The 48,188-nt window shown below is 63.8% G+C and carries 36 protein-coding genes and 3 pseudogenes; 8 read left to right on the forward strand and 31 right to left on the reverse strand.

What is annotated here, in order from left to right:
• The 6 genes from ACLL97_RS06480 to argF all read right to left on the reverse strand — a co-directional run.
• A partial coding sequence (locus ACLL97_RS06480; RefSeq protein ID WP_411279668.1) for an HD-GYP domain-containing protein occupies positions 1 to 1,278 on the reverse strand: 1,278 nt, incomplete at its 3' end.
• Between the two features lie 352 nt (positions 1,279 to 1,630).
• Entirely contained in the window at positions 1,631 to 2,512 is an 882-nt protein-coding gene (locus ACLL97_RS06485; protein ID WP_411279669.1) for a hypothetical protein, read from the reverse strand.
• Positions 2,513 to 2,672: 160 nt separating this feature from the next.
• Positions 2,673 to 4,349, reverse strand: coding sequence for a sigma 54-interacting transcriptional regulator (locus ACLL97_RS06490; protein WP_411279670.1), 1,677 nt, complete (start codon positions 4,347 to 4,349; stop codon positions 2,673 to 2,675).
• Positions 4,346 to 5,458 carry a glycine cleavage system aminomethyltransferase GcvT gene (gene gcvT, locus ACLL97_RS06495; RefSeq protein ID WP_411279671.1) on the reverse strand — a complete coding sequence of 371 codons (1,113 nt, stop codon included), beginning with the start codon at positions 5,456 to 5,458 and terminating at the stop codon, positions 4,346 to 4,348. Before gcvT ends, ACLL97_RS06490 begins: the two co-directional genes overlap by 4 nt.
• A 118-nt stretch (positions 5,459 to 5,576) precedes the next feature.
• Positions 5,577 to 6,035 carry a peroxiredoxin gene (locus ACLL97_RS06500; protein ID WP_411279672.1) on the reverse strand — a complete coding sequence of 153 codons (459 nt, stop codon included), beginning with the start codon at positions 6,033 to 6,035 and terminating at the stop codon, positions 5,577 to 5,579.
• Positions 6,036 to 6,052: 17 nt separating this feature from the next.
• A complete protein-coding gene (argF, locus tag ACLL97_RS06505) occupies positions 6,053 to 6,979 on the reverse strand; it encodes an ornithine carbamoyltransferase (RefSeq protein WP_411279673.1) in 927 nt (308 codons plus the stop codon).
• Between the two features lie 382 nt (positions 6,980 to 7,361).
• On the opposite strand from argF, the gene ACLL97_RS06510 reads away from it, so the two are divergent.
• From ACLL97_RS06510 to ACLL97_RS06530, 5 genes and pseudogenes are all read left to right on the forward strand, one after another.
• Entirely contained in the window at positions 7,362 to 7,811 is a 450-nt protein-coding gene (locus ACLL97_RS06510) for a hypothetical protein (protein WP_411279674.1), read from the forward strand.
• Positions 7,808 to 9,601, forward strand: coding sequence for a hypothetical protein (locus ACLL97_RS06515; RefSeq protein ID WP_411279675.1), 1,794 nt, complete (start codon positions 7,808 to 7,810; stop codon positions 9,599 to 9,601). Before ACLL97_RS06510 ends, ACLL97_RS06515 begins: the two co-directional genes overlap by 4 nt.
• Positions 9,602 to 9,644: 43 nt before the next feature.
• The gene (locus ACLL97_RS06520) at positions 9,645 to 10,877 is read left to right on the forward strand and encodes an ROK family transcriptional regulator (RefSeq protein ID WP_411279676.1); all 1,233 of its coding nucleotides are present in this window, start codon (positions 9,645 to 9,647) and stop codon (positions 10,875 to 10,877) included.
• A gap of 24 nt (positions 10,878 to 10,901) precedes the next feature.
• A pseudogene (locus ACLL97_RS06525) lies at positions 10,902 to 11,693 on the forward strand (family 16 glycosylhydrolase).
• A 185-nt stretch (positions 11,694 to 11,878) separates the two neighbouring features.
• Positions 11,879 to 13,063: pseudogene (locus ACLL97_RS06530) on the forward strand (MFS transporter); the annotation flags it as partial.
• Positions 13,064 to 13,141: 78 nt separating this feature from the next.
• Here ACLL97_RS06530 and ACLL97_RS06535 read toward each other — a convergent pair.
• From ACLL97_RS06535 to hslU, 11 genes and pseudogenes are all read right to left on the reverse strand, one after another.
• A pseudogene (locus ACLL97_RS06535) lies at positions 13,142 to 13,825 on the reverse strand (glycoside hydrolase family 3 protein); the annotation flags it as partial.
• A complete protein-coding gene (locus ACLL97_RS06540) occupies positions 13,761 to 14,186 on the reverse strand; it encodes a glycoside hydrolase family 3 N-terminal domain-containing protein (protein ID WP_411279677.1) in 426 nt (141 codons plus the stop codon). The gene ACLL97_RS06540 and the pseudogene ACLL97_RS06535, both read right to left, overlap by 65 nt.
• 8 nt (positions 14,187 to 14,194) lie before the next feature.
• On the reverse strand, positions 14,195 to 16,729 hold the full coding sequence (locus ACLL97_RS06545) for a hypothetical protein (RefSeq protein WP_411279678.1): 2,535 nt from the start codon (positions 16,727 to 16,729) through the stop codon (positions 14,195 to 14,197).
• A 131-nt stretch (positions 16,730 to 16,860) separates the two neighbouring features.
• Positions 16,861 to 17,361 (reverse strand): hypothetical protein, encoded by a 501-nt coding sequence (locus ACLL97_RS06550; protein ID WP_411279679.1) that lies wholly within the window; start codon positions 17,359 to 17,361, stop codon positions 16,861 to 16,863.
• A 606-nt stretch (positions 17,362 to 17,967) separates the two neighbouring features.
• Complete coding sequence (locus ACLL97_RS06555) at positions 17,968 to 18,420, reverse strand: DinB family protein (RefSeq protein WP_411279680.1); 453 nt, start codon at positions 18,418 to 18,420, stop codon at positions 17,968 to 17,970.
• Positions 18,421 to 18,425: 5 nt separating this feature from the next.
• On the reverse strand, positions 18,426 to 19,790 hold the full coding sequence (locus ACLL97_RS06560; protein ID WP_411279681.1) for an amidohydrolase family protein: 1,365 nt from the start codon (positions 19,788 to 19,790) through the stop codon (positions 18,426 to 18,428).
• A gap of 38 nt (positions 19,791 to 19,828) precedes the next feature.
• The gene (locus ACLL97_RS06565; RefSeq protein ID WP_411279682.1) at positions 19,829 to 22,828 is read right to left on the reverse strand and encodes an amidohydrolase family protein; all 3,000 of its coding nucleotides are present in this window, start codon (positions 22,826 to 22,828) and stop codon (positions 19,829 to 19,831) included.
• Positions 22,829 to 23,019: 191 nt separating this feature from the next.
• Positions 23,020 to 23,589: a DUF4440 domain-containing protein gene (locus ACLL97_RS06570; protein WP_411279683.1), complete on the reverse strand. Its 570-nt coding sequence runs from the start codon at positions 23,587 to 23,589 to the stop codon at positions 23,020 to 23,022.
• A gap of 699 nt (positions 23,590 to 24,288) precedes the next feature.
• Positions 24,289 to 24,759 (reverse strand): hypothetical protein, encoded by a 471-nt coding sequence (locus tag ACLL97_RS06575; RefSeq protein ID WP_411279684.1) that lies wholly within the window; start codon positions 24,757 to 24,759, stop codon positions 24,289 to 24,291.
• Positions 24,756 to 25,100 carry a ribbon-helix-helix protein, CopG family gene (locus ACLL97_RS06580; protein WP_411279685.1) on the reverse strand — a complete coding sequence of 115 codons (345 nt, stop codon included), beginning with the start codon at positions 25,098 to 25,100 and terminating at the stop codon, positions 24,756 to 24,758. Before ACLL97_RS06580 ends, ACLL97_RS06575 begins: the two co-directional genes overlap by 4 nt.
• A gap of 48 nt (positions 25,101 to 25,148) precedes the next feature.
• Complete coding sequence (hslU, locus tag ACLL97_RS06585; RefSeq protein WP_411279686.1) at positions 25,149 to 26,543, reverse strand: ATP-dependent protease ATPase subunit HslU; 1,395 nt, start codon at positions 26,541 to 26,543, stop codon at positions 25,149 to 25,151.
• Positions 26,544 to 26,576: 33 nt separating this feature from the next.
• On the opposite strand from hslU, the gene ACLL97_RS06590 reads away from it, so the two are divergent.
• Positions 26,577 to 28,955 (forward strand): DUF5916 domain-containing protein, encoded by a 2,379-nt coding sequence (locus ACLL97_RS06590; protein ID WP_411279687.1) that lies wholly within the window; start codon positions 26,577 to 26,579, stop codon positions 28,953 to 28,955.
• Positions 28,956 to 29,045: 90 nt separating this feature from the next.
• A complete protein-coding gene (locus ACLL97_RS06595; protein WP_411279688.1) occupies positions 29,046 to 29,522 on the forward strand; it encodes a hypothetical protein in 477 nt (158 codons plus the stop codon).
• A gap of 15 nt (positions 29,523 to 29,537) precedes the next feature.
• Here ACLL97_RS06595 and hslV read toward each other — a convergent pair whose 3' ends face one another.
• Positions 29,538 to 30,083, reverse strand: coding sequence for an ATP-dependent protease subunit HslV (gene hslV / locus ACLL97_RS06600; protein ID WP_411279689.1), 546 nt, complete (start codon positions 30,081 to 30,083; stop codon positions 29,538 to 29,540).
• Positions 30,084 to 30,092: 9 nt separating this feature from the next.
• Here hslV and ACLL97_RS06605 point away from each other — a divergent pair, with 9 nt between their 5' ends.
• Entirely contained in the window at positions 30,093 to 31,070 is a 978-nt protein-coding gene (locus tag ACLL97_RS06605) for a threonine/serine dehydratase (RefSeq protein ID WP_411279690.1), read from the forward strand.
• Positions 31,071 to 31,413: 343 nt separating this feature from the next.
• On the opposite strand, the gene ACLL97_RS06610 is transcribed toward ACLL97_RS06605, so the two are convergent.
• From ACLL97_RS06610 to ACLL97_RS06670, 13 genes are all read right to left on the reverse strand, one after another.
• Positions 31,414 to 32,403, reverse strand: a complete 990-nt coding sequence (locus tag ACLL97_RS06610; RefSeq protein ID WP_411279691.1) for a tyrosine recombinase XerC — start codon at positions 32,401 to 32,403, stop codon at positions 31,414 to 31,416.
• Between the two features lie 7 nt (positions 32,404 to 32,410).
• Positions 32,411 to 33,775 carry a methylenetetrahydrofolate--tRNA-(uracil(54)-C(5))-methyltransferase (FADH(2)-oxidizing) TrmFO gene (gene trmFO, locus ACLL97_RS06615; RefSeq protein ID WP_411279692.1) on the reverse strand — a complete coding sequence of 455 codons (1,365 nt, stop codon included), beginning with the start codon at positions 33,773 to 33,775 and terminating at the stop codon, positions 32,411 to 32,413.
• A gap of 389 nt (positions 33,776 to 34,164) precedes the next feature.
• Positions 34,165 to 36,771, reverse strand: a complete 2,607-nt coding sequence (gene topA, locus ACLL97_RS06620) for a type I DNA topoisomerase (RefSeq protein ID WP_411279693.1) — start codon at positions 36,769 to 36,771, stop codon at positions 34,165 to 34,167.
• Positions 36,772 to 36,775: 4 nt separating this feature from the next.
• Positions 36,776 to 37,204: a DUF494 family protein gene (locus tag ACLL97_RS06625; protein ID WP_411279694.1), complete on the reverse strand. Its 429-nt coding sequence runs from the start codon at positions 37,202 to 37,204 to the stop codon at positions 36,776 to 36,778.
• 3 nt (positions 37,205 to 37,207) lie between these two features.
• Positions 37,208 to 37,759, reverse strand: a complete 552-nt coding sequence (locus tag ACLL97_RS06630; RefSeq protein WP_411279695.1) for a shikimate kinase — start codon at positions 37,757 to 37,759, stop codon at positions 37,208 to 37,210.
• Positions 37,756 to 38,946, reverse strand: a complete 1,191-nt coding sequence (aroC, locus tag ACLL97_RS06635) for a chorismate synthase (protein ID WP_411279696.1) — start codon at positions 38,944 to 38,946, stop codon at positions 37,756 to 37,758. Before aroC ends, ACLL97_RS06630 begins: the two co-directional genes overlap by 4 nt.
• A 201-nt stretch (positions 38,947 to 39,147) precedes the next feature.
• Positions 39,148 to 41,559: a YncE family protein gene (locus ACLL97_RS06640; protein WP_411279697.1), complete on the reverse strand. Its 2,412-nt coding sequence runs from the start codon at positions 41,557 to 41,559 to the stop codon at positions 39,148 to 39,150.
• A 22-nt stretch (positions 41,560 to 41,581) separates the two neighbouring features.
• Entirely contained in the window at positions 41,582 to 43,801 is a 2,220-nt protein-coding gene (locus tag ACLL97_RS06645; RefSeq protein WP_411279698.1) for an AMIN domain-containing protein, read from the reverse strand.
• Positions 43,798 to 44,307 carry a hypothetical protein gene (locus tag ACLL97_RS06650; protein WP_411279699.1) on the reverse strand — a complete coding sequence of 170 codons (510 nt, stop codon included), beginning with the start codon at positions 44,305 to 44,307 and terminating at the stop codon, positions 43,798 to 43,800. Before ACLL97_RS06650 ends, ACLL97_RS06645 begins: the two co-directional genes overlap by 4 nt.
• Positions 44,304 to 44,927 carry a type 4a pilus biogenesis protein PilO gene (locus ACLL97_RS06655; protein WP_171223779.1) on the reverse strand — a complete coding sequence of 208 codons (624 nt, stop codon included), beginning with the start codon at positions 44,925 to 44,927 and terminating at the stop codon, positions 44,304 to 44,306. The genes ACLL97_RS06650 and ACLL97_RS06655 overlap by 4 nt, the downstream gene beginning before the upstream one ends.
• Positions 44,928 to 44,939: 12 nt before the next feature.
• Positions 44,940 to 45,695, reverse strand: coding sequence for a PilN domain-containing protein (locus ACLL97_RS06660; RefSeq protein ID WP_411279700.1), 756 nt, complete (start codon positions 45,693 to 45,695; stop codon positions 44,940 to 44,942).
• Between the two features lie 11 nt (positions 45,696 to 45,706).
• A complete protein-coding gene (gene pilM, locus ACLL97_RS06665; protein ID WP_411279701.1) occupies positions 45,707 to 46,750 on the reverse strand; it encodes a type IV pilus assembly protein PilM in 1,044 nt (347 codons plus the stop codon).
• Positions 46,751 to 46,973: 223 nt separating this feature from the next.
• Positions 46,974 to 47,969 carry a hypothetical protein gene (locus ACLL97_RS06670; protein ID WP_411279702.1) on the reverse strand — a complete coding sequence of 332 codons (996 nt, stop codon included), beginning with the start codon at positions 47,967 to 47,969 and terminating at the stop codon, positions 46,974 to 46,976.
• Positions 47,970 to 48,188 lie beyond the last annotated feature (219 nt).

A 48,188-nucleotide genomic window follows, 5' to 3' on the forward strand; every position in this document is an offset into this window, starting at 1 on the left:
GGTCGGAGTCTTCGGCCTTCTCGCACGCTCAAATATCTGAGTGAATGAGAGTGAGCTTCGCGACTCATCCGCCGGCACAAAAATCTGGTGATACTCAGGACTCGAGAGTAACGCATCACAAATATGCGGATCAAACTGTGATCCCCTGTACTTTTGCAACTCCGCGCGTACCTCAACTTCGGTAAGCGCCTTCCGATAAGGGCGGTCTGTAGTCATCGCGTCGATCGTGTCAGCGAACATGATGATCCGCGAACCGAGCGGAATGTCATGACCGGCTAGTCGATCGGGATAACCAGTTCCATCCCAATTCTCGTGGTGGTGCCTAACCGAAGGAATGATATCCGTGAACTCTGACAACTTCGCAACCAGCTCGGCGCTCTTGATCGGATGAAGCTCCATGATCGCCCGCTCTTCCGGAGTTAGTCGTCCTGGCTTCGAGAGAATGGGAGCGAAAATCTCATGGATCTTTCCCACATCGTGGAGCATCCCGGCGATCTCAATTCGCGCAATTTCCTTGCTTGAGCGCCCGACTGCTTTCGCAATAATTCGGGAATAGCGACTCACGCGCTGCGAATGTCCGGACGTATAAGGATCTCGAAACTCGACCGTGTGAACAAACAGCTCAAGAAGCTCCCTATTCGTGGTTTCGAGTTGATGTTTTGACTGATATGTGAAACGTAAACCGACGACGAGTGCGAGCAGAGGGGCGGCTCCCCAAATGCCCCAATCGTGATACGCGCGGGCAAAGCCAAAGACGAAGGGAATTAGCACGATGTCGTAGACGAAACCGGCAGCGTTTCCCTCATACCATGTCTTGATAATGCTCTTTCCGTCCGCCAGTCCGATGGCGGCAGCGACGGCGAACGTATTTACGAGAAGGAACGCGATGACGGCCGTGCTATGAGGAAGCGGATTAAACGACGCATCCTCGCCTGCGAGCGGCTTCCCACCAAGCATTACATAAATCAGACTTGCGCAAGCGGCCGCAAGCACAAACTGCGCAACATTGAAGACCAGCTTAATTCCGAGTTTGCGACGTCGTATTTCGGCCGCAGCCGAACCGACTCCCACAAGCACTACAACGGTCCACGACGGATAAAGCACCAGCGCGGACAGGTACGGGATAAACGAGGTCTCGCCTAAAGAGCTTCGCTGAACGCGATACGCGAGACTTGCCGCGATAAAGCCGATAACCGTGAGTAACGCCGAGCCCTTCAGATAGTCAAATTCGACGTCCGGGGTTTGTACATACAATACAACAGTCATGGCAATTGCCATTGCCACGACTAGCCGTACGTATGCGATGACTCGTGTATTCATCGGAAAATAAGCGCCCCCGTCAGCGCGACTACCTTAGTTCCAAACCTTGGCGTCTGCCAAAACGAACGACCACATCGCATTCACGAGCTGGGCCACGAATTCCATCTTTGCGTCACCTCCCATCGGGGTAGTCACGTGTGTCCCGCTCGGGACTCCACATGCTTATCGAGGTTAGCTCCGCTCCTACTGCTTGGCCTGCCCGCTCAGCTCCGCTCTAGACGGCTGCCGGGGACGTTTTTTTGTGTCGTCTCGTGCAGACGATGTGGGGTGACATAAAAAAGGCGCCGTCCTCCGCGCCTCGGAAATCCTGCTATCGATCGATGTGCATCCAGCGGTTGGTCGCATCCAGCACCGCGAGCACCGCGCTGGTTTCGGCGCTTTCACGTACTTCACAGCTTCCCGTCAGTACCACCGGCTCGCGACCGATGCGCGCCGCCACGCTGACGAAAATGAACTCTCGGTCAAAGGCATCGATCAGCTTCGATCCTTCAAGCGCCAACGAACGCTCTCCGCCCGGTGTCGCTTTCGTCGCTGCAACGATGGCCAACAGCGTCGAGCGAGCGGCCAAGTCGATACGCGATCGCTCGCTCTCCTGACCTTCCGACTCGCCCACAAATTCTTGTCCATCACGACTCAGGGTGACTCGGCACAGCACACCGCGCGAACGCGATCGCCGCACTTCGACATCCTCAAATACCAGCACCCGCCGTCCGGATGGGGCCGCATCGGCCATCGGCGCTACGGCCGAATTCACTCGCGCAGTCCCTCCTATGTGACCACCGGGGGACGCCGACGCAACGAAGGCGTTCAGCGGCACCGTTGAGGCGGGGGGTACCGAGGGCGCCGGCTGGGTCGACGCTCCGCCGGCCATCGCACTCAGCCCGGCAGGCGACGGAGCCACGGGCGGCAAGTCGGCTGCCCGTGGGGCGTCCAAGCTCGTCGCAATCGAGATCTTTCGGTGGTTCACCCGAAGACCGAGCTGCGCCATCAGCGCGCTCTCGATATTGCGTACGGTGTTCTTGGCCGGGACGAGGTCGGTGGTGAGCACGTGGATCTCCTCCACGACTCCGCTCTCGTTCGGCACGATGCGCACCGACAGCACCCCAGGAAGGGTGGCAATCAGCTCTTCGGCCCGACGAATGGGCATCACACTCCCTGCAATCATACCGGAGGGGGTCTGAGGCGACGTCATGCCAAAATTGACTGGTATGGACAGAATTGTCTCCGCGGCTGATGCGTACCAAACACCTGTGTTCGGTTCTCTGCGGAGCTAATATGTGACCCGAGTCGCTTTCCAGCAAGACTCAGAATTCCACAACGCGTTGTCCGGCATGGACGTATCGGTCCAGACCTCAAGTTTCGTCGAGGGAAGTGTCTCCCTCGTCCTCGTCGGCGATGTCCTCGCCTTCGTATTCCCGAAGCTTCCGGTACAGGGTGCGTTCCCCGATACCGAGCAGATCGGCAGCCTTTCGACGGTTGCCGCCATTATCCCGAAGCGCCGCCACAATCGCCACCCGTTCGATCTCAGCCATCGTCATACCAGGACCGAGCGTGATGACCGTGGCCGGCGGAGCCTGCTCCCGAGGTTCGATACCACGTATCAGCCCGTATCCCGGCATCGCAACCACTTCATTGGAACCCGTGACAGCTACGGCGGACGGCGATCGCACCTCGCCCCGCCAACTCGGTACGGACGCATTGGCTTCCACGTCCATCCGACGACGCAACTCCTCCACTTGTAACTTGAGTTCGACGAGCGATCGCACGATGAATTCAAGCTCCCGTCCCTGGACCCGCTCCCCCTCGCGCACCATCGGCCCCACGTGCACCGGCAGCAATCGCCGGCCACCGCCGTCGCGAATCGGACGTGGAATATCATCCGCCCCGATTTCACGACCGTGGGCGAGCACAACCATGCTCTCCACGAGATTCCGCAACTCTCGCACGTTGCCGGGCCATCCGTACTCGACCAAGAGCGACAACGCTTCCGCCGAGATACCGTGGAATGCGCGATCGTGCAACGACGCGAACTCGGTGACGAAGCGGCGCACGAGCAACGGGATATCGTCACGGCGTTCACGCAGCGGCGGCAAGTAGATGCCGAGCACGTTCAGTCGGTAAAACAGGTCCGCGCGAAAGCCGCCTTCCTCCACATGCTCACGCAACGGACGGTTCGTTGCCGCGACGACGCGGACATCGATCGATATCGGTTGCCCGCTGCCCACGCGCGTGACTTCACGCTCTTCGAGTACTCTGAGCAGCTTGACCTGCGTGCTCGACGGGATCTCGCCGATCTCATCAAGGAAGAGCGTCCCTGTATCGGCCAATTCGAACCGCCCCAACCGGCGTTCGGCGGCACCGGTAAACGCACCCTTCTCGTGGCCGAACAGCTCGCTCTCCAGGAGCGTTTCCGTAAGCGCGCCCACGTTCACCGCAATGAACGGCTTCCCTCGCCGCGGGCTGAGGCGATGTATGGCCCGCGCCACCAGCTCTTTGCCGGTGCCGCTTTCCCCCTCGATCAGCACGGTGCTCGTGACCGGCGCGATCTGTTCCACCTTCACGAGTACTTCGCGGATCGCCGCCGACTCACCAACCAGCCCCGTGAGCTCCGCCAATCGCTGGCGCTCAAGGCGACGTCGCACGCTGTCCACGACATCCTCGGTGCGCACCGGCTTCGGCCACGTTTCCGCGTATCCGATCTCGCGCAATCGCTCAAGCATCGGTGGATCGAACACGTCGGCGAAGCCGAGCACGGCCACGTTGTCCCACAAGAGCTGGCGCACGAGTGACATGTTCGCCGCATCGAGTAGTGCTCCGGTGAGCACGACGATGTCGGGACGCGCGCGGCGCACATCACCACGCACGTCATCCATCGGCGAAATCGTCACCGTCGTCACCCCACCCGCCTCGAGCGCAGCGTTCAATCGCACCGCCGGCTCGACATCGGTCATGAGAATCGCCACGACACTGGCGGCGCCGTCGTCTACACCGCCACGCCGCATTGCTGCGGGGCGCGGACGCGCGCTCACGCCTTCCCTGCCCGCTTGTAGAACGGCAGCGTAACCACGCGCGCTGGCATCGTGCGGCCACGGATATCGATCTCGAACGTGGTGCCTTCGACCGCCGCCGCCGCCGGCAAATAACACGTGCCAATGGGGATCCCGAGAGTGGGGCTCATGCAGCCGCTGCACACGTCGCCGATCGCGACACCACCGTACACCACGCCATGCCCATGACGCGGGATCGCCCGTTCATCGATCGTGAACCCGACGAGCTTGCGGTCAGTGCCTTCCTGGTGCTGACGCACCAGCACATCCTTGCCCAGGAACGGTTCGCGCTTGGCGAGCTTTACCAGCCAGTTGAGCCCTGCTTCGATTGGCGTGGTACGGTCGTCGAGCTCGTTACCGTAAAGACACATGCCAGCTTCGAGACGCAAGGAATCGCGACAGCCCAGCCCAGCCGGCGTCACGGGCCCGGCCGACATCACGGCCTTCCACACAGCCGCCGCCTGTGCCACGTCGACGTACAATTCGAAACCGAGCTCGCCGGTATAGCCGGTGCGTGAAATGATGCACGGCACGCCGGCCACGTTGCCTTCGGTGAACCAGTAGTACCTGATACCGTCGAGCGGCACATCGGACAACGACGCCACAATCGCCGGCGCCTGCGGTCCCTGCACGGCCAACAACGCCATGCCGTCAGACACATCCGTCATGCTGCAGTCGAAGTCACCGATATTCGCCCGCAGGTGCGCGAGATCCTTGTCGCGATTACTTGCGTTGATCACGAGCATCAGATGATCGGCGAAGCGGTACACCAGCAGATCATCGACAATCGTGCCGTCGGCGCGCAGCAGGGTTGAATACTGGATCTGCCCAACGGCGAGGGCCTCGACGTCGTTGCTGGTCACCGACGACACGAAACGTATCGCATCAGGACCGCGCACGATCACTTCGCCCATGTGCGACACATCGAACATGCCGCAGATAGTGCGCACCGCATTGTGTTCGGCGGTGATGCCGGTTTGATACTGCACCGGCATTTCGTAGCCGGCGAAGGGGACGATCTTCGCGCCAAGGGCGACGTGAACGTCATGGAGCGGCGTGCGCTTGAGCGTGCCGGGAGCGATAGCTGTCATGTCTGGAAAAGAAGCAGGGCGCGACCGGAGCGGCGGCGCCCTATAACATGCCCAATCTGGAGGGAACCTGCCAGCGTATGGCCACGCTGACAGTACTTTTTACCCATTCTCCATGTGCTCAGACGATCGCGGTCATGACCTCGGCCGCGTGACCAGCCGGTTTCACGTTGGTGAACACGTTGGCAATCTGTCCCGCTGGGTCGATCAAAAACGTCGTACGTTCCACACCCATGTACTTCCTGCCGTACATCGACTTCTCCTTCCACACGTCATAGGCCTGCAGCACCGTCTTCTCTTCATCCGACAACAACGTGTACGGCAGTTCGAACTTGGCCTTGAACTTTACGTGCGACTTCACGGAATCAGGACTGATGCCGAGGATCACCGCTTTCGACGCATCGAAGCGCGGCAGCGCGTCGCGGAATTCGCAAGCCTCCACGGTGCAACCGGAGGTGTCGTCCTTCGGGTAGGCAAAAAGCACCACCCACTGGCCACGCAGCGAAGACAGCGTGAGTGTGTCACCGGTGTCGGTCGGGAGCGTGAAATCGGGAGCAAGTATTCCCGCAGCGATTGGCATGAGGTGTAAGATCCTGGTTAGAGTGTTTCGTTCCCCATCAGCGCCGCCATGATCGCCTTCTGAATGTGCAGACGATTCTCGGCTTCGTCCCATACAACGCTCTGCGCGCCGTCGAGCACTTCGGCTGTCACTTCCTCGCCGCGGTGTGCCGGTAGACAGTGCAAGAAGATTGCGTGCGGTGCGGCCTGGGCCATGAGCGGCGCGTCAACTTGAAACAGGGCAAAGGCCCGTGCGCGCTTCGCGTGCTCCTCTTCCTGCCCCATCGAGGCCCACACGTCGGTCGTCACGACATCGGCACCGGCGACCGCTTCACGAGGGTCGCGGAGCAGCTGGACCATTCCCGACTCCACGCCGGCGCTGAGGAAGCCGTCATCAGGATCGTATCCCTCAGGACACGCCAGCTTGAGCGTGAAGCCCAGATGCGCCGCCGCTTGGATCCAGGAGTTCGACACGTTGTTGCCGTCGCCGATCCAAGCGACGGTCTTGCCGCGCACGTCGCCCAAGTGCTGCTGGATCGTGAGCACATCGGCCAGGATTTGACACGGATGCGACAAATCGGTCAGTCCATTGATGATCGGAACCCTCGCGTACTCGGCCAGCGTTTCGACGTCAGCATGCGCGAAGGTGCGGATCATGATGCCGTGTACGTAGCGGTCGAGCACCCGCGCCGTATCGGCGATCGGCTCGCCACGGCCTAGTTGGACGTCACGGGGCGACAGGAAGTGCGCGGTGCCGCCCAATTGGGTCACACCAACTTCGAACGACACGCGCGTGCGAGTGGACGACTTCATGAAGATCATCGCCAACGCCCTGCCAACCAACGGCTTACCGTCGTAGGCACCGGTGCGCATTTGCTCGGCAAGGGCGAGCAGCGCGAACGTCTCCGTGGGGGAGAAGTCGACGATGTTCAAAAAGTCGCGATGCGGCGGATGATTATGCGGCATCCGCGTAAAGTTATGGAACGGACCGAGCGAGACCAAGCCTTCGCGTGTTCACAAGCATTTCCATGACAGCCTGCTCGACTTACCTCATTCTTTGTTTGGTTACTGGACAAACCTTTCGGCGGCCCTCTCCCTCCCGGGTCGCCTGCCAGCGCCTCCGCTATTTCCTCCCGGAGTGAATCGCCATGCATTTGCCCGAGTCCGCGTCCCGCCTGCTCGGCCTCGCCGGGCTGTTCCTGACCGCGGCCTGTAGCCGCGACACGAGCATGCTCGAGCCAGCCCCGTTCCCGTCAGGCGGCACCACTTCGATGACGCCATCGGCGCCGGTGTCGACTTTCAGGCGTTCGCCGGCTCGAAGACCGACGCCCTCTCCTCGGATGGGACGATGACGCGCGAGGGAACCGCCACGCTGAAGGTGATCGTGCCAAACCCCGGTGACGCGAGTGGCGGCTATGCTGGCGGCGCGTTTGTGGCGCAGGTACCGCGCGACCTGAGCAGCTACAATGCGGTGACGTTCTGGGCGAAGGCCAGCATCAATGCCAAGCTCGATGTGGTGGGTCTGGGCAACGACAACACCGGCACGTCGACGAGGAGCGCACAGCGTTCGGCCATCGATGTCACGCCGACCTGGACCAAGTACACGCTGCCGATTCCGCTGGCCTCCAAGCTGACGGCCGAACGGGGCCTGTTCTACTTCGCCGAAGGTCCCGAGAACGGCGTTGGATACACGCTGTGGTTCGACGACATCAAATTCGAAACCGGTGAACTTGGGACACCGCGCCAAGCGTCCCCACGCAGTCCCTGCCATCGGAAGTCGGCGCCACGGTCGCGGTGACGGGCACGAAAGTGGCGTACACGATCGGCGGTGTGGAGCAGATTACCGAGGCAGCGGCGACCTACTTCACCTTCGCGTCGTCGAACGCGGCGGTGGCCACGGTGAGTGCCGCCGGCGCGATCACCACGGTTGGCGTGGGCACCAGCACGATCACCGCGAAGCTTGGCGAGACCGCGGCCTCGGGCACCATTACGCTGCGCACACAGTCGGCGCCGAGCACGGCCGCACCGACGCCAACGCGCGCGGCGGCCGATGTGATTTCGCTGTTCAGCAACGCGTACGCCAATGTTCCCGTCGACACCTGGTCGGCGTCGTTCGACCAGGCCGATGTGGCGGACGTGCAGGTGGGCGGCAACGCCACCAAGCGCTACACCAACCTGACCTTCGCGGCGGCCGAGTTTATCGGTACGAAGGTCAACGCGACGGCGATGACGCACCTCCACCTTGACGTGTACGTGTACGTGTACGTGCACGACGCGGCGGCGTTCCGTATGAAACTTGTAGACTTCGGTCCGAACAACGTGTTCGGCGGGGGCGACGACTCGGAGCACGAGGTCGCGATTACACCGGGCAGCACGCCGCCACTGGTTGCAAATATCTGGAACAGCATCGACATCCCACTGTCGTCGTTTACCGGACTCACGCGTCGCGCGAACCTCGCCCAGATGATTTTCCTGGCGTCGAGCGCCACGGTATACCTCGACAACGTGTACTTCGACAAGGCGGCGATCCCGCCCGCGCCGAACGCGCCAACCGTCGCGGCACCAACGCCAACAGCCGCGTCGGCGAACGTCATTTCACTGTTCAGCAACGCCTACACGAACCGCACCGTGGGTACCTGGTCAGCCGATTGGGATGTGGCCGATGTGGCGAACCTCAAGGTCGCTAACGACGACGTGAAGCGGTATACGAACATGAGTTTGGCGGGCATCGAGTTCACCACATCGCAAGTCGATGCGACGGCGATGACGATGATGCACATGGACCTGTGGACGCCCGATGCCACGGCGCTCCCGGCGATCCTCAAGATCAAGCTTGTCGACTTCGGCGCGAACGGTGTGTTCGGCGGCGATGATGTCGAGCACGAGCTTTCAATTACGCGCACGACCACACCCGCCTTCACCACCGGTGCGTGGGTGTCCGTCGACATTCCGTTCTCGGCCTTCACGGGACTCACGACTCGGAAGAATCTGACACAGCTGATCCTCTCCGGATCGCTGACTACGCTGTACATCGACAACGTGTACTTCTACCGCACAGCCGGCGCGCCGACGGCGCCAACGACGGCCGCCCCGACGCCAGCGTACACGGCGGCGAATGCGATTGCGCTCTTTTCCAACGCCTACACCAGCAACGGCGCCGACACGTGGTCGGCCCACTGGGATCAGGCGGATGTGGCCGACGTCAAGATCGGAAACGATGATGTGAAGCAGTACAGCAACGTCGTGTTGGCCGGCATCGAGTTCGTCACGAAACAGATCAACGCGGCCACGATGACGCACTTCTCGATGGACATCTGGACGCCGGACGCCACGACGGCGCCGGCTGTGTTCAAGGTGAAGCTCGTGAACGTCGGCGCCAACGGCGCGTTCGGCGGCGGTGATGACTCCGCGCACGACGTCACCCTCACTGCGGCCACCATCCCATCCCTTCGGACCGGCAGCTGGGTCGCCCTGGACATTCCCTTCAGCGCCTTCCCCGGACTGACCGCCCGCGCGAACCTCGCGCAACTGATCTTCTCGGGGGATCTAAAAACCGTGTTCGTAGCTAACGTGCTGGTGCACAAGTAGCGCTATCTTCGAGGCTGCCCGTTCGAGCCCTTCGGAGAGACCGATGACAGAGACCATCCGCTGCGAAGTCGGCGCCCCCAGCGCCGATCCTTCCCGTCCCCGTCCACTCGCCACCACGATCCTGCGATTGATCTGGGACGACGAGCACATTTCGCGCGCAGATATCGCGCGACGGCTCGACGTGTCGCGGTCCACGGTGTCGGAGATTGTGGACGCGCTGTTGCCAACGCGCCTGGTCGCGGAGGCCGGAGTGGGAGCCTCCAGCGGAGGACGCCGACCAATCGTGCTGGCGTTCCAGTATGATGCGTTCTCGTTGCTGGGGGTCGATGTTGGCGCGTCGCACGTGGCCGTGGTAGTGACCGACCTGCGCGGGCGTGTGCGGGCATGGCAGCATCAGGAGTTCCCGGTGCACCGCGATCCAGAGGGCACGCGACTGATGATCGCCAGGCTCTGTGATGCCTGCTTAGGCATGGTCGACACGAATGCCGCGCCGCTGCTGGGGATCGGCGTGGCGCTCCCGAGCCCGATGGACCCGCGTCATCCTGACCGCGTGTCGCGATTGGCGATGGTGCGCTGGGACGGGCGCCACGGACTCGAAGCCTTGAGCGCGAAGTACGGCGTCCCGGTACTGCTCGACAACGACGCCAACCTCGGCGCACTGGCCGAGCACTGGTGGGGTGCGGCCCGTGGGCTTTCGGATTTCACGTTCATCAAGATCGCGACGGGTATCGGCGCCGGTCACTTTATCGGTGGCCGCATTTACCGCGGGGCGGGTGGTGTGGCCGGTGAAATCGGCCACGTGACGATCGACGTGCACGGCCACCCGTGCATCTGCGGGAACCGCGGCTGTCTTCAAACCTATGTCGGATCTCAGGAGCTGGTCGCGCGTGCCAAGGAGCTCGCTCCGGAATACGGGTCAAGCGAGTTCGCCACCGGCGAGATCACAACCAGCACGCTTGAGGCGGCCGCAAAGGCGGGCGATGCTCTCGCCTCTCGCGTTGTGCACGAGGCGGCAGAACATATCGGTGCCGTGATTGCCGGCATGCTGAATTTGCTCAACCCCGCGGCCGTGATTCTTGGCGGCGGACTGCCCAAGCTACGCGAGCAGGTGCTCGTCCCGATCCGCGAGACCGTGCGGCGCCGGACGTTTGTGAGCGCGGTGGCCTCGTCGGAAATCCATGCCAGTACGCTCGGAGACCGTGGCATTGCCATCGGCGCCGCGACCCTTGTGCTCGACGCCGTACTGCAGGACCCCAAGTCTCTTCTTCCCACCTAGTCCGTCGCCTTAACCCCGCCTGCCATGGGTCGTGTCATAGCCGCTCTGTTGGTCTGTTCGATTGCTGGATGTTCCTCCTCGACCGAAGCGCCCGCCCGCACGCTGCTCTGGGAGGATGACTTCAGCGGACCAGCCGGACAAATCGCCGACACGGCGAACTGGAAGTACGATGTGGGCGAAGACTGGGGAAATGCTCAGCTCGAGTACGACACGGATCGTGCGTCGAATGCATCACTCGACGGCACCGGCAGTCTGGTCATCACGGCGCGACGTGACCCGTATCGCGGGCGGCAGTACACGTCGGCGCGCCTTGTCACGCTGGGAAAGCAGTCGTTCAAGTTCGGCCGCGTTGAAGGGCGAATGAAACTGCCGCGCGGCCGGGGACTCTGGCCCGCGTTCTGGATGCTCGGCACCGACTTCCCAACGGTGGGATGGCCTCAAACGGGCGAGATTGACATCATGGAGTAGCGCGGACAGGAACCGAGCACCGTGATCGGCACACTGCACGGCCCCGGTTACTCCGGTGGCTCAGCACGCACAAAGGCGAAGACGCTCACACTCGCGCGACTCGACAATGACTTCCACGTGTACGCCGGGGAGTGGTCACCCGGCAAGGTAGAGCATTTCATCGACGGCGAGTTGTATTTCACGTCCACGCCGGCGGATGTGAGGGGGCCGTGGGTGTTCGACAAGCCGTTCTTCATCATTCTGAACGTGGCGGTGGGCGGCAACTTCGTGGGCGCACCCGATGCGATCACTACATTCCCGCAGACGATGGTCGTGGATTGGGTGCGCGTGCATGAGGCCGCCAAGTGAGCGACGCCAGCGGCGCTCGTCGCATCGCGACAACGGCGATCGCTGCCTGGCATACGCGGCTGGGAAAGGGGCGCCTCACGGGAGAGCACGCCACCCCGGTCGAAGACCGCATTCCGTTCACGGGCAAACTGGCGTACGGCCTTGGTGCCGTCGTGAACATCCGGCTCGCCGCCGCCATCGGCGGCATGTCGATCATTCTCAATCTTGGCTTCGGCATGGATCCGGCGCTGGTCGGTCTCGCGAGTGCCTTGCCGCGAATCACCGACGCGTTGACTGATCCCCTGATGGGCTTCATCTCCGATCGGACGCGTTCACGATGGGGACGCCGACGTCCATACAGCTTCGTCGGCGCCATCCTATCGGGACTGTTCTTCGCACTGTTGTGGATGATGCCCGAGGGAAAGAGTCAGACGTTCTACTTCTGGTACTTCACAGCGGGCTCCACGATCTTCTACGTGGGCTATACGATCCTTGCGACGCCATGGGTCGCGCTGGGCTACGAGCTCACGCCCGACTACAACGAGCGCACGCGACTGATGGGCGTGCAGAATTTCATCGGTCAGTTGGCGTACGTCGTCTCGCCGTGGTTTCTCTGGATCATGACGCACAAGCCGTGGTTCGCCACGCCTACCATCGGCGCGCGCTCGCTTGCCATTGTCATCGGCATCGTGGCGGCCGTCGTCGGCGTCATGCCGGCGCTGTTCCTGCGTGAGCGCGTTTCCGCGAGCTCGGCGACGCCGGCCAGCGTCGCCGAGGGACCGACCGAGAGTGCGTGGGAGTCCACGAAGCGCAACACGTCAGCGTTCTTCAAGGGCTTCGCGACCACGCTACGGTCGCGGCCGTACCTGCGCCTCTGCATTGCGACGTTTCTGGTGTTCAACGGCTTCATCATGATCTCGTCGTTCCAGTCGTACGTGATCATTTATTACGTGTTTGGTGGCAATCAGGAGCGCGGCGCTGAGTACGCTGGCTATGCGGGTACGGTCGGTGCGATCTCGACCTTCCTGATCATCTTCTTCATCACGTGGCTGGCCACCAAGATCGGCAAGAAGCGGGCGTTCAAGGTGTCCACCGGCGTCTCCATGATTGGCTACGCCATCAAGTGGTTTTGCTATGATCCCACGCGCCCGTGGCTGGTGCTCATTCCCGCCCCACTGATGGCGTTCGGACTCGGCGGGCTCTTCACCCTGATGGGATCGATGATCGCCGACGTGGTCGACAGCGATGAACTCGAGACACAGCAACGGCGCGAAGGCATGTTCGGATCTATCTTCTGGTGGGTCGTGAAAGTCGGCATGGCCGCTGCCTTGGCCGGTGGCGGTTACCTGCTCAACGCCACGGGATTTGACGTAGCGCTGGCGGGCAAACAGGGGCGCCGCGTTTTCGGACGACGGCGCTGCGGACTGCGGCCAGGTAAACGACAAGGTACCGTGAAACGGATAGTCGCCGAGCAACACCTCGGCAACGCCCTGCCCTTCCGAGCCAGGCAACCAGGCAGCGACGAAGGCGTGCGACGCCGCGAGTTCCGCGTTCACGACCAGCGGACGGCCACCGACGAACACCGTAACCACGGGAACGCCCTTGACGGCGATCGCCGTGATCAGCGCGAGATCTTCCGGGTGCAGCTGTGCGAGCTCGATGGTCTTTCCCTACGGTGCCAGATTGTGCGGCTTCGTCAGATTGTGCGAGCCCGATTCAACGCGGCCACCGGCGCGCAGATCACCCATGCCTTCCGCGTACGGCTTCTCTCCGATCACGACGATGGCGACGTCATGATGCGCGGCATCGGCCGAGGCGCCGCTCGCATCGAGTGCGGCCATCGGCGCGAGGGCGCGAATGCCTTCCCAGATCGACGTGCCGCCAACGATGGCCTCGTTCGTCGTCTCGCCTTGCCACGCCACGGTGAAGCCGCCACACTGATGTCCGCGATTGTGCGCGCTCTTCCCCGCCACGAGAATGCGCGCCGACCGTGATATCGGTAGCAGTGCGGCGTCGTTCTTGAGCAGCACCAGCGATTTCCGAACCGCTTCCCGTGCGACGGCACGATGCGTCGCACTGCCGAAGCTGTCACTGTTCGCCCACGCACGCTCGGCCGGCCGCGGCTTCTCGAAGAGTCCAAAGCGCAACTTCACGCTGAGAATGCGCGGACGCTTCGGTGGCGGCAATGCGAGCGCCCCGCTCTACGGCCTCAGGATTCCAGCTGGAGGCCTGTCCGAGCGGGATGGGGAACACCGTGGCGAAGCCGTGAATCACGTCGCGACCGATGAGCAGCGGAATGCCGTGAGGCGATTCATGCACGGCGATCCACTGCAGCGCATTCACCGTGTCGGCATGCACCTCGTTGATGACTGATCCCACGCGTCCCTCACGCACGGCCTTCGCGAGATCGGTGGGGACATGACCACCGCCCCCCTGCACCTGCTGCAGCTGCCCGATCTTTTGCTCGATGGACAGCGGCGAGAGCAGTTGACTAATGCGCGCTTCGACGGACACCCGCGTCTCTACCAGGCGACCGTGAGAAACGTGCGCAGTTCCCATTCCGAGCCATTCGTCGAAGGCGCGGTGGGATCGCAGGTGGGCACGCCGGTGGTGAGGTCGGACACCCGCTCCGGACAGAAGCGCGGAGAGTACTTGTTGAGCGCGCGCCAGGTTCCACGCACACCGAACTTCGTTTCCGGCAAGTCCCACCATTGCGGCGTACCGATGGAGTACGACACGTCGGTGAGCCACTGTTTCGGGAAGGTGAGATTGAAGTCGCGATGGTAATCGAACGGCCCCCAGTCATTCAGCTTGGCGGCGGCCATCACCTTGACATGCTGCTTTACCAGGCGCAGGTCGACGCCCGAGCGATGCAGCAGGCGCGGATCGTTGCCGTTTGGCTCGGCAGTGCCCGTGTAGAGATTGGCGATGAGGCGCACGTCACGCGCCACCTTGGACACAATGCGCGAGCGTACTTCGTACAGACTGCGCGCCGGTGTGGCGCCAGGAAACGCGAACGTCGTGCGTCCGTCGGCGAGAATGCCGATGGCGGCGTCCATGGTGGTGGGCAGGCGACGATACACATAGCCCACGTTGGCGGCGAAGCGCGCGTCCTCACGCATGTCGCTGTCCCACGCGTACATCCACGTCGCCGGCGTGGGATCGAACGTGAGCAGCAGCCCGGCGCCGTAGGTTTCACGATTGGCGCGCACCGCGAAGGGATCGTCGACCACATTACGCGGACAGCCGGGGGCAGGCGTATTGAACGGTACCGGCCCCACGATCGGCTTCTGATATAGCAGAATGGGCGCGATTTCGAACGAGCCGAAACGAGCCGACAAACCGGAGATTGTGTTCCATTGATTGTTGAGACCCGTGTCCTTGAGACTCCAGCCGGTGAACGTCTGGACGGACGTCGGACCACCGTCGGCGACAAGGCCCATGATGGCGCCCTGTGCGTACCAGTTGTAGCGGCCCGTCGAATAGGTCAGGCGTGCCTTGCTGCCGAAGGCGTCGCTGTTTTTGATCTTGTCCTGCAGCACGCGGGAGCCATCGGCCAGCTGGAAGGGCACTCCCACCCGCGTGGCGCCAGCCCAGATGCCGCCCGCCTCGACGCCGAAGCCAGCGATCGTATCTGCCAGATGCAGCGTGGCGCGACGTGCCTGGGGAATCGGAATGGCGAACGAGCTGCTGGACGCTGAGGCATTCAGCTTGGCGACATCTTCCTGATACATCGCGGTGATGTGCGTCTCACCGAATTGGCGACCGTACTTCGCGATTGCGGTAGGATTGGCGCCCCACCAGAGTTCTGGGCCAAATGCGAGTTTGAGACCGGCGAGCTTCCGCTTCCCGGTGAATTCCACACCAGCGGGTGCATTGCCGTTGTAGATGTCGATGTTCTTGCCATAGTTCGCTTCGCGATAGAGCCCGAAGAAATCGCCTTCGTATCCCCAGTGGTAGTGGCTCGTGCGATAGAAGCCGTCGAGACGGAAGTTACGATCGTCCCACGACACGCTGGCCCGATACACGCTGAGGCGATCGATACCGTTCAGGCGAAGCGGCGTGCCATCGGTGAGTACCGTGCGCGCGCGGCCCCTATTCTCATAGAAGATTTCGTCGATCGGATTACCGGGCACGTTACCAAGCACATTGAGCGAGAGCGTGGCGGAGAATGTTTCGCTGGGGCGCGCGGTGATGTCGGCGTAGTACGACTCCATCCGGTCGAAGCGCTGGAACGACGGATAAAGCGTGGACGCGGGATCTGCTGCCTTGGGCGTACGCAGCTTGGAACCGCCGGTGTTGAACGTCTGCAGCTCCAGGCGCAGTCCGCTGATGGACACACGGCTGGAGCCTTCCCCGCCCATCGCGGCGCGATCGGCGCGGGCGCGCCGTTCCACATCGGTCGGACTGATCGCCGCGAAGTGCATTGTGATGGCGGATGCACTACTGGTCGGCGCGTACGGGTCGAGCTGGTACGCCTGCTGGAGCGCGTAAAAAGCGGCGCGTGGATAGAGCGGAACCTGACCGCGGGAGTCGACGGGACCCTTGGCGACGATGCCCCACCACTCTTCATTCATATTGTTCTCGCCCTTCACGTAGTCATCGGCGTACGCGGCGTTGGACCACGAGGCGTTCGTGTCGTGCTCAGTGAGGCGCCGCTCCTGTCCGAACTTCCACCAGCCGTCGGTCCACTGGAAGGTGAAGCCGCCGATGGCGTTGCCGGTGCGACCGTGTCCCGCCGTCTGCTCATAGATTTCCTGCCACTGGGCCAGCAGGTATTTCGCCTGCGAGCGTTGGTCTTCGCGCAGGTCGCGCGCGTTCCATGCATCAGCACCAAACTCGGTGAGCATGACGGGGATACTTATCGCCGTTTTTACACGATCGAACAGATCGCGGAATGAACTGCCACGATAGACGTTCGTGCCAAAAACGTCGAAGTCCTTCGCTTCCGTGGCGATGATGTCGAGGTACTGCAGATCGCCGTTGGCAAAGGCGACGGGGCGCGAGGCGTCTTTGGCCTTGATCGCGCGGGTGACTTCGCCGACGAGCGAGTACAAATAGGTGGCCTTGGCCGCGTCGCGCTCACCGGCGGGAAGATTCTCGGTGACGGCGGACTTTCAGGAGAGACCGTAATTATTCTCGTTGCCAAGCAACCACATGAGGACGCCTGGCGTACCGCGGAACTCTTCTACGAGAGCGACGACTTCGTTCGTGAGCGCCTGACGGACCTTCGGATCTGAATAATCGGTCCCGCCTGAAAGACGCCATTGATGGTGGTGCCGTAGCGACCAAGGGCGTGATTGAGCGCCGTGTAGATGCCGTGCTGTTCGTAGATGTATTTCACCCAGCGTGGGGGCACGCCGTTGTACTGCCGTATGACGTTGACGCCCATCACTTTTAGCAGCCCCATTTCGCGATCAAGCGCAGTTTTGATGACGTCGTCGGGCTGCGCCCAAAGGCTATACGAGTAGTTCGTCCCGATGGGGAAATAGTCCCAGTTCACGCCACGCAGCAGCATGTCCGTACCGTTCACCTGGATACGCGAGCCGGCGGCATCGTTGCGGACTTCGATGCGCGGCATCTGAGCACTGGCGGTCGCGGGACTGACCGCCGCGACGAGCAGGGTGGCGAGCACGCTCAAGCGACGGACCCGCACGGAGCGGGCAGCCAGCTTCGGCAGTGTGCGCATGGAGGAGCCTCTTCCACCGGATGGTGGTCGGGAGAGCGGTGCGGTCGGCGACGGAGGAGGGACAATCTTTGTTCGCCGAGACAACAAAGTGAGGCCATCCGAGGCGGCTGTCAAGCGTTTTGTGGGAGCCGCCGTGAGTCGCAGAGCTCGGCGACCTCGATCAGGCGCCCGGTGAGTACGTGTTCCCCAGTAAGGGCGGCCGGTTCGACCAGAATCGACTCACTACTGTCCACGCGATACGCGCGCGCGCGTGGCGACGCGAGGGATCAACCGGCCACACGAGCAGGGCGCCCAGCGCACGTACGCGATGTCCGGGGCGCGCACGCAGTCCGGGATTCGCTGGAGTGCAAAACCCGTTTCGGCGGCGAGTACACGCCCTCATGGCACCGTCAGTCGCACATCACAGTGAGATCGGTGATGGCTTCGAGATCGGCCTCCACACGGTGCGCTCGGGGCTTGGGCGTTGATACGGACTCGTATCGAGCATAGCCATTCGATCGGCACGGCAAGGCGATGTGCGCATGGGGCGAACATTCGCCGAGGATAGCGCGCGCGTTCTCGCTCGACGTCACCGAATCGTTTGCAGTCGGGTCACGCGATCTTCGATCAAACTCCAAATTGTGTCAAATGATGATCGAGGTGCTTGGAGAACAGCACATTCCATTCCGCCGCCGTGAGCGGTCCGAACGACGGCGATTCCTTTCCCTCGAATGTGCGCGTGCCGTCGGCCTGCACGCGTTCGAGAAATGCGAGCAGTCGTTGCTGCTCGCGCGCGAACTCCTTGACGCCGGTCATTCGAAACACGGGCGCGGTTGGGGAGTTCTTCGCATATGGCGTCGGGCCGACGACTTTCTCTTTCACGAAGGTCTTCAACGCAAACCGCATCAGCCAGCTTGGCTTGGGGTGTCTATTGTCGTAGACCATCTCGTACGCCACGTTGACGTGGGCGAGCATTTGATCGACGGACATCTTCCCCCACTGCGGCAACGTGGTCGACGTGAGCGCATTGATGCGCACGGTAAGCTCGGCGACGTCGGCTGCGTTGAAGACGTTCTTCATGACGGTTAGGGTGTGATCTTCTTTGGAGCTTGCTGCTTGATCTTCTCCATGTACTTCTGGAAGAAGAGCTTGTGGATGTCCATCATGTTGATCTCTCGCCCCTGAATGTACGACTGGATGATGTTGGTCGTCATGTCAAGCGGCGTCCCGGTGGTGATCAACAAGGTGGCTTCTTTACCTACCTCTAGCGAACCCACCTTGTCGGCAATGCCCATGAACTCGGCGGCATTGATCGTCACCGCCTTCAGTGCTTCCTCCTCAGGAAGGCCGAATGCCACCGCCACACCGGCCTCCCAGGGCAGCCGGTAGCTATAGAGAGCGCCCGAGCCGCCGGCGATTGCGAACTTCACGCCAGCGGCGTGCAGCTTTGCGGGCGTGGCGTAGGCGTTGTCGTAGCCTTCGTACTGCCGGTCGGGCGCGGACATGGTGGAGGTAAGGATTACCGGCACTTGCTCTGCCTTGAGCCGGTCGGCCACGAACACGGCATCGCGGCCACCACGAATGACGACTTTCACGCCCTCTGCTTTGCCCCACGTGATGGCATCGTTGATCTGCGCCGTGCCCTCGGCTGCGACCACCACCGGGATAGCGCCGTCGAGTGCCGGTATCATGGCGGCGTAGCGCGTATCGGTGCGCACCGACTGCCCGGCCTTCACAGCGTCGCGGTACGCCCGCGCCTCGGCGAAGTAATCTTTGATTTCCTGCACCTGTTCGGCGTAGGTCTTGGGCGCCGGCCCCGCGCCACGTCCACCGGGACCGCTCGGAGGTCCACCGCCGCCGCGACGCGGCCGCGCGTTGGGATCGGGCCACCGCACGTTGAGCGCCGCCGCCCCCTTCATGGACATTTCCTCCCACGTCCACCCTTCGAGCGACATCGCTGACGAAAGCCCGGATATCACGCCGCCTTCCGGCGTGCTGAAGGCCACGAGCACGCCCGCCGATCGCGTCGTGCCGATGTGCCGGCTTTCGGCGTTCACGGCCACCTCGGCCCGCACGTTGGGGTTGAAGTCGCCCAGCTCGTTGATGTCGTTGGACACGTCCACCGACCCGATCTCCGTAATGCCCACCGTGCTGTAGGCGTCGATGAGGCCAGGGTAAATGTGCTTTCCGCTCAGATCCACCACCTTGGCGCCACGCGGCACCGGCACCTCTGCACCGCCAATCGCCGTGATTTTGCCGCGGTCCAGCACGATCGTGCCGTTGGTGATCGTGCCGTTGGTGACGGTGTGAATGATGGCCCCGCGCAGCACCACCGGCTGCTCCTGAGGCGGCACCGTCATGCGCTCCTGCGCACTGGCGCGGCGAGGAGCCACCAGCCCGCTGATCGCCGCTGAGAATGCAAGCGTGAGCATGCGCGCAGTCGTGGTCATGGTTCGCATGGTCTCGAGTGTCGAAAGGATTGATCGGGTCACTTACGCAGCCCCTCGCCGCCACGGTCGCGCGCGGGCGCGCCAGCGGGCACGGTTTCAGGCGTACCTGCCGCCAGCACCGCCTGAATGAGCTGCGCGCGCTGCTTCGCGATGTCATCGCGCAGCACCTTGTCTTCATCGAGCGAGAAGTACTTGCGACCATCCACCCAGGTCTGCTCGGCCTTCGTGAACTGCGACAGCGGGTTGCCGTTCCAGATCACGAAGTCGGCATCCTTTCCGGCTTCGAGTGAGCCGACGCGATGGTCGATTGCGATCGCTTTGGCCGACTGGTTGGTGACGGTGGAGAGCGCCTGGATTTCGTCGAGGCCGGAGCGCAGCAACTTGCCCGCCTCCCAGTTCATACGTGTGGAGATCTCGGCATCGTCGGAGTGCAGCGACGTGACCACACCCGCCTCTATGAGCAAACGTGCGTTGTATGATGTGGCATCGTACGACTCGAGCTTGAACGCACCCCAGTCACTCCACACGATCGCCGCAACGCCAGCCTTCTTGAGTTCACTGGCAATCTTGTACGCTTCCACGCCGTGTTGGAGCGCCTGCACCTTGAAACCGAACTCCTCGGCCAAGCGGATCAGCGCCAGAAACTCGTCGGCGCGGTAGCCGTGCGACGAGATCAGCAGCTTCTGATTGAGGATGTCGAGAATGGCTTCCATGCGCAGATCGCGACGCGGCGGAATACCCGTCTTCTCCTTGTCCCAGCGTTTCCATTCCTTCTCGTAGTCACGCGCTGCGAGGAAGTGATCGCGAATGATTTCCTGCACGCCCATGCGCGTGTTCGGGTATCGCGTCGGGCTGCGCTTGGGGTTCTCGCCGAGCGCGAACTTCACCGTGCGCGGCGCGCCCACAATCTTGTACTCGTCGGGGAGCGAGCCCCAGCGTGTCTTTACGTACACGTTCTCGCCGCCAATGGGGTTGGCCGACCCATGCTTGATCATGGTCGTCGTGAGCCCGCCAGCGAGCTGTCGATAGAACCAGATGTTGTTGTGGGTGATCACGTCGCCCATCTGCACTTCGGGGACAATCGCGAAGCCACTTTCGTTGACCGCGCTCACACCAGAGTGCGTGTGCGGATCGATGAGCCCCGGCGTGACGTGCTTCCCGGTGGCGTCGATCTCTACGGCACCGCTGGGCGCGGCGAGCTTCTGGCCCACGCGCACCACCTTGCCGGCCTGCACGAGCAGGTCGGCGTTCTCGAGGCGCCCCTGCGGCCCCTGGGTCCACACGGTCGCGTTGCGCACCACGAGCACGGCGGGCTGCGCCGGCGGCGCCGCGCGCCCGAACTCCATGGACGGCCGGATGAACGGCAACTCGATTTTGGGTACCTTCACGGCAATCGCGCCGCGGGCGGGCCCTTCGTACACTTCGGTGCGGGTGCCCCGGTACTTCGCATCGGTGCCATTGGGCAGAGACAGCCAGCCGAAAAACGTCGTGTCGCGCACAGAGCCCGCCAGCAGCAATGCGCCCTCTTGTCCGAGGGGCTCGCCGGCGAACGTCGCTTCGAGACGACCCGTCTCGGCGACAATCCGCACCGACGTGAGCGGCACGGGACGACGGCCGCCGACTTCCACGGTACCACGAATGCGATTGAGCGGGCCTTCGAGACGCAGCGTCGCCGTCTTGAACGTGCCGGCGTCATCGGAGGCGATGGTCCACGTGCCGCGCGGGTCCACCTGCGGCGGCCGCGTGACGCCGTAGCGCGTGCCTTGTACCCACACGTCGCGTACGCTGGCTTCCTCGGCGAACAGGTCACCCTCGCTAATCACGAGATTGGCAACCTTGCCGACGGCGATGGTGCCATGTGTCTTCTCGATACCGAGCCAGGTCGCGGGCACCGTGGTGAGCGCGGCGAGCGCCTTGTCGGGCGCGAGTCCTCGGGCGACTGCCGTACGCAGATTCGGCAGGAACTGCGAGAGCGAGGAGAGTCCGTCGGCGGTAATGGCGAAGGGCACTCCCGCCGCGGCGAGCTGCGACGGGTTCGTAGGTGCGAGGTACCAGTGTCGGAGGTCCGCCAGCGTCACGTTCAGTGCCGCTTCCGGGCTGGACAGGGTGGGCGCGTCGGGGAAGTTGAGTGGCAGCACCAGCGGTTGCGTGCGGCCTTTGAGCACGTCGATGAGCCTGTACTCCTGGCCGCTGCCACGAAACCACGGAATGAGCTTGTAGTCTGCGGCGAGCTTGTATGCACGGAGGTAGTCCTCTTCACTCTCAGTCTGGAAGAGAATGGGCTGCTTGCCCTGCACCACCTTACTGAGCGCGGCGAGCGCTTCACTGGTTTCCGGCGGCAACAGGGAGCGACTGCTAGACTCGTAGGCACCCCACGCCCGGGCGTACCACTCAGCATCCATGAACGTCTGCTTCATGAGCGCGATGGTCCCCATGGCGGAGTTAGGGTACATGCCGCCAAGCGCGAAGGACCGTTGAAAACCGACCGTCTGTGCGAGATCGGGGCGCAACACGCGTTCCCGCACGCCGGCGTCGCCGAGTTGCACCACCGACGCCATGCCGCGGAAGATGCCCTGTCGTGGCACGGCGAGGGCGGTGCCGAAGCCGAGGGAGCGGAGCGCGGTGCGGCGTGTGGAGTCGTCCTTCAAGTTGGCGGTGGTGCTGAACCACGCGCGCACTTGCGGATTCCAGTGCGTTGGCCCCACGTCGCCACCTAGCGGGGGAGCGTCGCCGCCGAGGTCGGCGTGCGCGTCGATGAAGCCGGGATAGACCGTGAGTCCCTTGAGGTCCCACACGCGCGCGCCGGCAGGTGGGGCCGTCCCGGCGCCCACGGCGGCGATCAGCCCGTTACGCACGACGATCGTGGCGTTGTTCAGGACTTGGCCGGGGGACGTGACGACCCGAGCACCAACGAGGGCATGATAGCCCGTGCCGTTTTCACGCAGGCCGGTGACCGGCTCCGTGCGTGACGATTGCTGGGCCTCGAGCGATCCGGCGGCGAGCGCCGCGAGGCCGAGGAGAAAACGAAAAGCTCTCACGAAGGATTCCCGGGTGACGGCCTGGAGCGGGCCGTCGCTGGCGATTAGGAGGGGCACGAGCCTGCGCTGCCCGAAGAGTTCGAAGAGCAACGCGGACGGACCGCAGTATGTTGGGGCGGGTGCAGGCTGAGGGCAAATCGTTCACTACGATGGCAGCGCCGAGACTCAGTGCCCGCCCGGCGGGCCCGATGCTACTTCTGCTTCGCCTTGGCGGTGATCGTGTCCATGCTCGCCATGACCTTGGCCATCACCATCGGATCGCCCGACTCATCTTCGAGGTGCAGCCGCCACTGGCCGTCCTGGTGCTGGAGTAGCGCGGAGTAGGACATGATGATCGGGGCTGTGCCGGGCGCGAACGCCCACGCGAACTCTCCGACCACGAGGATCGCATTCGCTCCCTGCGGCTCATACGCGAGATCCTTCCATTGGAACGTCGCCGGCGGTTGCCACGCCGGGCCGGCGTAGAAGGCGACGATCGAGTCGTAGCTGGTCTTCAGCGCGCGCCCATTCCCGACCATCCATGCGCCCTGCCGATCGTATCGCTTAGCCATGGCGGCGCGGTCTCCGGCCCGCAGTTCCTCGGCGTAGCCGTTCATAAACGCTTTCGCCTCGACGATCATGACCGAGTCGCTTGCGGGGGTGGTGGCGGCCGGATGGCCGTCGGCCGTCGCCCCCGTGGTGCAGTCGCTCGCCAGCGCGGCGCCGGTGAGCAGGATGGCCACCTTCATGGCACGGAGGGTGCGCGCGAATTTGTGTGACATGGACGCTCCGAGATTGGAAACTTACTTGGCGCGCGAATTTAGGGCACCTCTCAAAATGCGCTATACGTGCTCTCCGCTGCAATATGACACCACAGGTCAGCAACCGAGCGATGCGCCTTTTGCATTCGTCCGGAGGCTGATTGTGGCCCTGGCGCGGAGCAGATCGATGGTGCGCAGCATGCGCCCATCCAACTGCGCTTGCGCTCCGAACATCTGACGGTCGTGTACCGCCACATCGCTGATCTCGCCACGTTCAACCAGCGTGTTCCCTTGGTCCGCGTTGACGTGGTTCGTGAAGCCGTCGTGATTGCCGCGGTTGTTCTTGGTTCAGCTGGCGTCTCGTCTGCCTTCTCGAGCCATCGCGCTTTTTGCTTGTCGGTGTGGTTCCGTGCGATCCGCTGGCTCCGTGTTCCAGCTGTTGCTGTTGTTGTTACTCGTCGGCTTCGTTCGCGCTCATTTGAACTGACGAGCTGCGGATGCGGAGGGATCGACAACAGCTGGGACACGGAGCTGGCGGATTTTGCGGAAGCGCCCAGATAAGCAAACCGCGACATTGAACATCGAGTCATCGCGCTTCTGCGCGGCCCTGCCACGTCGCGTGCTACTCGACACGCATGCCTTGCACTGGTGACTCGCCGGCGACGACCCGCTCACCACACGGTCTGGTATCGCGGTGCAGCGCACCATTGCGCGGTAGCCTCATCGACCGGAGTTGTTCCGCTGATGCAGTATCGCCCGAAGTACCACCACGTCAGCCGCGTCCTGATGGCGTCCCGTCTGCTTCGATGCAATCAGCTGCTCGATCGACGCCGTGGGAATGGGGACGCCGTCCACGGTGAACACGGCCATGTCGCGACTGGCATCCGCCCAGTGCACATTCCAAGCGCGCGTGAGCACATCGACATTGGGTGTGTCACCGATCATGGTCACTCCGCGACTCAGGATGTCATCGGTGGTGAGATCACGCGCCACGCCGAACGGCAGTTGGCTCAGTGCGGCAAGCACGCGATGCGCGTTTTGCACGGTCGGCTCGATCAGGATATCCACGTCGCGTGTTGAGCGTGACGAACCCCAGAGCTGCATCGCCGTCGCGCCCACTATCACGTAGCGCGCCTCCGCGGCATTGAGTAACGCGCACAGCCGCGCCACTCGTGTGATTATGACGGTCACCGGTTTGGTCGCTCTCGTCGCCATGCCGCGAAGTCATCGTAATTCGCGAAGCGCAACGGAGTTTCGAACGAGTCGCCGTGTTCACGATCGACCGACAGCACGTCGCGCTCCTCGGCGTCGCGGATGCGCTCCTCTGCCGTTAGCTGCAGATCACGCACAACTTGCGCGTGCCGCGACGCGCCAAGCGCGTCCGACGGTTCCATCCGCGCGACGTACTGGCGCAATGCCTCGGCCACAATCCAGCTGCGCGACCGGTCTTGCGCCGCGGCCAGGCGGTCGGCGGCGGCGAGGTCGGCTGGCGGCAGGGTGATCGCTATGCGGGCGTACTTTTCGTCGCTCATACTGAATAATATCAGCCTCGAAGGCGGCAATCCAGTCGAGCGCGCGCGCTACAGGATGTACTTTCGCAAATCCTCGTCCTCGCTGATCGCTTTCAGCCGCTCCCGCACCATTGCAGCATCTACAATTACCGCATCCTTGCCACGATCCGGCAGGTCGAAGAGCACATCCTCGAGCAGCGTAGTCATCACCGTGTGCAATCGACGCGCACCGATGTTCTCCATGCGCTCGTTTACCCGCGTGGCCACGCGCGCCAGCTCGGCGATGCCGTCTTCCTTGAACTCCAGCGACGCGCCTTCGGCTTCCACCAAGGCCGCATACTGCTTGGTGAGGGCGTTCTCGGGCTCCGTCATGATGCGCACGAAGTCTTGCTCGGTGAGTGGCTTGAGCTCCACGCGAATGGGAAAGCGACCCTGCAACTCGGGAATCAGATCGCTGGGCTTCGACACGTGAAATGCGCCGGCGGCGATGAACAAGATGTGATCGGTTTTCACGGTCCCGTATTTCGTCTGCACGTTCGACCCTTCCACGATCGGCAGCAGATCGCGCTGCACGCCTTCGCGTGAGACGTCGGGTCCCCCGCCCTGCCCGCGCTCGCCGGCGATCTTGTCGATCTCGTCAAGGAAGATGATGCCCATCGCTTCGGTGCGTTCGAGCGCGTCTTCGGTGATGTCGTCGAGATCGATCAGCTTCTCGAGCTCCTCGTCGAGCAGAATGCGGCGCGCCTCACTCACCTTCACGGTGCGCCGCTTCTTCTTCTTGGGCATCATGTCGCGGAACCACTCGGCCACACTCTCCATGCCTTCGTTTCCGCCGGGTGTCATCATGCCGGGCATGCCGGGGCCAGACTGGGTGACTTCGAGTTCAACTTCGCGGCCATCGAGCTGACCATCGAGGAGCAACAGCCGCAGCTTATCGCGTGTGCGCTTGTGACGCTCCATCGCCGCGTCGTGCTCGACCTTCACCTCCGGCGTGTCGCCGGTTGCGAGAGGGGGTACGGGCAACAGCAAGTCCAACAAACGCTCGTCGACCTTTTCGTTGGCGAGATCCTCGATCTCCGACTCGCGCTCGGTGCGTACCATGTCGATGGCGCTCTCGATGAGATCGCGCACCATCGATTCGACATCACGCCCCACGTAGCCCACCTCCGTGAACTTCGACGCCTCCACTTTGGCGAACGGTGCGCCCGACAGCTTGGCCAGGCGTCGGGCGATCTCCGTCTTGCCGACACCAGTGGGGCCGATGAGGATGATGTTGTTGGGAGAGATTTCCTCACGGATCGCTTCCGGGGCCCGCTGGCGGCGCCACCGATTGCGCAACGCGATGGCCACCGACTTCTTGGCGTCGGCCTGGCCGACGATGTAGCGATCCAGCTCCGCCACGATCTGGCGTGGCGTGAGGTCGGCGAGCCGAGCGATGGCCTGCTGAGTACGTGGAGAGGGCATGCCGAACGCTAACGATCCTCATAGCTTTCGGGCATGTCTTTCCTGCTCAGTTTTGCGGGCGCGCTCCAGCTCTCGGTTGCCTCCCTACAAGCCGCGCCCGCCGCTTCCCCTCCGCCCGATTCCGCGGCGGCCGTGTACCACGCCATACAGGGCCAAACCGAGGTTCGGATGGGACGTCCGAAGGCGGCGGTCGTGGAGATCGACGGCCGTCTCGACGAGCCGGTGTGGCGCGACGCGCCCCTCTTGACCGGTTTCTCGCTTTATTCGCCCACCGACGGGCGACCGGCGCCAGACTCGACCGAAGTGCGGGTGTGGTATTCCGCTACCGCGATCTATTTCGGTGTGCGCGCCTTCGAGCCGCACGGCATCGTGCGGGCGACGCTGGCCGACCGCGACCGCCTGAGCGCCGACGACAACCTCGAGATCCATCTCGATCCGTTTCAGGAGCGCCGCCGCGCGTTCGTCTTCATCGTCAACCCGCTGGGCGTTCAGGCCGACGGCACCAAAGCCGAGGGCGGTGGGTTCATTCCGGGATCGAATGTGATGCCGGGGCAGAACGACCTCAGCGCCGATTTCCTGTGGTCGTCACGCGGCCACGTGGAGGACTGGGGCTACGAGGTCGAAATTCGCATTCCGTTCACCAGTCTTCGCTTTCCCACGCGCAGCGTGCAGCGCTGGGGTATCCAGTTCAGTCGAAAAGTGCAGCACAGCGGCTACGAGGAAACGTGGACGCCCGTGCAGCGCGGCGCGGCGTCCTTTATTGCGCAGGAAGGTTGGCTGGCCGAGATGACCGGACTCACGCGCGGCATCGACGCGCTGATCAATCCCGAGCTCACGACCACGATCAGCGGTTCACCGTCCGCGGATCCTTCAAACTTGAAGGATTGGCGCTACGCGAGCACGCCGCGTGTGGGCGGCAACGTGCGGCTGGGACTGGGCAGCAATTTCGTGTTGAACGGCAGCATTCGTCCCGACTTCTCACAGGTCGAGGCGGATGCGACGCAGGTGGCGGCCGACCCGCGCTTCGCCCTGTTCTATCCAGAGCGGCGCCCGTTCTTCGTGGAAGGCGCGGACCAGTTCAACGTACCGAATACGCTCGTGTATACGCGTCGTATCGTGCAGCCCGACGCCGCGCTCAAGCTCACGGGCCGACTCGGCCGGTCAAACATTGCCGTGCTCTCCGCACTCGATGCCGCGCCGACCACGCTCGGCGCTACACGCCCACTGGTGGATATCGTGCGCATCACGCGCGACTTCCAAAAGCAGTCACAAAGCGGATTGTTGTTCAGCGAGCGCGTGAGCAAAGGTCGCGCCAATCGCGTGTTCGGCGCCGATGTGCGCCATGTGTTCGGCGGCATGTACTACGCGCAAGCGCAGGCGGTGGGCAGCCTCACGCGCGCGTCCGGCGCGCCGAAGCGAGGCGGCTTGTGGGAGGCGGTGGTCGATCGTACGGGCCGAGGTTGGGGCTTTCACTACAACGTGCTCGGTGTCACCCCGGAGTTCCGCACCGACAACGGCTTCGTAGCGCGCACCGGATTCGTGAGCCTGAACACCGCCAACCGGGTGTCGCTTTTCGGCAAACAGGGGCAGCTCTTCGAGAAGCTGCAGTCGTTCTCGCAGATCAGCGGACTCTGGCAGTACGGTGAGTTTTTCAAGGGGAAGAGTCTCCTCGAGAGCAAGGCGAGTCTTGGCAACACCGTCACCCTGCGCCGCGGCTGGTCGCTGGGCTACTCCCCAGCGCTGGCAACCTATGCCTTCGATCCCACGGTGTATGGCTCGCTGCGTGTCCTCGTGAACAGCACGGCGGCACCGTTTACGCCGGCGCCGCGTATCACCACATTCTCGCAGCAGGCGACCGCGTCCACGCCGCAGTTCCGTCGGTTCGCGGCGTCGGCCAGTGTGCTGCGCTCGAGTGATGTGGACTTCAACGAGACGTCGCGTGTCAACCGAACGGCGTACAGCGGCAGCGTAGACTGGCGGCCGAACACGCGGCTACGGATGAACGCCACCTACGCGAGCAACGAGTTCGTGCGCCGCGTCGATGACGTGTCCACCTTCTCCACGCAGATCCCGCGCGTGAAAGCCGAGTATCAGGTCACGCGCTGGGTCTTCGTTCGCATAATCACGCAGTACGAAGCGAACCGACGCGAAACGCTGCGCGACTGGCGCACAGGTTCGTTGCTGTACACGAGGCGGGCCGACGGCATGCTCACACCGACCGTGTCCACGCGCTCGAATCTGCTTCGCGCCGACTGGTTGTTCTCGTTCCGGCCAAGCCCGGGCACGGTGTTCTTTGCGGGCTACGGCAGCAGTCTCACGGAACCCGAGGCGCTGGGGCTCAATCGACTGCGTCGGGTGAACGACAGCTTCTTCCTCAAGGCCAGCTGGGTGAACCGCCTCGGCTCGCGGTAGGTGGCGTGGCGGACGCACCGCATGGAAACCACTGAGCCCAGCAGACGTGACTCACTGCTGTACTCTCACTCCTAATCGGAAATCATACGTATGCCCCGTTGTCACCGGCTCGCCACCCTGCTCCTCGCCATCTCCGCCCTGAGCGCCGCGTCGTTGTGCGCCCAGCCGGCGAATCCGCTCGTCGGCACCTGGACCGTCGAGTACGAAATGGGCCGACGCGTCGAGGACGGCCAAGTTACCAGCATCACCGGCACGGGTACGCTTAAGGTCGAAGCGTCGGGCGACTCACTCGTAGGCTTGCTGCAAGCGCCACTGCGCCCCGATGGCTCCGTAGTCCCCGTTGCCACGCTGGGTGGCCGAGCGGCGAAGGGCACGGCGGTCTTGAATCAGAAGGCGTCGGCCACGATGAACATGAACGGCGAAATCACGACGATCGAAGTCACGGTGACATGGACGCTGCAAGCCAGCGGCGACACGCTCACCGGCACGCTGCTGCGCGCGTTGCCGCCCGGCATACCGGCAGCGGCGGAGCCGTCGCCGGTGACGGGAACACGCGTGAAGGGGTAGCCTCGGCGCCTTGGACTACGCCGTGGGTTCGAGCACCGTGATGTTGGTGTTCGTGTAAATGCAGATCTCGCCGGCGATCGTGAGGGCCTTCTGCACGATCTCCGCCGGCGACAGTGTCGTCTCACGCACAAGCGCGCGCGCTGCGGCCTGCGCGTAGGCGCCGCCGGATCCGATGGCGAGAATGCCATCGTCGGGCTCAATGAGTTCACCGTTGCCGCTCAGCATGAACCCGTGATTGACGTCGGTCACGATCAGCATGGCTTCGAGACGACGGAGAACGCGATCGCTGCGCCATTCCTTGGCCAGCTCCACGGCCGCCTTGGGCAGGTTTCCAGGGAAGCGATCAAGCTTCTCCTCGAACTTTTCGAAGAGGGTGATCGCGTCGGCCACGGAGCCAGCAAACCCGGCGATCACGCGTCCGCCCTTGAGGGGGCGAACTTTCACCGCCTGCGATTTGGCGATGGTGTCGCCGACGGACACCTGCCCGTCGCCGCCGATGGCCACGCGTCCGTTGCGACGCACAGCCAGAATGGTGGTAGCTCGGATGATTGGGAGAGGCATATTTCTGGAATGTACCCAATTACCTACGACGACGTACTCGCTGCCCGCGCCCGGCTGCGCCCGTATCTGGACCCGTCCCCGGTGCGGCACTATCCGCCACTGGACGAGCTCGTGGGGCACGGCATCCGCGTGCTGGTGAAGCACGAGAACCATCTGCCCACGGGCAGCTTCAAGGTGCGCAATGGCACGTCGTCGATCACGGCGCTCACCGACGACGAGGCCCGGCGTGGCGTGATGGCTGCCAGCACGGGTAATCACGGACTGGGCCTAGCCTGGTCGGGCGCGCAACTCGGGGTGTCGGTGACCATCTGCGTGCCACACGGCAACAACCCCGAGAAGAGCGCGGCGATTCGTGGACTCGGGGCCACGCTGATCGAAGTGGGCGAACGGTACGACGAGACGGTGGCGGCCTGCCGCGCGTGGGCTGAGCGTGACGGCAAGACGTTGGTGCACTCGACGAATCACCACGAGGTGATCTCGGGCGCGGCTACGATGACGGCCGAGTTTTTGGAGCAGGCGCCAACCCTCGACGCGATCATCATTGCGCTGGGCGGTGGATCACAAGCCGTGGGTGCGGCAGTGGTGCGCGATGCGCTCCGTCCAACGCTCGAGGTGTACGCGGTGCAAAGCATCGGCGCGTCGGCGCAGCATGATGCCTGGCACGACGGCCTGCCGCGCGCGGGTGCGCCGGTGCGTACGTTCGCCGAGGGGATCGCGACGGGGTCGACGTACGAGCTCACGTTCTCGGCATTGCGGGCGGGGCTCGCGGAGTTCGTGGTGGTGAGTGAGTCGGCGATCGCGCAGGGGGTGCGGGACTTGTGGCGGATCACGCACAACCTGGCCGAGGGCTCGGGCGCGACGGGGCTGGCCGGCCTGCACTTGCTAGCACCGCAACTCGCTGGGCGGACGGTCGGCATCGTCATGTGCGGGGGCAATCTCGACGCGGCTCGCGCGGTCACTGTGTTGTCGGGTGGCACGCCAGATTGAGTTTTGGGTTTTGGGTTTTGGGTTTTGGGTTTTGGGTTTTGAATGGTGTGCTGGCGGAGGGGTGGTGGTCGGCGGTGAACCTCCCTTTCGCCGCTTCCTGCGGGCGGGACCCGTGGGCTCGCCACGCAGGTGAGGCGCGGCCGCCCGCAGAGGCGGCTGCAGGGAGGCTCACCGCCGACCTACCGGGGGGCGGCACTTCACCCGCGCGGCGCTCCCAAGGTCTTCCCCCGCAGGAAAGCCGACGAGGAGATCCCCACGGGCCGAGCGGCGTGCGCACCAGAGAAGCAACCGCACGCACCACGATCCCAGCCGCAAGCACACCACCCACAACCCCACCAACAGGTCAGGCGCGCGGGTGCGCCTGCCGATAGACCTTTTTGAGGCGTTCGACGCTCGTGTGCGTGTAGATCTGCGTCGTGCTGATGCTCGCGTGACCCAACAGCTCCTGCACGGCGCGCAGATCCGCGCCCCCATCGACCAAATGGGTGGCGAACGAGTGTCGCAGGGAGTGCGTGCTGAGTCCTGCCCCTTCATCCACCGCAGCGAGCAGTCCGACGATAGCGTGCTGAATGGCGCGTGGGCTCATGCGCCCGCCGCGCCCGCTCAGAAACACTGCCCCGCGCGCGGGCTTCGTGTTACTCGCCCTCACCTTCGCGAGCAGCGCATCGCGCTTGACTAAATAGTTGCGCAACGCCCGCTGCGCATGATCACCGACGGGTACGATGCGCTCTTTGCGCCCTTTGCCGCGCACCTTCACCTGTTGCACGACGAGATCGAGATCGTCGAGGTCGATGCCGCGCAACTCGGAGAGCCGGAGGCCGCTGGAGTAGAACAATTCCAGCATCGCCAGGTTGCGCACGTCGGTGAATTCGAGACTCTGCGCGCGCGTCGTGGCGTGTTCGAGCAACGTCTCGGCCTGCCGCTTGTCGAGGTACGCCGGTAGGGTGCGCGGTAGGCGAGGGGACGCGACCGCACGCGCGGGGTTCACGTCGACCCGTTCATCGCGATGCATCCAGCGATAAAAGCTGCGCACGGCCGACAGGTGACGCGCGACGGAACGCTTGGCGAGCCCACGGCGCGTACAGTGCGCCATGAAGCCGCGGATATCGGTGCGACCAAGCTCGTTCCACTGCCATCCATCGACGCCATGTGTGCCGGCGAGCCAGGTGGAGAACTCTCGGAGGTCACGCGTGTAGGCGGAGATCGTATTGGGCGAGAGGTCACGCTCCTTCGCGAGATGCACGAGGAACTCGTCGATCTCGGCGGGCAGCGCCGCTACCGGGCGTGCCGATTCGGGGACGCCGGCGTCAGGCAGCGCGACATCGTTGCTCACCGACCGGTCATCCGCGAAGCGCCGTCGGAATGATTCCGGCCTCATCGCGCCACGCCGACATCGCGGTGAGCGCACGTTCGGCGAAGAGCTCACGCTTCTTCGCTTTGTCCTTCAACAGCTTCGGTGCAACGCCGTCGAGATCGTCGAGCAACCCAAAGTTCGCGTTCATCGGCTGGAAGTGCTTCGGATCGGCTTCGCGCATGTAGCGATACAGCGCGCCCATCATCGTGCATGGCGGCGGCACCACCGGTGCATCGCCAGCAATCTGCCGCGCGAGATTGATGCCCGCTAATAAACCCGTCGCGCTGCTTTCCGTGTAGCCTTCGACGCCGGTGATCTGTCCGGCGAACATCAGCTGTGGCGCATCCCGCAACGACAGATGCGGAGACAGCGCCGCCGGCGCATTCACGTACGAGTTGCGATGAATCGACCCGAAGCGCAGGAACTCCGCCTCAGCGAGCCCCGGGATCAGGCGGAACACGCGCGCCTGCTCAGGAATGCGCAGCCGCGTCTGGAAGCCGACGAGATTCCACATGCGACCGCCGCGGTCCTCCATACGCAATTGCACGACGGCGTGGGGACGCGACGTGGAGCGCGGGTCCTGCAGGCCAATGGGCTTCATCGGCCCGAAGCGCAACGACTCCCGTCCACGCTGCGCCATCTCTTCGATTGGCATACACCCTTCGAAGTACGGCACTTTATCGAACTCGTGCGACGTAAACTGATCGGCGGTCGTGAGCGCGTCGATGAATACTTCGTACTCGTCACGCGTGAACGCGCAGTTCAGATACGCGCCTTCGTCACCGGCACCGTCCATCGTTTCCTTGCCCCAGCGCGAGGCGCGGAAGGCAATATTCTGGTCGATTGATTCGAGCGACACAACTGGCGCAATGGCATCGTAAAAGGCCAACGACTCGACCCCGAGTCGCGCGCGAATGGCGTCAGCGAACGCATCGGAGGTGAGCGGACCGGTCGCGATGATCCCCACGTCGGGGAGCGACGTGACTTCTTCGCGCGATACCCGAATACGCGGATGCGCATGCACGCGATCGTGTACGTGCTGCGAGAAGATCTCGCGATCGACGGTCAGCGCCGAGCCGCCCGGCACGCGTGACTGATCGGCGCAATCGAGGATCAGCGAACCAAGCTGCCGCATCTCGGCCTTGAGCAAGCCGTGCGCATTACTGGTCTCGGTGCTCTTGAACGTATTCGAGCAAACGAGCTCACCGAGCTTCTCGGTGCGATGCGCGGCCGTACCGCGCACGGGGCGCATTTCAGACACTACGACAGAATGACCGCGCTCGGCCAGCTGCCATGCCGCTTCACTTCCGGCGAGCCCGCCGCCGATCACATGCACTTCGTTGGATGCCATGTGTGTAGTCTAACGGTTCATTGCTTCGACGACTCGCTCAGCAATGGGTTGGCGTGGACGCTCGTTCGGCACGGGAAGCACCCCTTCGCCGCGTCCTGCGCGTGCGGTCCGGGCTCGGCGCGGGACCGCTGCAGGGCGGCGCCCACGCAGAGGCGGCGGCGGGCGCTCCGGACGCGAACCCGTACGACAGGGACTCGACGGAGAGAGAGGGGGGCGCGCACTTTGCCGCCTCGACAGTCGATGTGGTGCGCCTAGACCCGGCCCACGGCGCCCCCGCCGAGCGTCTCCCGCACACCAACGCCGAGAGAGAGCCGAGAGCCGGTAGCCCATAGCAAAACGGTCGCGCGAGGCACAAGCCCGCGCGACCGTTCCACGACTTCCCGAAGCGATCAAGCCACTTCGGCCACCAACTCAGCTTCGTCCGGGCTCGGCACATCCCACTCGTTGGCGCACTTGAGACACTTCCGGAACGCGCCGCGGGTCTTGTTGCTCTTCGACTCGGCGCCCACGTAGCCACACTCCGGGCACGTTTCGGCCACGGGCTTATCCCACACCACGAAATCGCAGTTCGGATAGTTCTCGCAGCCGTAGAACGCTTTGCCGCGCTTCTTGCTGCGGCGTTCCGCGATTTCGCCACCGTCTTTCGGACATTTCACGCCGGTGGGCATCGAGCGCGTCCCGCGGCACTTTGGGAACTTGGAGCAGCCGAGGAAATCGCCTGAGCGACCGTGGCGCACCACCATCGCTTCGCCGCACTCCTGACACATGTACTTCGTGAGCTCGGCCGGCTTCTTCTCGCCCTTGATCGGACGCGTGTACTTGCACGCCTTCGGGTGGTTTTCGCAGGCCACGAACGGTCCGAAGAATCCGCCCTTGGGGACGAGCTTGCCGCCGCACTCGGGACACTTATCTGTGGCGAGCGCCGACAGATCGTAAGCTTCGCCAATAAGGACGTCGAGATCGTTGTCGTTGAGCGTGGCTTGAAATGGCGTCCAGAAGTCGGTTAGCGCACGCACCCAGCCAAGTTCACCGTCGGCGATCTTGTCGAGTTCCCCTTCCATCTGCGCGGTGAACTGCACGTTGAAGATGTCGGGGAATTTCTTGACCATGACCTTCTCCACTGTTTCGCCGAGCGGCGTAGGGAAGAAGCGGCGCTGCTCGAGCGACACATAGCGTCGTTCGGCGAGCACCGAGATGATCGATGCGTAGGTGGACGGGCGGCCAATCCCCAGTCGCTCGAGCTCCTTGACCAGCGAGGCTTCGGAGAAGCGCGGCGGCGGCGCGGTGAAGTGCTGAGTCGACGCGATGGCGTTAACCGGCACCGACTCGCTTTGCTCGAGGAACGGCAACGCCTGCTCATCTTCGAGCGCCTTGCCGTCACCCTCTTCGCGCGCTTCGCGATAGAGCGTGAGGAAGCCGTCGAACTTGATAACGGAGCCCGTGGCACGGAACAGGTAGGAACGTCCCGCGGTGGGGATGTCGAAATCCACCGTCGTGGTGTCGAACACGGCCGGAGCCATCTGCGACGCCATGAAGCGCTTCCAGATGAGTTCATACAGCTTGAACTGATCGGTAGTGAGCTTCTTGGCGAGGCGATCGTCGGGACGGCGCGTGGGATCGGTGGGCCGCACGCCTTCGTGCGCGTCCTGCGCGTTCGCTTTGCCGCTGGGATAAAGCTGCATGCCGGCCGCGAGGTACGACTCGCCATATTCCGCCGTCAGCCAATCGCGCGCCGAACCGGCGGCGGTCTCGGAGACACGAGACGAGTCGGTACGCATGTAGGTGATGAGACCGACTTGGCCCTCTTCGCCACCGACGTCGATGCCTTCGTAGAGATCCTGCGCGAGACGCATGGTGCGCTTCGAGCCAAAGCCCAACTTCTTGGCGGCTTCCTGCTGCAGCGTGGACGTGGTGAACGGCGCTGCAGGATTTTTGCGCTTCTCGCGACGCTTGACTTCGGTGACGGTGAACTGCGTCCGGCCCTTCAGGTCGGCAAGAATCCGCTCGGCGTCGGCTCCGGTGGCGATCTCCGGCTTGCTGCCGTCAATCTGATGCAGCTTCGCGGTGAACGGCTGCGTGCCCTTCTGCAGGTCGGCCGCGATGCTCCAATACTCGACCGGCATGAAGGCGCGAATCTCGCGCTCGCGCTCGACGATGATACGGAGAGCGACGGTCTGCACGCGACCGGCGGACAACCCTTTCTTCACCGTCTTCCACAGGATCGGACTGGCCTTGTAGCCCACGAGGCGATCGAGCACACGGCGCGCCTGCTGGGCATCGACTTTTTTGGTGTCGATATCCATCGGGTTCGCCATCGACTCCTTCACCTTGTCCTTTGTGATCTCGTGGAACATCACGCGGCGGATCGGGGCCGTGACGGCATACCGAGGCGGCTGCGTGAAGAATTGCTCCACATGCCAGCCGATCGCCTCACCTTCGCGGTCAGGGTCGGTGGCGATGAAGATCTCGCGGGCGCCTTTCGCGACACGTTTGAGTTCGGTGAGGATGTCTTCCTTGCCCTCGATGGTGACGTAATCGGGCGCGAAGCCATGCTCGATGTCGATGCCGAGTTTTTTGGCCGGCAGGTCGCGCACATGACCAACGGTGGCCTTCACCGTGAAGCCTTTGCCGAGATACTTGCCGATCGTCTTGGCCTTCGCGGGCGACTCGACGATGACCAGCGTCGTGCCGCCGGCGGGCGCCGGTTCGTCGTCGTCGGGAGCCGCGTCATCGATTCGGGACCGAGTACGGGCCTTCGTGCTGGCGGCTTTCTTGGCAGCCGTCTTGAGGGCGGCCTTTGTCGCGACTTTTTTTACTGCTGTTTTGGCAGTAGGCGGACGCGCAGGCGACGGCTCAGCGACCGGGCTTGTGGCCGTCGCTGCCGACTTTTTCACCGCGCGCTTGGCGGACTTTTTGGCCACCTTTTTCACGGCCTTCTTCGCGGCGGGCTTGGAAACGCTGGTACCCGCCGCGGTCGTGCCCTTCTTGATTGGCATCAGATCAGTGTACCTGGGAGCGCTCGCCGTCCATCGCCCCATCATCGAGCCCCACGTCTTCCGCGATACCACGGATGTCCGCGAGGTTGATGCGGCCGTCGATATGGACCAGCGCGCGCTCCACCAACTGCTCAAAATCGTTGAGACTCACCGCTCCGGAGCCACCCAGCATCACCAGGTAGCCCCAGGCTTCGGCGGTGAACCGTCCGCGCTCATGCGGCCCCTGAACGCGGAGCGGCGCGTTGCGCGACATCACGGCCCCACCCGACCAGCGGGGTGAAGCAGTATCACTATAAAGAAGTGAAAGGATCTCACCAATCTGTCGCCGGTCATACCCTTGCGACGAGAGATAGGCCTCGACCTCCACGACATCCGTGTCGGCCGGGAATCGTTCGCGCAAATCATCGATGACAGGCGTCCACTGATCGTCCATCGCCTAACCTATCCCCAGAGTCCCGTCGTGGGCAAGCGCCACTACGGAATCAATAAGTCGTTGTGAATCAACAGCTTCTACGTTTACTGTGACGTCCGCCAGCGCGTACAGCCCAGATCGCCGCTCCCACAACATATGCATCGCCATGGCCGGGTCCGCTTGAGCCAACAGCGGGCGCACGATGCGGGACCGGGTGAGACGTCGCAGCGCCTCATTCGGGGAAATCTGTAAATGAATGATACGCCCCGGAGGTCGCAGCAGTGCCATGACCCCGGGAATCGTCACCCAGCCACCTCCTGGTGCCAGCACCATTGGCGGCGCCGCGGCCAACTCTTGAGTCAACGAGAATTCCAGCGCACGGAACGCCGATTCCCCTCGTTCCGCGAAGATACGCGTCACCGACATGCCTGCCCGCTTCTCGATTTCAGCATCGTAGTCGAGGAACGGCCGCGACAGCCGCTTCGCCACCGCACGACCCACGGTAGACTTGCCGGAACCCGGCAGTCCGACGAGCACGAGGTGCCCGTCGATCTGAAGACCGGCCGTCTGGGTCACCCCACCCGCTCGTCCAACCGGGCGAGATAGGCGTTAAAGTTTCGGTGCAGCTCGCCCATCGAGTCGCCTCCGAACTTCTCGAGGAGCGCGTCGGCCAGGACATAGGCCGCCATGGCTTCGGCGATCACACCCATGGCCGGTACCGCGGTGACGTCGCTTCGTTCCGCTACGGCCAAGGCCGCTTGACCAGTGGCGACGTCAACCGTGCCGAGGGGGCGCATGAGGGTGGAGATCGGCTTCATGGCGATCCGGATCACCAACTCCTCGCCGGTCGTCATGCCACCTTCGGTGCCACCGGCGCGGTTCGTCTTGCGCCGCACGTGGCCCATCCGGGTGTTCCCGGGTGCCGCCTCGATCTCATCGTGCACATCGGCGCCCATGCGGCGGGCGGTTTCGAAGCCGAGTCCGATTTCCACGCCCTTCACCGCCGGGATGGAAAGCATGGCCTGCCCGAGCCGCCCGTCGAGACGTCGGTCCCACGACACGTGCGAGCCCAGCCCCACCGGGAGGCCGGTCACGACCACTTCGCAGATGCCACCCAGCGTGTTGCCATCCTTCTTGGCGGCATCGATGCGGACGATCATCTCTGCTTCGGCCACGGGATCGAGCGTGCGCAGCGGCGACGCGTCGGACGCGACGTTGATATCGCTGGGCATCATCGCGGGACGGGCGGCGTCGACCCCGCCAAGGTGTACAAGGTGCGAGCCGACGTGGATGCCCACTTCACGCAGCAACACGCGGCAGACGGCCCCTGAGGCCACCCGCGCGGTCGTCTCGCGCGCCGACGCACGTTCCAGGATGTCGCGGGCGTCGCTACGGTCGTACTTCAGCAGTCCGGTGAGATCGGCGTGTCCTGGACGCACTCGCGTCACTTGTCGCTTCCGCGGACCGTCCGCGTCGGCCTCACGCGGTGCCGGGTCCATGATCTCGAGCCAGTTCTTCCAGTCGCGGTTGCGAATCAACATCGAAATCGGCGACCCCAGGGTTTCGCCGGCGCGGACGCCCGACAGAAATTCGATGCGATCGGTTTCGATCTGCATGCGGCGTCCACGCCCGTAACCCTGTTGACGTCGGGCGAGGTCGGTGTCCACGTCGGACGCCAGCAGCGGAACGCCGGCGGGCATGCCTTCCAGGATCGAGACGAGCGCCGGGCCATGTGATTCGCCGGCGGTGGTGAAGCGGAGCATGAGTGTGCGGAGCGGTGACGGATGGGCGGCGGTGGTTCCGTGGCCCGTCCCACAACGTATGAGGCGATACGGCGCGACGGGAGCCCGAACAGGTCTTACGAACGCGGCACGCAAGGGAGCTACGCCAACGCAGCACGGCCCCGAAGCGAGTGCCCCGAGGCCGTGCCGACTTCTTTGCTTGCTCGACTGCCTCGCGCGACCCTACTGACAGGTCGTGGTGAAGTTGTCGGGCAGAGCCACCACGGTCACACCGCGGATCGTGGCGCCGACCAGTACCAACTGGCCGTTCGGCCGCGTCGTGGCGCGCACGGGACCGATGATCGGGTTGCGGATCGGGATCGACGCTATCTTGCGGTAGCAATACGTGTCGAACACATCGATGACCGGCTCGCTCGAGGCGATGAACGCGAGGCGTGTACGGAGCGTCGAGTTGGCACCGGTGTTGAGCGGATGGAAGTCCAGCCCGCCGCCACTTGGCCGTGACTGCAGGATACCCTGCAAGCGCAGCGTACGATCGAACAAGTATGTGGAATCGCCCTTCACCGCATTCAACTCGCCGTCGAAGTTGACGCCGACGCCCTGAACACGCGAGAAGGTGTTGGCCACGAAGTCGGTGACGTCGAGCGGACGGGAGATACCGCGATCGATCACGGGGATCGGCGGCGTCGAGTCCATGCCCATTGTCGCATCATACGTCATGGCTCGGCTGCCGAGCACCGATCCGCCTTCACCGAACACCGCGCGGCGAAAGTTGCCCGAGCTGCGCACGAAGGTGGTGTCTCGGAAGGCCAGCTTGTCGAGCCGGATCACGATGGAGTAGGAGAAGAACCCGCCGTTGCCGTTCGGCACATTCTGCTTGAACGGCACGAGAACAGAGTCCTTGCCGAACCCGGCGGCGGCGTAGCGCTCCACTTCCAATGTGTCCGAGCGGCCGACCGATTGGCCGATCGCCTGCTCAAAGAAGAAGTGCGACGTACGCTGCGTAAGATTCTCCCACCGGATCGTGCCTTGGTTCGGGAACGGCATCGACTGGCCGGGCGTGGGCGTGGTGGAATACACCGCGAATACGTCGCGACACGGCGCGCCCGGCGTGTTGGCGCCGTTACAGGTGGCCGCGAGATACTGCGGACGATCGCTGAAGTCGTACACGGTGCGCTGCGTGATCGGCGCATCGGTGGCTTCCGAGCGCACGGTTGTAATACTGTACGCGACGATGTTCGGCAGGGCGTAGCGGAACACTTCGCGACCCGTCGCGCCCGTTTTCAGGTCGACGTAGCTGATGTTCGTTCCGCCGGAGTTCGCCACCAAGAGCGTGTCACCCATGACACCGTCACGGTTGCGCGGCCACGGCGCGATGCCCCACGGACGTGAGCCCACGGCGATCGGCGATCGGAACGTCGAGTCGGCTAGGTTGTAGACCTCGAGCCAGTTGCGCTCGATGTTCGACAGATAAATCCGATCGGTACGCGGGAAGTAGAACGCATCGGCCACCTGTCCGCCGCTGGGCAACGGGCTCGTGAAGCCAGCGACGACGGCCACCGTATCGAGGCGCAAGGCGCCCGACGTGAAGCGGGCCACATCGCGACGACCGTTCGCATTGCGGGCGAATCCGGTGACCGTGACGAGCGTCGGGAACACCGTGACCGGCACACGGGAGCGAAACGTGCGCACCAGTGTCGAGAAACCGCCGGTGGATGTCACGGAGTCGGCCACGAGCAGCTGGCCGGTGAGACCGCGCACTTCGTACCCGAGCACCGAGATACCAACCGGATCGGTCGCTTCCACAAAGATGGTGTCGGACACTTCGAGGCGCGACGCCACACCAGTGCGAACGATCGGCACCGTCGTCGAGCTGTCTTTGCTCTGCACCGCATATTGCACGGCGTTCCCCAGCACGCGCTGGTTGAGCGAATCGGTCACGAACGGCGTGACGGTGAGAATCTTGCCCTTCACGGTATCCGGCACCACGAGCGTGTCGAGCACCGCGACCGAATCCTTGAGCGGGTTGCCGAAGGACGCGGAGTCCTTCACGTTGTACGCGCCGGTGATTTCATAGCCCAGCGTGCGCACCTTGTAGCGGGCTTTCCCGGAGAATGAGATCACCAGCGACTTGCCGCTGACCACCGGCGATCCGGTCACCGGACTGGTCACGATCGCCTGCGGCGGCTCGAGATTGCCGACCGTGAGTGCGACGCGCGCCGTATCCGACAGATTGCCGGCGCCGTCGATGGCGATGGCCCGCGCATTCACGGTCGCCCCCAATGGCGCGTTATTCGGCACCCGGATGTTCACGTTTACCGTCAGCGACGTTACGGCGCTTGTCATCACGGTGTCGTAGGTGGCGCTGATGCCACCGGCCAACAGCACGCGAACACGCTTGAGGCCGATGTTGTCGGTGGCGCTCACCGTCATGGACAGCAACGTGTCCGCGACCGTGTTCCCCTTCGCCACCTGAACACGCGGAACGATCGTGTCTCGGAATGGCGGATCGATCACTTCGTCACCGCGGCACGCGCCGAGGACGGCGAGGGCAACCAGCGCCACGAGAGCGGCCGGTCGGGCGGTGCGAGGTGTGGGCCGCAGCGAACTGCGGCCAGCGATGATTGCAGACATGGTTATGTGAGTCCTCGTGGCGTCAGCGGCTCGGCGGGATCGCGCCATCATCCAGGATGTGCGGCGTCACCAGGATGAGCAGATCGCGCTTCGTTTCGTTCTTGGAATTCTGCGAGAACAAGCGACCGACGAACGGGAGGTTCATGAGAATCGGAATGCCACTGCGGAAGCGGTTGGTCTCGGTGACGGTCAGGCCGCCGATCACGGCTGCCTCTCCATCCGCCACGAGCACCTGCGACTCGGCACGCTGACGGTTGAAGATCACGCCCACGTCCGTGGCCGCGATTTCCGCACTCGAGTTCTCGGCTTTGATGTTGAGCAACACCATTCGGTTGTTGGTGATCTGCGGCGTCACGGAGAGCTTGATACCGGCCTCTTCCTTCGACACCGTAGCGCGGGGGAAGAAGGCCGCCGCATTCGGCTGACCCTGCCCACCGCCACCACCACCACCACCACCGCCCTGTCCTCCACCGCCGGAGCTCGCGTCGATCACGCGAATCGGGATCTCCTGACCGACGAAGATCTCGGCGCTGCGGTTGTTGAGAATCGTGATGCTTGGTTCCGACTGCACATCGGCCAACGACGAGGTCTGCAGCGCGTTCAGGAACGCCGTGAGCTGGTAACGACCGAGCGCCGTGCTGTAGATCAGGTTGAGCGCATTCGGCTTGATGGCGTTATTGGCATTGGCGATACCGGCCAGCGCGTTGCCGCCAAGCGCAATCCGAGCTGGGCCTTCATAGGCCCTGCCACCGCCTGTCGCGTCGGGCACACCGTCGCCGTCGGTATCGACGGCCGTCAGCGTGTTCGGATCGATACGCGGCACCAGCTGCTGGAAGAACTGCTTGTTGCCGGTGCCGAGGTCGTACGCGAGTCCGATGTCCTGGATGCCAGTGCGATTCACGAAGATGATCTTGGCCTTGATCGCGACCTGCGGCGTGCGGATGTCGAGCTGCTGAACGCGCGCCACGATCTCGGGGAGACGCGACGGCACTTCGGTGATGATCAACTTGTTGGTCGCGCTATCGGCAGCCACCGAGCCGCGAACCACGCAGCCTTGACCAGCCGTTTGATCCTGCTGACCACCACCGCCGCCACCGCCCTGATTCATCGGCATGCCCATGTCACGGCCGGTAGCCATGGTGGTCAGTCCGGTGCAATCACGGGCCAGCAGCTGCTGCACGGTGCCGCGCAGCACGGACGCCTTCGAGTAGTTGATGTCGACGATCTGCGTCACGAGGGGCTCGAGCGCCTGATTCGTAGCGAGGTTGCGGTAGCTGTCGACCGTGATGATGCCGCTGGCATCTTCGGTGGCCGCGAGCCCCTGCGCCTGCAGGATGGCCTGGAGGGCCACATCCCACGGCTTGTCGGCGATATCGGCGGTCACGTCGCCCGACACATCCTTCCCGACGACGATAGTGCGTCCCGAGAAGGTCGCGAAGGCGGCGATCACGTCGCGGATGTTAGTGCCGTCGTAGCTGACTGTGATGCGCGGCTTCTGTTGCTGACGGCGAGCAGCCGCCATCGAGGAAACCGTGGCCGGAGTGCGGGCGGTGAGCGGATCACTGGAATGGTCGTCGATGACGACCGGTGCCGGCGCCGCCCTCACAATCGGCGTTTCGAACTGCTTCACTTCCACGGGCTTCGCCTCGACCGGCTTGGCCTCGGCCGGTTTGGCTTCCACAGGAGCGGACACGGCGGCGATCGGAGCCGGCTGGCCGAGACGACCGGCGGAGACTTGCGACGACAGCTCACCACCGGTGCTACTGGAGCCCCACCGTGCGAACGCAACCGCCGGTGCACTGAGTGCAATCCGTACCTGACCGCCCTCGCGGACGACCGTATAGCTGCGCGAGCCATCGAGATCGATGACGAGGCGGACCGTGTCGGCGCGGAACTGCGACAAGCGCAGATTGCGCACCGGGCCACGGGCCTTGCCATCGTAGTTCGAGCGGATGGCCAGGTTGGCGCCGCCGAGGTCGACGACAATACGTGACGGATTGTCGAGCGTGAAATGCTTGAGCGTGACGGTCGAGTCGAGCGAGAGGACGATGTCGGCGCCTGCCGAGGCAGGTGCGACGGCGATGCCCAGCACGCGTCCGCGCGTGGGCACTTCAGACAGGGAGGTGATGGCCACGCGGGCCGAGGGGGCAGCGTAATCCGCGGGGGCGTTCACATGCGCCAGCGCGAGTGCGCCGGGCGCCAGGAGCGCGGAGATCACTGCAACGGTCGTCGGTCCCATCATGGGTTCCTCACTTTCGTCGTGTCGCTGCTGAGTGGCAGCGTTTCCTGCCGGTTGAATCCGAATTCTTCGATGGTGAACTGCACGGCCTTCTGCCGAATGGCGGCTACGCGGAGTCGTCCAAGCTGCTGTCCGACGCGCACGCGGTACTGTTGCTTCGAATACGTGTCGCGCATGATGGCGACCGAGTTGGCGCCGTTTCCGACAGGGTCGAACGCGACCGCCGTGAGACGCAGATCGCTGAGCAGCGGACGCACATCGCTGCTGCTCATGAGCGACTTGTAGGGATCGCGACGTCCGCCGCCACTGTACGCGAAGGTTTCGCGCTGCAGCGTGATTTGAGTGGGCATACCCGCCGTCTTCTGCGGGGCCACGCTCGGTCCGACCGTTCCGGCGGATTCCCCGGAAACCGTGCGCCCCGGTGTGGGGCGAACCGGCTGCTGTGCATCGACGGTCAGGGCCGTAGCGCTAAGCGCGAGCGTGGCGACGACAGTAGTGAGACGCTTCATGACGAACGCTCCTTGGCGGCGGGCTTGGCCGGCGTCGTCTTCTCGACGTAGGTCTGCAACGTGATCGTGGAGGCGAGCGCACCCTTTTCCGACGTCTTGATCGCGTTGCGCGGCGCGTTGGCGCCAGAGCCTGCGACGATGGAGAAGTTCACCGGCGCCACGATGCGCGCGAGCGACCCGACGTTGGCGAGGAACTCGCCGAACTGGTGATAGCCACCGATGATAGTGACGGTGTAGCGGTACGTGTCGAAACGTTCGCCGAGGATGACTGGCTCGGGCGTCACGCCACCGACGTCAAGTCCAGCGCGGCGAGCCGCGGTGCTGACTTCTTCGAGAAGCGCCGGCACTTCGTTGCCGGTGGGTACGAGTCGTCGCATGACCAGCAGGGCGGAGCGATTCTCCGCCGCCTGGACACGCAGGTTCTCGATGCTGCCCGACGCGAACTCACGCGCGGCACGTTGATTGGCGTCTTCGAGTTCCGCCACGCGTGTGATGTCGGACGCGAGCTGCTCTTCGCGGGCGGCATACGGATAGATGTAGTACGCCGCGGCGAGGGCGAGAGCCGCGAAGCCGATCAGGAGCTTGACCTGATCACGCTGGGTCTGAGGAAGCAGTGCCATTGTTGTCTCTGGTCAGCGCACGGGAACGACGAGGGGCGAGGTTCGCACCACACCCGGAGGCGGCACTTCGTACTCCGCCGATAGCTCGAACTGCGTTACATCCTTGCCTTCGACAATGACGATTTCCGACTTGCTGAGTGCGACATGCTGGATGAACGGAGAGCTCTCCATTTGCCGCATGAACATGGTGAGCGCCTGAATATCGACCGTCTGGCCAACGACGCGGAACGTGAGCGGCGGATGGATCTCGATGGTGTCCTGTACGACAGCCGCTTTTTTAGCCTTCGCGGCGGCCGTCGCCGGCACCGGCGTGGTCACACCGGCGAGCGTGTCGGCGCCGGGGGGCAACGGCGCCTTGCTCGTCTGTTCCAGCGTCGTCAGCCACGTGTAGGCGGGCAACGCGCGGCTGATCTCGTCGAGGATATGCGCCCAGTTGTAGCGATTCTCGTCGATCGTGCGAATGATCTGTAACTGGCGCTGCACCGAGTCACGCTCGGCGGTGAGCTTACGACGCGCGTCGAGCACCTTGGAGTAGCGAGTCGAATCGCGCACAGCGCGATCGAGCTTCTCGGTCACTTCGCCGGCGCGCGCGTTCTGCGCTGAGAAGAGCAGACCGACTGCCGCAAATGCGACGACGACGGCACCAGCGGCCCCGACGAGCCACGGATCACGAACTGACGCGCCGATGGAGCCGAGTGATCCGGCAAGGCTGCCAGCACCGCGCGACGACTTCTTCGAACCGGGGAGGAGATTGATCTGAAGCATCATGGTCGGATTCCTCAGGCCGCTGCGCGCAGCGCGAGTCCCACCGGCAACATCAGCAGCGGTGCGACTTCATCGGTGGACAGAAATTCCAGCGCCCCTTCTCGCACGGTGATCCTGGCGAGGGCGTTGGCCGATTGAACCGGTAGACGGAGGCGATCAGACAGCCACGCCAGCAGGCCCGGCACGCGCGATCCGCCGCCGCACGCATACACCGCGCGGATCTGACCGAAGTTGCGCGACGACGAGGCAAGAAATGTGGCGGCGCGCTCAAGACCGACCGCGAGCTCCTCACCGCGCAGGGCAATGGTGCCGTCGAGCAGCGACGACCGATCGAAGCCGCGGAGCATATCCTCAGCCTCGTCACCATTGATACCATGCTCACGCTGCACATCTTCGCGGAAGCGGCGCGTGCCAACGCCAAGATCGCGCGTCAGGATGGGCACGCCCTCGTCGAGGATATTCAGGTTCGTCTGCTCGTTTCCGATGTTGAGCAGGGCTACCGTTCCATGCATCGCATCCGGATGGTTCGCCTCGAACGCGTTGTGCAGTGCAAAGGCATCGACATCGATGACGGAGGGCGGGAACCCCGCGTCCTCAAGCAAATGTCGCTTCGCTTCCACCAGATCCCGCTTCGCCGCCACGAGCAGGACGCTCATGTCGAGACCGTCGCCGTCCGGATCGAGCACCTGGAAGTCGAGTTCGACGGAGTCCATGTCGAACGGCACGTGCTGTTCGGCTTCCCACCGAATCAGCTCACGTGCTTGTGCTTCCTTCACGCGCTCAATCGAGATCTTCTTGACGATCACGTCGCGTCCGCCCACGGCTGTCACGAGGCTCTTTGTCTTCACGCCGGTCGCTTCGAGCGTCTGGCGGATCGCATCGGCAACGATGCCGTGATCCATCACCTCGCCTTCGACAATCGCGGTGTCGTTGAGCGGCGTGATGACGACCTTGACCAGTTCCGGCGTGGGTCCGCTGTGGTCGATGACCACTGCTTTCACAAGACCGGAACCGACATCGAGTCCGACGGTGATTTTCTTTCGGCCGAAGAGCGCCATGGCTGTTGGGGTTGCACTGGTGGTTTTCACGCTGCCGTTCGACGCTGAGCGCACCGAGGGGACAGATTGACCTGCCTACACCCGGCACGTCACCCTTCAAACGACCGTCCCCTCACGAGGTAACGCCCCCCACAGGGGGAAGAGCCGGTACGACTGCCCACACCGTGACAGTGTCGGCCCGATGTCCGACTTTCCCTAATCGGGCGTTCTGACCTTTTGGCGGTCAATTCAACGGGGAATACCAGAGAGAGAATGGCTGCGCGCGCGGTACTGCGACGGTGGCCAGCGCCATCTGCACCGCGCAGTGATCGTAGCGCAGGCGTGTGTCGTTGCCGAGCTGTACGTCGGGACTGCCGATTGACGCGACGACGAGCGCGCCGCGGATGCGCAGCGTCGCGCCGCGTGCGTCGAGTCGTCCGCGTACCACGAGCACGCCGTCAATATCGAGTCGGCCGGTCACCACGAGATCACCGCTAACGGCAAGCAGACCGCGCCACCGCGCGGGGGTACGCAGCGAGACACTCGGTCCATCGAGTAACAGGGCGTGCCACCCTGGTAACGGTGCGAGCCACTGCGGAACGGAATCCGTCACGCGAACGGCACTTCGGGCAATCACCGAGATCCACGCCAGGTTGAAGCTGTTGCGCACCGTTGCCGTGTCGGCGAGCTGCAGTGACGCCGGCGGACCGCTCCACGACCCCACCGGGGCATCGATGAGCGCGGTCGCCGCGATGGGCACGCGCGACGACGTATCCCGCAGGATTCCGCACGCATCGGCGGCGTCGGCGAGATCGCGTCCGTCGATGGTGGTGGGATTTTGCGCGTGTACGGCCGCGATTGCCGTGAGTGCTCCGACGATCGGCAGCACCGGCGGCTCGAGCGCCATGGCTCGGGTGACGTGCCGGCGCACGATACCCGGTGTACCCATTGGCTCCAGCGCGACATCGGCGGTCAGCCACGCCACCAGCGGCTGCGTGCGCGTGATCCGCACGCGCACGCTGTCCCCCACCGCCGTCGTGACGCGTGTGGAGATCGTCGTGCCCGGCGCGAGGGCCGCCAAGGACTCGGCGGGCCAGGCGTCGAGTTGGAGCGCGAGTCCTTCGTCGCCAGCGAACTGGGCGCGAACGCCGTTGGCGGCGAGACGAGTCGCACGATAGCCGTGCCATATCGTGGTGATGGCTGCCAGGGCAAGCAGCGCGACGAGTGCCGTGGCTACCACGACGAACGGCAGGACAAACCCGGCGCGACGCGGGACGCGACGCGGGACGCGACGCGGGACGGGAGCGTCGAACGCGCGTCCCGCTTTTCGAATCAGATTGCGACGGTCGCGATCGCCGCGTCTTCGAGCGCGTAGCGAAGGTCTCGTTCCTCGAGCCCGACGGGTCGCGACGTGAAGACGCTGACCCGGCCCGACGCGGCGTAGAGTGCGGCCTGCGTC

It is taken from the genome of Gemmatimonas sp. (assembly GCF_046594945.1).
GTDB lineage: Bacteria > Gemmatimonadota > Gemmatimonadetes > Gemmatimonadales > Gemmatimonadaceae > Gemmatimonas.

Bases quoted from the DNA above. Each gene is read 5' to 3' on its own strand.
- ACLL97_RS06485 (WP_411279669.1), bottom strand. From the start codon at position 2,512: ATGACGTCGCCTCAGACCCCCTCCGGTATGATTGCAGGGAGTGTGATG.
- gcvT (WP_411279671.1), bottom strand. From the start codon at position 5,458: ATGACAGCTATCGCTCCCGGCACGCTCAAGCGCACGCCGCTCCATGAC.
- ACLL97_RS06500 (WP_411279672.1), bottom strand. From the start codon at position 6,035: ATGCCAATCGCTGCGGGAATACTTGCTCCCGATTTCACGCTCCCGACC.
- argF (WP_411279673.1), bottom strand. From the start codon at position 6,979: ATGCCGCATAATCATCCGCCGCATCGCGACTTTTTGAACATCGTCGAC.
- ACLL97_RS06510 (WP_411279674.1), top strand. From the start codon at position 7,362: ATGACGCGCGAGGGAACCGCCACGCTGAAGGTGATCGTGCCAAACCCC.
- ACLL97_RS06520 (WP_411279676.1), top strand. From the start codon at position 9,645: ATGACAGAGACCATCCGCTGCGAAGTCGGCGCCCCCAGCGCCGATCCT.
- ACLL97_RS06550 (WP_411279679.1), bottom strand. From the start codon at position 17,361: ATGCGCACACTGCCGAAGCTGGCTGCCCGCTCCGTGCGGGTCCGTCGC.
- ACLL97_RS06555 (WP_411279680.1), bottom strand. From the start codon at position 18,420: ATGAAGAACGTCTTCAACGCAGCCGACGTCGCCGAGCTTACCGTGCGC.
- ACLL97_RS06560 (WP_411279681.1), bottom strand. From the start codon at position 19,790: ATGACCACGACTGCGCGCATGCTCACGCTTGCATTCTCAGCGGCGATC.
- ACLL97_RS06570 (WP_411279683.1), bottom strand. From the start codon at position 23,589: ATGTCACACAAATTCGCGCGCACCCTCCGTGCCATGAAGGTGGCCATC.
- ACLL97_RS06580 (WP_411279685.1), bottom strand. From the start codon at position 25,100: ATGAGCGACGAAAAGTACGCCCGCATAGCGATCACCCTGCCGCCAGCC.
- hslU (WP_411279686.1), bottom strand. From the start codon at position 26,543: ATGCCCTCTCCACGTACTCAGCAGGCCATCGCTCGGCTCGCCGACCTC.
- ACLL97_RS06590 (WP_411279687.1), top strand. From the start codon at position 26,577: ATGTCTTTCCTGCTCAGTTTTGCGGGCGCGCTCCAGCTCTCGGTTGCC.
- ACLL97_RS06595 (WP_411279688.1), top strand. From the start codon at position 29,046: ATGCCCCGTTGTCACCGGCTCGCCACCCTGCTCCTCGCCATCTCCGCC.
- hslV (WP_411279689.1), bottom strand. From the start codon at position 30,083: ATGCCTCTCCCAATCATCCGAGCTACCACCATTCTGGCTGTGCGTCGC.
- ACLL97_RS06605 (WP_411279690.1), top strand. From the start codon at position 30,093: ATGTACCCAATTACCTACGACGACGTACTCGCTGCCCGCGCCCGGCTG.
- trmFO (WP_411279692.1), bottom strand. From the start codon at position 33,775: ATGGCATCCAACGAAGTGCATGTGATCGGCGGCGGGCTCGCCGGAAGT.
- topA (WP_411279693.1), bottom strand. From the start codon at position 36,771: ATGCCAATCAAGAAGGGCACGACCGCGGCGGGTACCAGCGTTTCCAAG.
- ACLL97_RS06625 (WP_411279694.1), bottom strand. From the start codon at position 37,204: ATGGACGATCAGTGGACGCCTGTCATCGATGATTTGCGCGAACGATTC.
- aroC (WP_411279696.1), bottom strand. From the start codon at position 38,946: ATGCTCCGCTTCACCACCGCCGGCGAATCACATGGCCCGGCGCTCGTC.
- ACLL97_RS06640 (WP_411279697.1), bottom strand. From the start codon at position 41,559: ATGTCTGCAATCATCGCTGGCCGCAGTTCGCTGCGGCCCACACCTCGC.
- ACLL97_RS06645 (WP_411279698.1), bottom strand. From the start codon at position 43,801: ATGATGGGACCGACGACCGTTGCAGTGATCTCCGCGCTCCTGGCGCCC.
- ACLL97_RS06650 (WP_411279699.1), bottom strand. From the start codon at position 44,307: ATGAAGCGTCTCACTACTGTCGTCGCCACGCTCGCGCTTAGCGCTACG.
- ACLL97_RS06655 (WP_171223779.1), bottom strand. From the start codon at position 44,927: ATGGCACTGCTTCCTCAGACCCAGCGTGATCAGGTCAAGCTCCTGATC.
- ACLL97_RS06660 (WP_411279700.1), bottom strand. From the start codon at position 45,695: ATGATGCTTCAGATCAATCTCCTCCCCGGTTCGAAGAAGTCGTCGCGC.
- pilM (WP_411279701.1), bottom strand. From the start codon at position 46,750: ATGGCGCTCTTCGGCCGAAAGAAAATCACCGTCGGACTCGATGTCGGT.